54 protein-coding genes and 2 tRNA genes (2 of these 56 running past the window's edge) are annotated in these 56427 nt (G+C 65.2%); 33 read left to right on the plus strand and 23 right to left on the minus strand.

All coding sequences use genetic code 11. The annotated features are described in order from the left end of the window. A protein-coding gene (xseA, locus tag G570_RS03265; RefSeq protein WP_037499097.1) for an exodeoxyribonuclease VII large subunit crosses the window boundary here: on the plus strand, window positions 1–891 show its 3' portion. It extends 516 nt beyond the left edge of the window; only the last 891 of its 1407 coding nucleotides appear in the window; the start codon falls outside the window, past its left edge; it ends in the stop codon at window positions 889–891. Window positions 892–894: 3 nt separating this feature from the next. Next, a complete protein-coding gene (locus G570_RS03270; protein ID WP_037499099.1) occupies window positions 895–1104 on the plus strand; it encodes a DUF2093 domain-containing protein in 210 nt (69 codons plus the stop codon). A 12-nt stretch (window positions 1105–1116) separates the two neighbouring features. On the opposite strand, the gene G570_RS03275 is transcribed toward G570_RS03270, so the two are convergent. Next, window positions 1117–1653, minus strand: coding sequence for a hypothetical protein (locus tag G570_RS03275; RefSeq protein WP_051503992.1), 537 nt, complete (start codon window positions 1651–1653; stop codon window positions 1117–1119). Window positions 1654–1872: 219 nt separating this feature from the next. Between G570_RS03275 and G570_RS03280 the strand changes: the two genes are divergently transcribed. From G570_RS03280 to G570_RS03315, 8 genes are all read left to right on the plus strand, one after another. Next, a complete protein-coding gene (locus tag G570_RS03280; protein ID WP_037499102.1) occupies window positions 1873–5070 on the plus strand; it encodes a TonB-dependent receptor domain-containing protein in 3198 nt (1065 codons plus the stop codon). A gap of 101 nt (window positions 5071–5171) precedes the next feature. Beyond that, on the plus strand, window positions 5172–7226 hold the full coding sequence (locus G570_RS03285) for a tetratricopeptide repeat-containing sulfotransferase family protein (protein ID WP_037499104.1): 2055 nt from the start codon (window positions 5172–5174) through the stop codon (window positions 7224–7226). Then, window positions 7223–8362, plus strand: coding sequence for an aspartyl/asparaginyl beta-hydroxylase domain-containing protein (locus G570_RS03290; protein ID WP_037499107.1), 1140 nt, complete (start codon window positions 7223–7225; stop codon window positions 8360–8362). Before G570_RS03285 ends, G570_RS03290 begins: the two co-directional genes overlap by 4 nt. Further along, window positions 8359–9837: a 2OG-Fe(II) oxygenase family protein gene (locus G570_RS03295; protein WP_156930303.1), complete on the plus strand. Its 1479-nt coding sequence runs from the start codon at window positions 8359–8361 to the stop codon at window positions 9835–9837. The genes G570_RS03290 and G570_RS03295 overlap by 4 nt, the downstream gene beginning before the upstream one ends. 25 nt (window positions 9838–9862) lie before the next feature. Beyond that, entirely contained in the window at window positions 9863–10153 is a 291-nt protein-coding gene (locus tag G570_RS03300) for a hypothetical protein (RefSeq protein ID WP_169731725.1), read from the plus strand. After that, window positions 10140–10451, plus strand: coding sequence for a hypothetical protein (locus G570_RS03305; protein ID WP_037499112.1), 312 nt, complete (start codon window positions 10140–10142; stop codon window positions 10449–10451). Before G570_RS03300 ends, G570_RS03305 begins: the two co-directional genes overlap by 14 nt. 41 nt (window positions 10452–10492) lie before the next feature. Beyond that, window positions 10493–11494: a hypothetical protein gene (locus G570_RS03310; protein WP_037499115.1), complete on the plus strand. Its 1002-nt coding sequence runs from the start codon at window positions 10493–10495 to the stop codon at window positions 11492–11494. Between the two features lie 8 nt (window positions 11495–11502). Continuing rightward, a complete protein-coding gene (locus G570_RS03315) occupies window positions 11503–12165 on the plus strand; it encodes a Fe2+-dependent dioxygenase (RefSeq protein WP_037499117.1) in 663 nt (220 codons plus the stop codon). An 18-nt stretch (window positions 12166–12183) separates the two neighbouring features. Here G570_RS03315 and clpB read toward each other — a convergent pair whose 3' ends face one another. Beyond that, complete coding sequence (gene clpB, locus G570_RS03320; protein WP_037499120.1) at window positions 12184–14763, minus strand: ATP-dependent chaperone ClpB; 2580 nt, start codon at window positions 14761–14763, stop codon at window positions 12184–12186. Window positions 14764–14826: 63 nt separating this feature from the next. Next, a complete protein-coding gene (locus tag G570_RS13060; protein WP_051503995.1) occupies window positions 14827–15618 on the minus strand; it encodes a D-Ala-D-Ala carboxypeptidase family metallohydrolase in 792 nt (263 codons plus the stop codon). A gap of 59 nt (window positions 15619–15677) precedes the next feature. Between G570_RS13060 and G570_RS03330 the strand changes: the two genes are divergently transcribed. The 3 genes from G570_RS03330 to G570_RS03340 all read left to right on the plus strand — a co-directional run bounded on the left by G570_RS03330 (window position 15678) and on the right by G570_RS03340 (window position 17554). Next, the gene (locus G570_RS03330; RefSeq protein ID WP_051503996.1) at window positions 15678–15998 is read left to right on the plus strand and encodes a polyhydroxyalkanoic acid system family protein; all 321 of its coding nucleotides are present in this window, start codon (window positions 15678–15680) and stop codon (window positions 15996–15998) included. Window positions 15999–16092: 94 nt separating this feature from the next. Continuing rightward, on the plus strand, window positions 16093–17400 hold the full coding sequence (locus G570_RS03335) for an FAD-dependent oxidoreductase (RefSeq protein ID WP_037499124.1): 1308 nt from the start codon (window positions 16093–16095) through the stop codon (window positions 17398–17400). 77 nt (window positions 17401–17477) lie between these two features. After that, window positions 17478–17554 (plus strand) — tRNA-Pro (locus G570_RS03340). Window positions 17555–17622: 68 nt separating this feature from the next. On the opposite strand, the gene G570_RS03345 is transcribed toward G570_RS03340, so the two are convergent. The 6 genes from G570_RS03345 to G570_RS03370 all read right to left on the minus strand — a co-directional run bounded on the left by G570_RS03345 (window position 17623) and on the right by G570_RS03370 (window position 23646). Then, window positions 17623–18330: a type 1 glutamine amidotransferase domain-containing protein gene (locus G570_RS03345; RefSeq protein ID WP_037499128.1), complete on the minus strand. Its 708-nt coding sequence runs from the start codon at window positions 18328–18330 to the stop codon at window positions 17623–17625. Window positions 18331–18400: 70 nt separating this feature from the next. Continuing rightward, window positions 18401–19186, minus strand: coding sequence for a class II aldolase/adducin family protein (locus tag G570_RS03350; protein ID WP_037503619.1), 786 nt, complete (start codon window positions 19184–19186; stop codon window positions 18401–18403). A gap of 31 nt (window positions 19187–19217) precedes the next feature. Further along, window positions 19218–19853, minus strand: a complete 636-nt coding sequence (gene maiA, locus G570_RS03355) for a maleylacetoacetate isomerase (protein WP_037499131.1) — start codon at window positions 19851–19853, stop codon at window positions 19218–19220. A gap of 32 nt (window positions 19854–19885) precedes the next feature. After that, window positions 19886–20287 (minus strand): acyl-CoA thioesterase, encoded by a 402-nt coding sequence (locus tag G570_RS03360; RefSeq protein WP_037499133.1) that lies wholly within the window; start codon window positions 20285–20287, stop codon window positions 19886–19888. Then, window positions 20284–21516 (minus strand): vanadium-dependent haloperoxidase, encoded by a 1233-nt coding sequence (locus G570_RS03365; protein ID WP_051503997.1) that lies wholly within the window; start codon window positions 21514–21516, stop codon window positions 20284–20286. Before G570_RS03365 ends, G570_RS03360 begins: the two co-directional genes overlap by 4 nt. A gap of 78 nt (window positions 21517–21594) precedes the next feature. Next, window positions 21595–23646 carry a S9 family peptidase gene (locus G570_RS03370; RefSeq protein WP_037499136.1) on the minus strand — a complete coding sequence of 684 codons (2052 nt, stop codon included), beginning with the start codon at window positions 23644–23646 and terminating at the stop codon, window positions 21595–21597. A 72-nt stretch (window positions 23647–23718) separates the two neighbouring features. Between G570_RS03370 and G570_RS03375 the strand changes: the two genes are divergently transcribed. From G570_RS03375 to G570_RS13570, 3 genes are all read left to right on the plus strand, one after another. Further along, complete coding sequence (locus G570_RS03375) at window positions 23719–25512, plus strand: aminopeptidase P family protein (RefSeq protein ID WP_037499139.1); 1794 nt, start codon at window positions 23719–23721, stop codon at window positions 25510–25512. 55 nt (window positions 25513–25567) lie between these two features. Further along, a complete protein-coding gene (locus G570_RS03380) occupies window positions 25568–25945 on the plus strand; it encodes a VOC family protein (protein WP_037499142.1) in 378 nt (125 codons plus the stop codon). 89 nt (window positions 25946–26034) lie between these two features. Continuing rightward, window positions 26035–26187, plus strand: coding sequence for a hypothetical protein (locus G570_RS13570; RefSeq protein WP_156930304.1), 153 nt, complete (start codon window positions 26035–26037; stop codon window positions 26185–26187). On the opposite strand, the gene G570_RS14045 is transcribed toward G570_RS13570, so the two are convergent. After that, window positions 26151–26276, minus strand: coding sequence for a hypothetical protein (locus G570_RS14045; RefSeq protein WP_281169492.1), 126 nt, complete (start codon window positions 26274–26276; stop codon window positions 26151–26153). The genes G570_RS13570 and G570_RS14045 overlap by 37 nt on opposite strands. A gap of 92 nt (window positions 26277–26368) precedes the next feature. On the opposite strand from G570_RS14045, the gene G570_RS03385 reads away from it, so the two are divergent. The 3 genes from G570_RS03385 to G570_RS03395 all read left to right on the plus strand — a co-directional run bounded on the left by G570_RS03385 (window position 26369) and on the right by G570_RS03395 (window position 28523). Next, window positions 26369–26443 (plus strand) — tRNA-Thr (locus G570_RS03385). Between the two features lie 132 nt (window positions 26444–26575). After that, a complete protein-coding gene (locus tag G570_RS03390) occupies window positions 26576–27580 on the plus strand; it encodes a threonine aldolase family protein (RefSeq protein WP_037499145.1) in 1005 nt (334 codons plus the stop codon). Between the two features lie 4 nt (window positions 27581–27584). Beyond that, window positions 27585–28523, plus strand: coding sequence for a DMT family transporter (locus tag G570_RS03395; RefSeq protein ID WP_037499148.1), 939 nt, complete (start codon window positions 27585–27587; stop codon window positions 28521–28523). Here G570_RS03395 and G570_RS03400 read toward each other — a convergent pair whose 3' ends face one another. Further along, on the minus strand, window positions 28524–29783 hold the full coding sequence (locus tag G570_RS03400) for a M48 family metallopeptidase (RefSeq protein ID WP_051503998.1): 1260 nt from the start codon (window positions 29781–29783) through the stop codon (window positions 28524–28526). Between the two features lie 125 nt (window positions 29784–29908). On the opposite strand from G570_RS03400, the gene pepN reads away from it, so the two are divergent. Beyond that, the gene (gene pepN, locus G570_RS03405) at window positions 29909–32506 is read left to right on the plus strand and encodes an aminopeptidase N (protein WP_037499151.1); all 2598 of its coding nucleotides are present in this window, start codon (window positions 29909–29911) and stop codon (window positions 32504–32506) included. A gap of 114 nt (window positions 32507–32620) precedes the next feature. Here the strand turns inward: pepN and G570_RS03410 are convergent, their stop codons facing one another. Then, window positions 32621–33313 (minus strand): VIT1/CCC1 transporter family protein, encoded by a 693-nt coding sequence (locus G570_RS03410; protein WP_037499155.1) that lies wholly within the window; start codon window positions 33311–33313, stop codon window positions 32621–32623. Window positions 33314–33507: 194 nt separating this feature from the next. Then, window positions 33508–34377 carry a LysR family transcriptional regulator gene (locus G570_RS03415; protein ID WP_037503627.1) on the minus strand — a complete coding sequence of 290 codons (870 nt, stop codon included), beginning with the start codon at window positions 34375–34377 and terminating at the stop codon, window positions 33508–33510. Window positions 34378–34491: 114 nt separating this feature from the next. Here G570_RS03415 and G570_RS03420 point away from each other — a divergent pair, with 114 nt between their 5' ends. The 3 genes from G570_RS03420 to G570_RS03430 all read left to right on the plus strand — a co-directional run bounded on the left by G570_RS03420 (window position 34492) and on the right by G570_RS03430 (window position 37494). Further along, the gene (locus G570_RS03420; RefSeq protein WP_245600252.1) at window positions 34492–35484 is read left to right on the plus strand and encodes a zinc-dependent alcohol dehydrogenase family protein; all 993 of its coding nucleotides are present in this window, start codon (window positions 34492–34494) and stop codon (window positions 35482–35484) included. 83 nt (window positions 35485–35567) lie between these two features. Next, the gene (locus tag G570_RS03425; protein WP_051503999.1) at window positions 35568–36587 is read left to right on the plus strand and encodes an SDR family NAD(P)-dependent oxidoreductase; all 1020 of its coding nucleotides are present in this window, start codon (window positions 35568–35570) and stop codon (window positions 36585–36587) included. Window positions 36588–36660: 73 nt separating this feature from the next. Further along, window positions 36661–37494, plus strand: a complete 834-nt coding sequence (locus G570_RS03430) for an alpha/beta fold hydrolase (RefSeq protein WP_037499160.1) — start codon at window positions 36661–36663, stop codon at window positions 37492–37494. Window positions 37495–37733: 239 nt separating this feature from the next. Here the strand turns inward: G570_RS03430 and G570_RS03435 are convergent, their stop codons facing one another. The 3 genes from G570_RS03435 to G570_RS03445 are packed head-to-tail and all read right to left on the minus strand — an operon-like array spanning window position 37734 to window position 40293. Further along, window positions 37734–38402 (minus strand): HAD family hydrolase, encoded by a 669-nt coding sequence (locus tag G570_RS03435; protein ID WP_037499163.1) that lies wholly within the window; start codon window positions 38400–38402, stop codon window positions 37734–37736. After that, complete coding sequence (locus tag G570_RS03440; RefSeq protein WP_037499166.1) at window positions 38399–39178, minus strand: NTP transferase domain-containing protein; 780 nt, start codon at window positions 39176–39178, stop codon at window positions 38399–38401. The genes G570_RS03435 and G570_RS03440 overlap by 4 nt, the downstream gene beginning before the upstream one ends. Next, window positions 39178–40293: a CDP-alcohol phosphatidyltransferase family protein gene (locus G570_RS03445; protein WP_037499169.1), complete on the minus strand. Its 1116-nt coding sequence runs from the start codon at window positions 40291–40293 to the stop codon at window positions 39178–39180. Before G570_RS03445 ends, G570_RS03440 begins: the two co-directional genes overlap by 1 nt. Before the next feature lie 91 nt (window positions 40294–40384). On the opposite strand from G570_RS03445, the gene G570_RS03450 reads away from it, so the two are divergent. The 5 genes from G570_RS03450 to G570_RS03470 are packed head-to-tail and all read left to right on the plus strand — an operon-like array spanning window position 40385 to window position 44165. Next, window positions 40385–41482 (plus strand): ABC transporter permease, encoded by a 1098-nt coding sequence (locus G570_RS03450; RefSeq protein WP_037499171.1) that lies wholly within the window; start codon window positions 40385–40387, stop codon window positions 41480–41482. Further along, window positions 41479–42264 carry an ABC transporter ATP-binding protein gene (locus G570_RS03455; protein WP_037499174.1) on the plus strand — a complete coding sequence of 262 codons (786 nt, stop codon included), beginning with the start codon at window positions 41479–41481 and terminating at the stop codon, window positions 42262–42264. Before G570_RS03450 ends, G570_RS03455 begins: the two co-directional genes overlap by 4 nt. Then, a complete protein-coding gene (locus tag G570_RS03460) occupies window positions 42264–43217 on the plus strand; it encodes an MlaD family protein (protein ID WP_037499177.1) in 954 nt (317 codons plus the stop codon). The genes G570_RS03455 and G570_RS03460 overlap by 1 nt, the downstream gene beginning before the upstream one ends. Beyond that, window positions 43214–43801, plus strand: coding sequence for an ABC-type transport auxiliary lipoprotein family protein (locus tag G570_RS03465; RefSeq protein WP_037499182.1), 588 nt, complete (start codon window positions 43214–43216; stop codon window positions 43799–43801). Before G570_RS03460 ends, G570_RS03465 begins: the two co-directional genes overlap by 4 nt. A gap of 52 nt (window positions 43802–43853) precedes the next feature. Then, on the plus strand, window positions 43854–44165 hold the full coding sequence (locus G570_RS03470) for a hypothetical protein (protein WP_037499185.1): 312 nt from the start codon (window positions 43854–43856) through the stop codon (window positions 44163–44165). A gap of 53 nt (window positions 44166–44218) precedes the next feature. Here the strand turns inward: G570_RS03470 and G570_RS03475 are convergent, their stop codons facing one another. From G570_RS03475 to lgt, 7 genes are all read right to left on the minus strand, one after another. Next, entirely contained in the window at window positions 44219–44509 is a 291-nt protein-coding gene (locus tag G570_RS03475; RefSeq protein ID WP_156930306.1) for a hypothetical protein, read from the minus strand. Between the two features lie 272 nt (window positions 44510–44781). Next, entirely contained in the window at window positions 44782–46086 is a 1305-nt protein-coding gene (locus tag G570_RS03480; protein ID WP_037499187.1) for a cystathionine gamma-synthase family protein, read from the minus strand. Between the two features lie 139 nt (window positions 46087–46225). Continuing rightward, window positions 46226–47635: an SLC13 family permease gene (locus G570_RS03485; protein WP_037499190.1), complete on the minus strand. Its 1410-nt coding sequence runs from the start codon at window positions 47633–47635 to the stop codon at window positions 46226–46228. A gap of 5 nt (window positions 47636–47640) precedes the next feature. Beyond that, a complete protein-coding gene (gene pgeF, locus G570_RS03490) occupies window positions 47641–48408 on the minus strand; it encodes a peptidoglycan editing factor PgeF (RefSeq protein ID WP_037499192.1) in 768 nt (255 codons plus the stop codon). Further along, window positions 48405–48914, minus strand: coding sequence for a GNAT family N-acetyltransferase (locus G570_RS03495; RefSeq protein ID WP_037499194.1), 510 nt, complete (start codon window positions 48912–48914; stop codon window positions 48405–48407). Before G570_RS03495 ends, pgeF begins: the two co-directional genes overlap by 4 nt. Further along, the gene (locus G570_RS03500) at window positions 48911–49903 is read right to left on the minus strand and encodes a class I SAM-dependent methyltransferase (RefSeq protein WP_037499196.1); all 993 of its coding nucleotides are present in this window, start codon (window positions 49901–49903) and stop codon (window positions 48911–48913) included. Before G570_RS03500 ends, G570_RS03495 begins: the two co-directional genes overlap by 4 nt. Beyond that, complete coding sequence (gene lgt / locus G570_RS03505) at window positions 49900–50787, minus strand: prolipoprotein diacylglyceryl transferase (protein ID WP_037499198.1); 888 nt, start codon at window positions 50785–50787, stop codon at window positions 49900–49902. The genes G570_RS03500 and lgt overlap by 4 nt, the downstream gene beginning before the upstream one ends. Before the next feature lie 70 nt (window positions 50788–50857). On the opposite strand from lgt, the gene G570_RS03510 reads away from it, so the two are divergent. The 5 genes in view from G570_RS03510 to G570_RS03530 are tightly spaced (at most 28 nt apart) and all read left to right on the plus strand, a layout consistent with a single transcriptional unit that may run on beyond the window. Further along, complete coding sequence (locus tag G570_RS03510) at window positions 50858–52525, plus strand: class I adenylate-forming enzyme family protein (RefSeq protein ID WP_037499200.1); 1668 nt, start codon at window positions 50858–50860, stop codon at window positions 52523–52525. A 2-nt stretch (window positions 52526–52527) separates the two neighbouring features. Continuing rightward, the gene (locus G570_RS03515) at window positions 52528–54654 is read left to right on the plus strand and encodes a molybdopterin cofactor-binding domain-containing protein (RefSeq protein WP_037499201.1); all 2127 of its coding nucleotides are present in this window, start codon (window positions 52528–52530) and stop codon (window positions 54652–54654) included. After that, window positions 54654–55661 carry a ferrochelatase gene (gene hemH / locus G570_RS03520; protein ID WP_037499202.1) on the plus strand — a complete coding sequence of 336 codons (1008 nt, stop codon included), beginning with the start codon at window positions 54654–54656 and terminating at the stop codon, window positions 55659–55661. The genes G570_RS03515 and hemH overlap by 1 nt, the downstream gene beginning before the upstream one ends. A 28-nt stretch (window positions 55662–55689) precedes the next feature. Then, window positions 55690–56412 (plus strand): acetoacetyl-CoA reductase, encoded by a 723-nt coding sequence (gene phbB, locus G570_RS03525; RefSeq protein ID WP_037499203.1) that lies wholly within the window; start codon window positions 55690–55692, stop codon window positions 56410–56412. Beyond that, on the plus strand, window positions 56412–56427 hold the beginning of the coding sequence (locus G570_RS03530) for a ribbon-helix-helix domain-containing protein (protein ID WP_037499205.1). The gene runs 227 nt beyond the window's last position; the window shows 16 of its 243 coding nt (coding positions 1–16); it begins with the start codon at window positions 56412–56414; the stop codon falls past the right edge of the window. Before phbB ends, G570_RS03530 begins: the two co-directional genes overlap by 1 nt.

Genomic DNA, 56427 nt, shown 5'->3' on the forward strand with positions numbered 1-56427 from the left:
CATCGGCTGGAAGATCGCTGCCCGACCCACGTCATCGTCTGGCCGGTGCCGGTGCAGGGTGACGGCGCTGCCGCCAAGGTGGCGGCAGCGATCCGCGGCTTCGGTTCGCTGAAGCTCGGCGGACCCATACCCCGACCCGACCTGCTGATCGTAGCGCGCGGCGGGGGTTCGATCGAGGATCTGTGGGCGTTCAACGAGGAAGAGGTGGTGCGCGCCGCGGCAGAATCGCCGATCCCGCTGATCAGCGCGGTCGGCCACGAAACCGACACCACGCTGATCGATTTCGCCTCTGACCGACGTGCGCCGACTCCCACCGCCGCAGCCGAGATGGCGGTGCCGGTGCGGGCCGAACTGGCGGCGTGGCTGGGCGAGCTTGGCCATCGCTCGGCCTCGTCGCTCAATCGCCTCTCCTCGCGCCTTGCCGAGCGCTACGACCTGAGCGCCGCGCGCTGGCCCGACGCCGCCAACCTGTTCGCGCCGCTCGCGCAGCGGGTGGACGACGCCGCCGACCGTTTGCCACGCGCGCTGGTCCAGCGGACGGCCCATGCCCGCGCCGATTTTGCCGGGGTTGCACCGCGGCTCCAGCGCCGGCTGATCGACGACAAGATCGACCGGCTCGGCGACCGGCTGGCATCGCTGGCGCGACTGGCGGCGCTCGCCCATCACGACCGCCCGCTGCAACGCGGCTTCGTTCGCGTCACCGATCGGCAGGGCAGGACGCTGGTCCATGCCGCGGACGCCCGCGCCGCCGGCCTTGTCGACCTGCACTTCGGTGACGGAACGGTGCCCGCGACGATCGGCGATGGGGCGCCGCCGCCGTCACGGGTTGAGCCGAAGCGCGCCAAGCCCTATCTCGGCAAGCAACCTGGACTGTTCGATACGGAAGACTGAACGATGCTGATGGGCGGACGTACCCGCGAGGCCAAGATCCATTACATGGACGGCACCTTCCGCCTGCTGGCGACGGGCGACCATGTTCGATGCGCGGTCACCGGCACGATCATCCCGCTCGAAGAATTGCGTTACTGGTCGGTCGCGCGGCAGGAAGCCTATGTCGACGCCGCCGCCAGCCTCGAAGGCGAGCGGCGCGCCGGCGCGATCTGACCGGCGCCGGCCCTATTCGGTCCGCCTGACCTTTACGCCCGGCTGCTTGTTGACGCTGAGGATATAACTGCTCAGCGCGCCCTTCTTGATCAATACCTTGTCGCCGATGCGCGGGTCGATGACGATGACCTTGGCGTCGGTCTGCACCCAGCGGCTGCCATCCTGAAGCCGGAAGATGAATCCGTCGACGGTCCGGCCAAGTCCCGCGATCACGCCGTCGACCTGCTTGATCTCCACCGTATCGTCGTCATCGCCGAAGATGCCGAGGTTGGGAATGCCGAAGCCGAACAGGCCCTTTTTGGTCTTGCGCACCCCTTCCTTGTCGAACACGACCAATTCCTTGTTCGACACGGCGGAATCGATGGCAGCTGCCGCCTTGTCGAAGCAAGCCAGGCGTTCCGCTTCGCCGGCGATGGCGCGGCAGGCGAGGAGGCCCGTGATCTGCGCGGGCGGCGGGCCGCTCTTCACGCTGCGGGCGAAGGACGGGCTGGAGGCGAGGCACACCATGCCCAGCGCGATCAATGCTGCCCGACCATATCCCATCGCCATACCTCCCGAAAATTTGGCTTGTCTTAAGCTGCAGGGTGCGACGGCGGCAAGAAGCGAGTGTTGCAAAAACACTACAACCCCTCTTGGAAGTGCCTCACAACGCCCTCGTCGCGTTGCGTTGGTTTGCAGCTTTCCCGTATCAAGGCCGACAGTTCGGCAGTGTCTCACTGCTGTACACGGCTGGCTGCAAGTATGCGGCCCATAAGGGGAAGAACCTATATGAAGCTCGATTTTCGTCAGCGGCTGCTCGCCACGACCCTTCTGGTCGGCGCGAGCGTGATCGCATCTCCGGCGTTTGCGCAGGACGCAGCGCCGCAGCCTGACACGCCCACCGGTCCGGTCGAAGGCCAGCCGACGCCCACCGTCGCGGCGGACGGCGCGCCGGTCGAAACGACCAAGGACATCGTCGTCACCGGCACCCGCATTCCGTCGGCCAACCTTGAATCGGTTGCGCCGGTCACGGTCGTGTCGAACCAGGATCTGAAGCTGCAGGGCACCGCCCGAGTCGAAGATCTTCTCAACTCGCTGCCGTCGGTCGTCTCGGGTCAGAACTCGGGCATCTCGAACGGCTCGGACGGCACCGCCACGGTCGACCTTCGTGGTCTCGGCGCCAAGCGCACCCTCGTGCTGGTCAACGGCCGCCGCCTGACCCCGGGTTCGCCGGTCACTGCCGGCCCGGCCGACATCAACATCATCCCGTCGTCGATCGTGAAGCGGGTTGAAGTCCTCACCGGCGGCGCGTCGTCGACCTACGGCGCGGACGCCGTGTCGGGCGTCGTCAACTTCATCATGGACACCGACTTCGAAGGCATCCGCTTCGACGGTCAGTACAGCTTCTATCAGCACACCAACAAGAACCGTGAGTTGTACAACGGCCAGACGATGTACGACATCCTGAATGCTCGTATCAACGCCGGCCTCGACGGCTATGGCTATCCGAAGGGCAATGTTGCCGACGGCGGTTCGTTCGACGGCACCGTGACCATCGGCACCGGCTTCGATGACGGCCGCGGCCATGCGACCGCTTATTTCGGCTACCGCAAGGTCAACCCGGTCCTCCAGTCGCGTCGCGACTATTCGGCTTGTACGATCCAGAACACCGGTGCTGCGCTCAGCAACCCGCGTCGTCTGAACCCGCAGGCTGGTGTCCAGTGCGGCGGCTCGCTGACCAACGCCGGTGGTACCGCGCTGTTCTACGTCACCGGCACCTCGACGGTCTATGACCTCGGCACCGACACGGCTTTTGCCACCGGTCCGCGCTACAACTTCGCCCCGCTGAACTACTTCCAGCGTCCGGACGAACGTTACACCGCCGGCGTGTTCGCGAACTATGAAATCTCGCCGGCGATCAAGCCGTACCTTGAATTCATGTTCATGGACGACCGCAGCGTTGCGCAGATCGCCCCGTCGGGCGACTTCGGCAACACGCTGACCATCAACTGCGACAACCCGCTGCTGACCAGCAACCAGTTCGACACGCTGTGCACGGGCGCGAACCTGATCAACGGGTTCATCGGTAACTTCCCGGTTGCGACCGGTGCGCCGTTCAACCCGGACAACGCCGCGGCGCCGATCGATTTCATCGACCCGACGACTGGAAATACCTACAACAAGGGTTTCTTCCAGCTGCTGCGTCGTAACATCGAAGGCGGCCCGCGTCAGGCGGATCTCCAGTACACCACCTACCGTGGCGTGCTGGGCACCAAGGGCGATCTCGGCAAGGCCTGGTCGTACGATGCCTACTATCAGTATGGCCGCGTCAACTATAACCAGACCTACCGCAACGAATTCTCCGTTGCCCGTCTGAACCGCGCCCTTGACGTTGTCACCGACACCCGCGCCGGCAGCCCGACCCTCGGTCAGGCCGTCTGTCGTTCGGTGCTGGATGGCAGCGATCCGAACTGCGTGCCCTACAACATCTTCACCCCGGGCGGCGTCAGCCAGGCGGCGGTCGACTATCTGTCGGCGACCGGTCTGCAGCGCGGCCGTACCTCGGAACAGGTGGCTCACGTCGACTTCACCGGCCTGCTCGGTGAATATGGCCTGAAGTCGCCTTGGGCCGAAGACGGCGTGGCGATCAACCTCGGTGCCGAATACCGCAAGGAAAAGCTGGCCCTGGACGTCGACAATGCGTTCGCGACCGGCGACCTGACCGGCCAGGGCGCTCCGACCCTGCCGATCAGCGGCAACTTCACGGTCAAGGAATTCTTCGGCGAAATCCAGATTCCGATCGTGCAGAAGAGCTTCATCTACGACTTGAGCTTCACTGGCGGCTACCGCCGGTCGGACTACAAGACGTCGGGTGGCAGCTCGTACACCACCGACACCTACAAGCTTGGTCTCGAATTCGCTCCGATCCAGGACGTCCGCTTCCGCGCTGCCTACAACCGGGCAGCTCGTGCGCCGAACATCCAGGAACTGTTCGCGACCCAGTTCGTCGGACTCGACGGCGGCACCGATCCGTGCGCCGGCATCACCGTGTCGGCCACCGACTACGGCTGTCTGGCCCAAGGTCTGGTCGTCGGTCAGTCGGTCACCCCGAACCCGGCCGCCCAGTACAACGGTCTGCTCGGTGGTAACCCGAACCTGACGCCGGAAACCGCGACCACGAAGACGCTCGGCGTCATTCTGCAGCCGCGCTTCATTCCGCGCTTCGCGCTGACCATCGACTGGTTCGACATCAAGCTTCGGGACGCGATTCAGGGCTACGGCGCTGACGCGATCCTCAATGACTGCGTGTCGAACGCGACGGCAACCTTCACGCCCGATTCGTGCAACCTGATCAACCGCGATCCGGCCGGTTCGCTGTGGCTGACCTCGGGTGGTTATGTGATCGACACCCCGACCAACGTCGGTGGCGTGCAGACCCGCGGCATCGAGTTCAATGCGAGCTACTCGCATCGTCTCGGCGGCCTCGGCAACCTGTCGGCCAGCATGATCGGCACGTGGACGAAGAAGTATGAAGTCGATAACGGTCTGACCCCGGTCTATGACTGCGTCGGCTACTTCGGCACGACCTGCAGCAATCCGATCCCGGAATGGAAGCACAAGGCTCGCCTGAGCCTGAATACTCCGTCGGGTATCGGCCTGTCGCTGCAGTGGCGCTTCATCGGCAAGTCGCAGATCGACTTCGCCAACCCGAGCGCCAGCCTCAACTCGTCCTACTACGAAGCGCTGTCGAAGATTAAGGCGTACAACTACTTCGACCTCGCGACGTCGTTCACCTTCGGCGATCACTACAATTTCCGCCTCGGTGTGAACAACCTGTTCGACAAGGCCCCGCCGCTGGTCAGCTCGGGCTCGGGTGCCTTCGGCGCCAGCGCCTGCCCGACCGGTCCGTGTAACGGTAACACCTGGCCGGGCACCTACGACGCCCTTGGTCGTTACATGTACGCCGGCGTGACGCTGGACTTCTAATCCGACCCGAAAGGGTTTGATGAAAAGGGGCGGTGGATCTTCGGATCCGCCGCCTTCTTTTTTGCTCGCATCCCGGCTCCCGTCCGTCCTATCTGGACGCCATGACCACCAACCAGATCGACGAGCCGACGCGCGCAGCCATCGGGACCATGATCGGCCTTGCGCGGGCGGGCCGGTTGGCCGAGGCCCGGAGCAGCGGCAAGAATGCCCTGGCCAGCGTCGGCGACCCCGGCCCCGTCCACGCCATCCTAGGTCGGATGGCGTGCGAAAGCGGGGATTTCGACGACGGTGTCCATCACCTCAGGATCGCGATCGACGCACTTCCGCGCGAACCGGCCGTCCGGCTCGATCTGGCCGCGGCGCTGACGCAACTGCAGCGGTTTGCCGACGTGCTGGACGTGTTGCCGATCGACCTGTGCCGCGCCGACCCCACCTTGCAGATGGCGCGCTTCCGCGGCTTCGCTGCCCAGTCGCTCGAAGATTTTGAACAGGCGGTCGAGGCCTATCGCATCGTGGTCGATGCGGCACCCGACGATGCGGGCACCTGGAACAACCTTGGCAATGCCGAAGAGGCACTGGGTCGCTTCGACGATGCGATCGTAAGCCTGCAGCACGCCTATCGCCTCGATCCGGCCTCCGCGCCGACAAGGCTCAACCTGGCTCAGTCGCTGGGCAACGCCGGCCGCAACCATGAGGCGCTGGAGCTTCTGCGCAACGCGGCGCAAGATACGCCCAACGATTTCCAGACGCAGTTCGAGCTTGGCCGGATCGCGACCCGCCTTGGCGACAATAAGACAGCCTTGGCGGCCTATGAGGCGGCCCATCGCCTGGACCCGGCCCATGCCGACACGCTGGCGAGGCTGGCCGCGCAGAAGGCGGTCGCCTGGGACGTCGATGGCGCCGTTGCCACCTACCGCCGGGCATTGGAGCTGGCACCGGCCATGCCGGAAGCGCACATCGGCCTTGCGATCATGAGCGAGCAGCAGAACGACACTGCGGGCCTCGAACAGGTCGCAGCCGACGCGCGCGCGGCGTGGGTGGCACCGGAATCCCAGTCCTTTATCGATGCGCTCGTCCATCGCCGTCACAAGCGCTGGGAAGAGGCGCTGGCCGCGGCGCAGGCGTCGGGCACGGAATATGAGCCGATCCGTCGCATGCAGATCATCGGCGAAGCGAACGATCGCCTGGGCCGGGCGGAAGAGGCCTTTGCTGCCTATTCCGAGATGAACCGGCTTGCGTCCGAAGCGCCGCACGGCCCGTTGCAACTCGCCGACCTGTACCGCGATCAGGTCGACAAAACCTTGGCAATCATGACCCAGGACTGGTTCGCGGGCTGGTCTCCTCCAGCCGCGAAAACGCCGGACGAACATTCCTCGCCAGTGTTCCTGTGCGGGTTCCCGCGTTCCGGAACGACGCTGCTCGATACGCTGCTCATGGGGCATCCCGACGTTCGGGTGCTGGAGGAAAAGCAGGCATTCCCGGATGTCGAACGTGCGATCGGCGACGTCGCCAATCTGGCGACCATGAGCGAGGAGCAAATCCTGTCATCTCGCCGCGATTATTGGACCGCGGTGAACCATCTTACGGACCTGCCGGACGACGCGATGTTGATCGACAAGTCGCCGCTCTATTTGAACAAGGTCCCCGCTATCCACCGGCTGTTCACCGACGCCCGCTTCATCCTGGCGTTGCGGCACCCGATGGACGTGGTGTTGAGCTGTTTCATCACCAATTTTCGCCCCAATGCCGCGATGGCCAATTTCCTGACCCTGGAACGGACGGCGCAGATCTACGACGCCAGCTTCCGGGCATTCGAGGAGGCTGACCGCTTGCTCGACCTGCAGGTCTTTCCGGTGGTCTACGAGCGAATGGTTGAGGACAAGGATGCAGAGCTGCGTCCGCTGTTCGACTGGCTTGGCCTCGATTGGAACGAGGTCGAGGGCGACCATCTGGCCACCGCGTCGAAGCGCGGGGTCATCACCACCGCGAGCTACGCGCAGGTCAACGAGCCGATCTATCGCCGTTCGGCCGGACGCTGGACCAAATACCGCCGCCAGCTCGAACCCGTCATTCCGATCCTCGCCCCGTGGGTCGAGCGTTTGGGCTACTCGCTCGACGACCCGACCAAGGTCCCGGAACGAGGGGTCATCGCATGACCGTGGCCGAAGCCGATGCGGCAGCGGCGCGGGGCGATATCACCGCTGCCGCGGCATTGCTCGAGCAGGCCGTAGCCGCGGAGCCCGACAATCCCGAATTGTGGATGAAGCTGGCCGCGTTGCAGCGACATCTGCAGCAGCCCGCCCGTGCGCTTCAGTCGGTCAACCGCGTGCTGGCGCTTACCGAGCTCGATTTCATGGCCCTGTCGTTCAAGGCGATGCTGATGGAGCAGCTGGCGCCCGATGCGGCGGGTGAGGCATGGGCCAATGCCCTGACCCAGCTGCCGCCGGGCCAGCTGCCGCCGCATGTGCAAAGCGTCGTGCAGCGGGGCATTGCATTGCGGGACCAGTGGACCGACCGCCGCGACGCGAAACTGGCGGACGCCGCCCGCGCGGCAGAGGCGAGGGCCGACCCGGAGGAGGCGACCCGCATCGCGCGGTTCCGCACCAATATCTCGCGCAAGACGGCTGTCTATCATAGCGAACCCACCGACTTCCATTTCCCGGGGCTGAGGGAACGCGAATTTCACGCACGCGCCGACCATCCATGGCTCGAAACGCTTGAACGGCATGCCGATGTCATCGCGGCGGAACTGCAGGCGGTCATGGCGGCGGAGCGGACCGAACTGGTGCCGTATATCCAGTACGAAGACCATGCCCCGATGGCGCAATGGCGCGAGCTCAACCGCAACCGTGACTGGACTGCGATCCACCTGCTGCAAAACGGCCGCCGCATCGATGCCAACGCCCGGCATTGTCCCGAAACAATGGCCTTGCTAGCGACCTTGCCGCAGCCGGACGTGGCCGGCGCCGGACCCAATGCGATGTTTTCGCTGCTGGCCCCGCACACGACCATCCCGGCGCATGTCGGGGTGGCCAACACGCGGCTGGTCTGCCACCTGCCGCTGATCGTTCCGGAAGGTTGCTGGTTCCGGGTCGGCGCAGAAACCCGGTTCTGGAAGCAGGGTCAGGCGTTCGTGTTCGACGACACCATCGAGCATGAAGCTGCGAACCCCAGCGACCAGCTTCGCGTGGTGTTCATTTTCGACATCTGGCACCCCGACCTGACCGAGGTCGAGCGCGACGCGGTGCGGAGCATCATCGGCGCCGAAACGGGAGTGGGCGGGGCGTTGTGACCGCAAGGTATCCGTCGCCGGCGCAATTGGCGGAAGCCGCCCGCGCGGCGCTGGATAGCGGGCGTGAGGCGTCGGTGATCGACGATGTCGCCGTCACGGCGCGACAGTGGGGCAGCGACGCATCGTCGTGGCAGTGGGCCGGGCTCCTGTACCGGTCGCTACAGGATCACCGCAAGGCGCTGGCCGCCTTTGCACGGGCCTCCGATCTTGCTCCCGACAACGCACTGATCGCCATGAGCCTGGCGCAGGTCCAGCTCGAAGCGGGTCTCGATGCGGCGCCACAGTTCGAACGTGCCATCCGCCTGTCGCCCACCGGGGATGCGCTGCTTGGCCTGACCGCATCGCGGTACGCCAGGGGCGAAGGCCGCGCCGCCCTGTCCGACCTTGCAGCGATTCTCGACCGCAATCCGCTGTGGGTGCAGGGGCACCGGCAATGGGCACAGCTGGCGGCGATGACGGGCGAGGCGGCCCGCGCGACTGAAACGATCGACCGGGCGATCGCCGCGCACCGCGAAACGGCGGCGCTATGGGGCGCTAAGATCGACCTGCTGGAACAGGCCGAACGGCATGAGGAGCGCCGAATGGTCTGCGAGGAGGCGATCGCGGCCACCGGCAACCCGCCAGCTTTCGCACTGGCCCGCGCTGCCGCGCTTTCCGACAGCGGGGACGATGCCGGGGCGCAGCAGGCCTTCGCCCGTCTTGGGGTGCCGACGACGATCGATCATGCCATCCGCCTCGCCCGCCACCTCATCCGCCTTGGCGAACGGGCGTCGCTGGCGCGTCTGGCGGATGAATGGATGGCGGGCAGCGACGCCCATCTTTTTTGGCCCTATGCGTCGATCGCCTGGCGATGGACGGCACCCGACCGATGGCAGTGGCTGGAAGGGGACGAGCGGCTGATCCGCGTGGTTGACCTTGCCGGGGCCGGCGTAGATCTCAACCAGTTGGCCATGCGCTTGCGGGCGCTGCACGGCGCGTCGGGCCGGTTTCTCGACCAATCGGTGAGGGGCGGGACGCAGACAGACGGTCCGCTGCTGTCGCGGCTCGATGCGGAAGTGGTGCAGCTCCGCGCCGCCCTCGTATCGGCGATTGACGATTATGTCCGCGGTCTGCCTCCGGTCGACCCCGGACACCCGATGCTCTCTCGTCCGCGATCCGGTCCGGTCCGCTTTGCGGGCAGCTGGTCGGTGCGCCTCGGGGCGGCCGGCTACCACGCCGCGCACGTCCATCCGCAGGGGTGGATCAGTTCGGCCTTTTACTGCGTCGTGCCGCCAACGGCGGGCGATGCGGGCCGCCTGGTGCTGGGATCGCCGCCGCCCGACCTTCGCACCGATCTGCCGCCGATCCGGGAGGTCGAGCCGATCGCGGGTCGGCTGGTGCTGTTCCCGTCGATGATTTGGCACGGCACCCTTCCCTTTGGCGAAGGCGAACGAATGACCGTGGCGTTCGACGTCGCGCCTTGCCGCGACGCCTGAGGTCGTTGGTCGAAGGCGGATTGACATGGCCGTCCCGCCACGAAACGCTGCGCGCATCACATTGCACGAGGTGGAAATGCGTAAGGCACTGATTCTCTTGTCCTCTATTGCCGTCCTCGCGTCCGGCGCGGCATTGGCCGCGGAACCGAAGAAGAAGGACGATCCGAGCCGCATGATCTGCGAGAAGCAGGAAGTCCTTGGCTCCCGGCTTGCGTCGAAGCGCGTCTGCAAGACCGCGGGAGAATGGGAGGCCGAGCGTCGCCAGGATCGCCAGGCGATCGACAAGACGCAGACGCAGAACAATGTCCGCCAGTAAGATCGTCAACGGTCGCGCTGTTTCGCGCGTCGTCGGCGCAGCGATCATCGCGGGGCTGGTATCGGTCAGTGGGTTGGCATCAGCCGCCGATCCGAAGAAGCCTGCGTCGTCCAAGGCCAGGGATCCGAACGAAAAGGTTTGCGAGACGCAGCAGGTGCTTGGATCGCGTCTCGCTGTGCGCAGGGTGTGCGCGACCCGCGCCGAATGGGCTGATCGCCGCGCGCAGGAGCGGGAGATGGTCGGTCGCAGCCAAGTCCAGCAATGCGTGATCGATCCCGCGACCGGAGTTTGCTCCTGACGGTCCGTGCAATTGGGGAGACTTGTGGCTAGACGGCTGGCATGACGCCCGAAGCCCTGCCTGCCCAATTCAGCAACGATGCCCGCTGGCTGGTCCAGGCGATCGACCCCCGGGCAAGCCTGGCACGGCTGGTCGACATGGACGCCGCGGCATATCGCGCGGCAAGTTTCCTCGACGACCGGATGCTCGCGGGAGGGTCGTTCACCAAGATGGTTGCGCTGGATGCCGTTTTTTCCGCGGCATCGACGCTCGATCCCGCCGGCTCAGGCTGGATTTTCCATATCGGCCATGTCGGCTCGACCCTGGTGTCGCGGCTGCTCGGCGAGTGGCGCGAAGCGCTTGCTCTGCGTGAACCGCGGTCGCTCCGCGACCTGACCTTCTTCGGCGAGGCCGACCGTCCTGCCGCCTGCGATGCCGTCAGGCGCCTGATGGGGCGAGCCTTTGCCCCCGACCAGCGCGTCATCGTCAAGGCGACCAGTTTCGTGTCGGAGCTTGCGCCGCAACTGATCGGGGCCGATGCCCGGGCCCTGCTGCTCTACGCATCGCCGAAGAATTACGTCGCCAGCATCCTCGCCGGCCCGAACAGCAGGGTCGAGCTCAACGCGCTGGAATCCACCCGCCGTCAGCGGCTAGCGGCCCGGGGGGTCGACACCGGCGATCTGCCAACCGATGCGCATCGCGCAGCCGCGACCTGGCTGACCGAAATGCTGTCGCTGCAGGCGGCAGCCGCGGCAGTCGGTGACCGGGCCCTTTGGTTCGATTTCGATTCCATGCTGGTCGACATGACAGAAGCCCTGTCGCGCGTTGCGGCGCATTTCGGATTGCCCGTCGACCATAAGATGATCCGTGAGATCGCCGAAGGACCGTTGATGGCGCGCTATTCGAAGGCGCTCGAATTTGACTATAGCCCTGGCTTGCGACGGGACCTGCTGGCCGAGGCGGGGCGGCAGCATCGCGACGACATTGAACGGGCGCTTGGCTGGCTGCATGATATGGTCGGGCGCCACCCGGACGCGGCGCCGCTCGCGAACTTCATGGCCTAGGAGAGAAGATGTATCGCATCCTGCCCCTGCTGACCCCGACCGAGGTCGCGGAATGTCGCAAGATCGCGGCCGCGAGCCAGTTCGTCGATGGACGGATCACCAATCCGCACAACAAGGCGAAGAACAACCAGCAGCTTCACGACCAGCAAGCATCGCAGCGCAGCAGCCAGCTATTGCTACAAGCCTTCCAGCGCAGCGAGGAATTCCGCGAATTCGCTTTTCCGGCGGTAATCGCGCCGCCGCTGCTGACCAAATACGGCCCCGGCATGCATTATGGCGCGCATGCCGACGCGGCGTTCCTCAATCTTGGCACGCACCGCATCCGCAGCGACATCAGCTGCACCATCTTCCTGAGCGACCCCAAGGATTATGACGGGGGCGCTCTTCACGTTCGATACGGCGACGCGGATCTTCGGTTCAAGCTCAACCCGGGCGAGGCGATCCTCTATCCCAGCGACACCTTCCACGAAGTCGAAAAGGTCACGCGCGGCGAACGGCTGGTGGCCATCACCTTCATCCAGAGCCAGCTCAAGAACCCCTTCGAACGCAGCCTGCTATTCGAACTGAACGAAGTCGCTGCGCTTGAAGGGCTGAAGATGGACCAGGAGAATTTCTCCCGTCTCCAGCTCGTCCAGGCCAACCTGCTGCGCTACTGGGCCGACAAACCCTAGAGCCTGGCGGCACCGCGCTCAGGCGGGCGTGATCACCAGCCCGCCGTCGCCCTCGTCGACCTTGACCGTCGACCCATCCTTGACCTTTCCCGACAGGATTTCGTCGGCGAGCGGGTCCTGCAGATATTTCTGCACCGCGCGTTTTAGCGGCCGGGCGCCATAGACCGGGTCGTAGCCGACGCGGCCGAGCCATGCCCGTGCCTTGTCGCTGAGGTCGAGCAGGATCTTGCGATCCTCCAGCAGCTTCTGGAGTCGCTTGACCTGGATATCGACGATCGGCCCCATGTGGCTGGCCGACAGGCGATGGAACAGGATGATTTCGTCTAGGCGGTTCAAGAATTCGGGCCGGAAATGGCCGCGCACCACTTCCATCACCTGCGCTTCGACATTGGTCGGATTCTCGTCCTCGCCAAGTGAAGCAAGGAACTGCGAACCAAGGTTCGAGGTCAAGATGATGATGGTGTTGGTGAAATCGACCGTGCGGCCCTGCCCGTCTGTCAGGCGGCCGTCATCGAGCACCTGCAGCAATATGTTGAAGACGTCGCCATGGGCCTTTTCGACCTCGTCGAACAGCACGACCTGGTAGGGGCGACGGCGGACGGCTTCGGTCAGCACGCCGCCTTCCTCATAACCGACATAGCCCGGCGGGGCGCCGATCAGCCGCGCGACGGCGTGCTTCTCCATGAATTCGCTCATGTCGATGCGGACCATCGCGGTCGGGTCGTCGAACAGGAATTCGGCCAATGCCTTGGTCAGTTCGGTCTTGCCGACGCCGGTTGGCCCCAGGAAGAGGAAGCTGCCGAGCGGGCGGTTCGGATCCTGCAGGCCCGCGCGGGCGCGGCGGACGGCGGCGCTGACGGCCTTTACCGCATCGGCCTGGCCGATCACTTTGGCGCCGATCGCCTGCTCCATATTGAGCAGCTTTTCGCGCTCGCCCTCCATCATCCGATCGACCGGCACGCCGGTCCAGCGGCTGACGACCGAGGCGATGTCCTCGTCGGTCACTTCCTCGCGCAGCATCGCGCCCTTCGACGCCTGCGCGGCGTCGGACAGCTTCTTTTCCAGCTCGGGAATGCGCCCGTATTGCAGTTCGCCCGCCTTGGCGAGGTCGCCGGTCCGCTGCGCCTGCTCCAGTTCGATCCGTGCGGCATCGAGCTTGGCCTTGAGGTCGGCCTCGGCGCTGATCTTCTCCTTTTCCGCCTGCCAGCGGGTGGTCAGCTCGGTCGACTGTTGTTCGAGGTTGGCGAGCTCGCCTTCCAGTTTCACAAGCCGATCCTTCGACGCCTCGTCGCTTTCCTTTTTCAGCGCTTCGCGCTCGATCTTGAGCTGGATGATGCGGCGGTCGAGATTCTCGATCTCTTCCGGCTTGGACTCGACCTCCATCCGCAGGCGGCTGGCGGCTTCGTCCATCAGGTCGATCGCCTTGTCGGGCAGGAAGCGGTCGGTGATGTAGCGGTTGGACAGCGTCGCCGCCGCAACCAGCGCCGCATCGGTGATGCGCACGCCATGGTGCAGCTCATATTTTTCCTTCAAGCCGCGCAGGATCGAAATGGTGTCGGCCACGGTCGGTTCGCCCACGTAAACCGGCTGGAAGCGCCGTTCGAGCGCCGCGTCCTTTTCGACATGCTTTCGATATTCGTCGAGCGTCGTGGCGCCGACGACGTGCAGCTCGCCGCGCGACAAGGCAGGCTTCAACAGATTGCCCGCGTCCATCGCCCCTTCGCTTTTACCCGCGCCCACCAACTGGTGCATCTCGTCGATGAACAGGATGATGTCGCCGTTCGACTGTTTCACCTCGTCGATGACGCCCTTCAGCCGTTCTTCGAACTCGCCGCGATATTTCGCGCCCGCGATCAGCGCGCCCATGTCGAGGCTCAACAGTTTGCGGTCCTTGAGGCCGTCGGGAACGTCCCCGTTGGCGATGCGCAGTGCCAAGCCTTCCGCGATCGCAGTCTTGCCGACGCCGGGTTCGCCGATCAATACGGGGTTGTTCTTGGTCCGCCGCGCCAGCACCTGGATGGTGCGGCGGATTTCCTCGTCGCGGCCGATGACCGGGTCGAGCTTTCCGTCGAGCGCGCGCTGGGTCAGGTCGACCGCATATTTCTTGAGCGCGTCGTAGCGATCTTCCGCGCCCTGCGTATCGGCGGTGCGCCCGCCGCGCAGCTTGTCGATGGCGGCGTTGAGCGCCTGCGGTTTCAGGCCAGCCTGGGCCAGGGCGTCGCCTACCGGCGTGCCCTTGGCCAGCGCAAAGGCCAGCAGGATCCGCTCGACCGTCACATAGCTGTCGTTCGCCTTGGTCGCGATTTCCTGCGCCTTGTCGAGGATGCGAATCAGGTCGCCGTCGACGCCCGGCGCACTGGTCGCGCCGCTGCCGGTCACGCTCGGTTCCTTGGCGACCAGCGCATCGACCGCGCGGCGCGCTGCGGCGCCATCACCGCCCGACGCGTTGATCAGGCCGACCGCCATACCCTGTTCGTCGTCGAGCAGCGCCTTGGCGTAGTGCGCCGGGGTGATGCGCTGGTGATGTTCGCGGACCGCAATCGTCTGGGCCGCCTGAAGGAAGCCGCGCGCGCGGTCGGTCAATTTTTCAAAGTCCATTTACGAGCCCCAATGTTCGTGTCTTGGCGTCGATGTGGTGTGTTATCGGGCTAAGACAAGCCCTCAGTTGGTCGGTGCCAGCGGGTCCTTCGCGGCCGGCGTGGACGGCGGCGCGCTGATCACCTTGAAGCCCGGTGACAGCGTGGGTTGCATCGGTGGCGGCGCCGGGGACAGCGGCGGCGGGCCGATGTCCGGCCGGGTCGGCATGGGCCCTTGCGCCAGCACCGCCGTGCAGCCGAAACCGCCTGCCGCGCCGGCGGTACCCCATTCGCGATATTTCTTGGCGTCGATGTGGAACCGCACGCCTTTGTAAAAGCCCAGGCCGATGTTGTTCCAGCTGCCGTCGCGGACGTGGATATCGCACAACATGGTCATCAACTGCCCGCGCGTGACCGGCCGCAACGGGACCATGTCGATCGCGCCGACCGTCCGGTGCGTGCTTTCGGGTGCGCCGCCGGCGCAACTGTTGAGCGCCGGGTTGCGATACACCGACACCGCTTCGACCGGGCCGATGCGCGGTTCGACATAGGTCCCGATGTAGCGAAGGGCGGCGACGATGTTGGGCCAGCCGCTGGTCGGCGGGACTTCGAACGGGTCCGCGCCGCACTTCCTCCAGTCCGTGGCGGTACGCAGCAACTGCCACGTCGGGACCACGCCCGCGACGCCATATTGCGCAAGATAGTCGTTGAACGCCTTCACATAGGTCGGCCGCCAGCTCGCCCCGGCCATCCACGCGCGGTAACCCGGCTCGTCCTGCCCGGCGGTGACATAGTCGGCCGCAGGGTTGAACGACTGGGCGTCGGCGGCCGTCTGGCTGGCCAGCACCAGCGGCAAAATGAGCAACAACCGCTTCATCACTGCATGAAACGCTGCGCGCCATTGAATTGCAAGCGGGCGGTCCGCATCTTGCGGCAATGAGTTATTCCCACTCGGTCGACGTACCGCATCGTCTCGGCAGGCAGGAAGCGCACCGCCGCATCGCCGACAATGTCCACAAGCTTGAAAACCATCTGCCCGGCGCGGCAGAGGTCAAGTCGGGCTGGGCCGGCGACACGCTCAACCTCGATATCGGGGTGATGGGACAGGCACTTCAGGCGGAACTGGTGGTCGAGGACGAACGGGTCATCTGCCGCTTCAACCTGCCCGGCATGCTGTCCTTCATGGCCGGCCCGATCGAGGCGGCGCTGCGCAAAAAAGGCAGCGACTTGCTGCTCGACGACAAGCGAGGCGACTGATTGAGGGCCTGATTCACGTTACCGCCGCTAGCTGCGTGCTTTCGCCGGTAACGATCAGGCCCTAGTCTCCCCGCAAACGGCGGGAGTCGGCTGGATGCGTCATTTCGCGATCGTGGGTTCGGGACCGGCGGGATTTTATACCGCCGAAGCGCTGGTGAAGGCCTATGGCGACGCCGCCCGGATCGACATCATCGACAAGCTGCCCGTGCCGTACGGCCTGATCCGCTTCGGCGTCGCGCCCGACCACCAGTCGATCAAGGCCGTGTCGAAGCGCTACGAAAAGGTCGCGGACGAGGCGCAGGTGCGGTTCGTGGGCAATGTCGCGGTGGGGGACGCGGTGTCGGTCGCCGACTTGCGCGACCTCTATGACGCGGTCATCTTTGCCACCGGCGCCCCGCACGATCGCACGCTGGGGATCGAGGGCGAGCATCTGCCCGGCGTCATCGGCTCTGCGGCCTTCGTCGGCTGGTACAACGGTCACCCCGATTTCGCCGATATCGATCCGCCGCTGGATGGCGCGGCGGCGGCGATCATCGGCAATGGCAATGTCGCGCTCGACTGCGCCCGCATCCTGTCGAAAACGCGTGAGGAGTTCGCCGGGTCGGACATCGTCGCGCATGCGCTGGACGCTCTCGAAGCGTCGAATATCCGCACAATCACGATCGTCGGTCGACGCGGCCCACACCAGATCGCGATGACGCCCAAGGAACTGGGAGAGCTTGGCCACCTGTCCGCCGCCGAACCCTATGTCGACGTGCCCGATTTCCCGGACGCGTCCGCCGACGAAGCGCTCGACCCGGGTCAGCGCAAGTCGGTCACGCATCTACGCGATTTTGCTGCCCGTGCGCATGATCCCAAGCCCAAAAGCGTCCGGTTCGATTTCTTCGCCCGCCCTGTCCGCATCGAAGGGGATGGCCGCGCCGAACGGCTGGTGGTCGAACGGACTGCGCTCAACGAGGAAGGACAAGGCGTCGGGACCGGCGAACATTATGCCATCCCCGCCAGCCTGGTGATCAGCTGCATCGGCTACCAGACTCCGCGAATCGAGGGCGTGCCCTATGACGACAAGGGCGGCCGCTTCGCCAACAAGGATGGCCGCATCGACGACCAGCTTTACTGCGTCGGCTGGGCGCGGCGCGGCCCGTCGGGGACGATCGGCACCAATCGGCCCGACGGCTACGACGTTGCCGAGCAGGTTTCAGCGGCGATGCCGCCGGGCACCGATGGCGGAAAAGCGGGCGGGACGGGGCTCGACCAGCGCCTCTCGGCCGCGGCGGTCAGATCGACCGATTTCGACGACTGGCGCCGAATAGAGCAGGCAGAGGAAGCCGCGGCGCGGCCCGACGCACCGCGCGAAAAGATCGTGCGGCACGCCGACTGGCTAAAATTGCTGGGTCACTAGGCGAACCGCTTGCGTATCGCCGGTTGGCCCGCTAGGGGAGCGCTCGCCTTGCCCGGACGTCTAACGTCCGGAGCGGTCGGGGAGTAGCTCAGCCTGGTAGAGCACTGTCTTCGGGAGGCAGGGGCCGGAGGTTCGAATCCTCTCTCCCCGACCATTTTCACGCACCGGACTGCCGAGGGCAGTCCGGGCATGAAAATCCTATTCCAGCCTACCCTAAACTACTCAGGCGTCCGCCGCTTCCGGCTGGCGCTGCTCTTCCAGCACCTTCAATAGCGCTTCGGCGGCAGCCTCGCTCGACGGCGGGTTCTGGCCGGTGATGAGGAGACCGTCGGTCACCACATGTTCGGTGAACGTGCCGCCTTCGCTGAAGTCCGCGCCCTGCGCCTTCAGTTCGTCTTCGAGCAGGAAGGGGACGATGTCGGTCAGGCCGACCGCCTCTTCCTCTGCATTGGTGAAACCGGTGACCTTGCGGCCCTTGACCAGCGGATCGCCGTTGGGCGCCTGGACATTCTTCAGCACCGCGGGCGCGTGGCAGACCAGCGCGACGGGCTTGTCCGCCGCCAGCGTCGTTTCGATGATCGACTTGGACGTCGGGTCGTTCGCGAGGTCCCACAGCGGGCCGTGGCCCCCGGGATAAAAGACCGCGTCGAACGTCGAGGGATCGATGCTCGACAGCGTTTCGGTCGACGCCAGCTGGGCCTGTGCTTCGGCATCTGCCTTGAAGCGCTTGGTCGCCTCGGTTTGCGCGTCAGGCTCGTCGCTCTTGGGGTCGAGCGGCGGCTGGCCGCCCTTGGGGCTGGCGAGCGTGATCGTGTGACCGGCGTCCTTCAGGACATAATAGGGCGCGGCGAATTCTTCGAGCCAGAAGCCGGTCTTCTTGCCGGTGTCGCCAAGCTGGTCGTGACTGGTGAGAACCATCAGGAAGTTCATCGGGATTCCTCATTCGGTAATCCCCCGCCCGATGCGTAGATAGGGCCGCTGCATTACCTTTTAAAGGCGCTCAGGTCGCGAAACCCGGATCCAGTCGATACGCCTTCCGCAGCAGCGCCGGCCACGCCAGCATGTTGGCCGCGACCTTGAGGCCGACCGAACCCTGTTCGGCCGCCAGCTCAGGCGTGCCTTGCGGCGGGTTCGATACCTTGTCGCCGGCACTGAGCGCCATGATCTGCGCCTGGCACGCCCGTTCGATGAAATAGAGCTTGAGGAAACATTCGCCGACGTTGCCGCCGACCGCCAGCGTGCCGTGATTGCGCAGCAGCATGCCGCCCTTGTCGCCAAGGTCCGCGACCAGCCGCTCGCGCTCGTCGAGGTCGGTGGCAACGCCTTCATAGTCGTGGAAGGCGAGGTCGCCGCGGACCAGCATCGCGGTCTGGGTGAGCGGCAGCAGCCCGTCCTCATGCGCGCTGACGGCCTGCCCGTGCGGTGTGTGAAGGTGCATCACGGCATGCGCGTCCTCCCGCGCCATGTGGATCGCCGAATGGATGGTGAAGCCCGCCGGGTTGGTGATGAACGGGGTGGGCTCGACCGGATTGCCGTGGACATCGACCTTGACCAGCGAGGATGCGGTGATTTCCTCGAACATCAGCTGGTAGGGGTTGATGAGGAAATGATGCTCCGGCCCCGGAATGCGTGCGGACAGATGGGTGAAGATGAGATCGTCCCACCCATAATGGGCAACCATCCGGTAGGCGGCGGCGAGGTCGACGCGGATTTTCCATTCCTCGTCGCTGACCTTGCCCTTCAGGCTGGGGATGTCGACCTGCGCCAGCGCGGTCACCTGGTCCATGCCCTTGTTGATATTGTCGACGCGGTTCATGTCAGTGGTCCTGCTTATCGGGGTGCGCCGCCGCGAAGGCCGGGTGCGCGGTCGCGGTCTCGTCGGCGCGGCGGAGATAGGGGTAGGGGTCGAGCGGCACGTTGAAGCGCCGAGCATTGTAGAGCTGGGGCACGAGGCAGACGTCAGCCAGCGTCGGCTGGTCGCCGAACAGATAGGCCCCGGCGCGCGGCTTCGCCATCGCTTCCAGCGCGGTCAGCCCTTCGGCGATCCAGTGGCGATACCATTCGTCCTTCTGCGCCTCGCTGACGCCCAGTTCGCCGGCGAGATATTTGAGCACGCGCAGGTTGTTGAGCGGGTGGATGTCGCAGGCGATCATGAGCGCGAGGCTGCGAACGTGCGCGCCGTCGATCGGATCGCGCGGCATCAGCGCGGGTTCGGGAATCGTCTGGTCGAGGTAGACTGCGATCGACAGGCTTTGCGTCAGCGTGTGGCCGTCGATTTCGAGGCACGGGACGAAGCCCTGCGGATTGACCGCGCGATAATCGCCGCCCTTCTGCACGCCCTCTGCAAGGTTGATCGAGCGCTGCTCGTAATCAACGCCCTTGAGATTGAGCGCGATGCGCACCCGATAGGCGGCCGAGGAGCGGAAATAGTCGTAGAGGACAGCGCGGCTCATGACCGGCTATTGCGCCTCCGCGCGCCCTTGCGTCAATCGCCCATGAACGGCGCGACAACCTCCGCCGGAACGCGGATCGGACGGCCGGCAGCCTTGTCGATGATCGCCCAGGTCGTAACGGCCTTGACCCGTACCTTCCCGTCGTCGCCGACGAATTCCATGTGGCGGTCGAAGCGAGCGCCCTTTGGCGCTTCGCCGACCCAGGTGCGGCCCGTGACCGTTTCGCCTTCGGTCACGGCTCGGAGATAGTCGATCTCGTGTCGCACTACGACCCAGATGTAATCGTCCTGGTGCGTCGCATCGGCCACCGAATACCAGTGCGACAGCGCGACGTCCTGAATCCACTGCACCCATACCGCATTGTTGACGTGCCCAAGCTCGTCGATGTGTTCGGGACGGGCGGTGATGCGTTTTTCGAAGACGGGGCGGGTCATTTTCTCCGACTGGACGTTTTCAGCGGCTTCATCAATCCCAGCACGGCCGTCGCGACCTTGCGTCCCATGTCTTCGGCAGCCTCGTTGGAAAAGCGGTAATGGACCCCGCCCAGCGTCCGGCTGAAGCTCACTTCCTGCACCCACTTGTCGAACGTTGGCAGCCGCATCACGACGGCATCGTCAATCGAGTCCGATGCTATTTCGACCCCGCCCGGCGGCGCATTTCCGACCTCGGCTTTCAGGATTTCCGCGGTTACCGACGCATAGCCGCAATGGCCGCAGGGATATTCGGGGTGGTTAGGCGTGTTGATCATCGGCGTCCAGCCGGCGTCGGGCGTGGTGGTGGGATTGCCGTCGTCCTCAGCGTTGCGGATCGCAGTGATTGGGCGCCAGAAATTATAATGCATCTTGGCGTCGATCATCGCCAAACCCTCGTCATATTCACCAATCCATAGAAGCGCGAGCAGGCGGGCATTGTCGACCGCCCGGCGACCGGGCTGTCCGGCGATGCGGCGCACGGTAGGCATGATGTCGGGCGTAATCCTGTATCGCGCCATCAGCGACTGGTGGGGCGTACGCTCGGTCGACTTGGTCCCGCCAAGGCGCTTCACCTCGTCGAAGTCGCGCGCATAACGCTCGCTGGTCAGCGCCGGCGGTGGGCCGGGGCGGATCGCGCTGGGGGATGCCAGGGCCCAAGGATGCATGCCCTGCCAATAGGGCTGGAACACGGGCAGGCTCGCCCCGACCCAGGTGCCGGGCGACGTGCGCGGGCGATAGTCGACCAGCTTGACGGCCGGATCGAGCGTACCGCGCGTCAAGGCCGCTGCGGCGGCGGCGGCGCCGATGCGTTCCCCTTCGGCCCGGGCCGCCGGGTCTCCGCCCAGGGCGTCGAGCGCGAAGCTGGCGTTTTCGAGGATTCGGTCTTTCTTGGTAGGATAATGGGCGAGCAGCACATCGCGCGCCGCGACGATCACCGCCGCATCGGTCGAGGCGGGACGGGTCGCGGCTGCAAGGCCCAACAGGGGCTCATATCGACGGTCGATCGCATTGGCCGCTTCGAACATCGCCGCCGCAACCTGGCTGTTGGTCGGCGCATTGTCGGCGGTCCGGTCTGCGCTGCCGTCCAGCTTCAGCGCATAGCTGGCCCTGTCGGTGATGATGTCGGCGCGCGCCGGCGCCGCGATCGCGCAGGCAAGCGCAGCGGTGGCGACGAATGTGATGGATCGCATTTGGAAAAGCCCCCCTCTCCTGATTGCGGAGCGGAGGCATATCATGGCTTGTCCGCGCCGCAAAACAGCGCGGATTCGTCAGTCGATCTGGGTCAGGACGAAGGCGTAGGCTTCCGCAACCTCGTAGAGCGAATTCCAGCGTCCCGACTTGCCGCCATGGCCCGCGCCCATGTTGATCTTCAAGAGCAGGAGATGGTCGTCGGTCTTGGTCGCCCTGAGGCGCGCGGCCCATTTGGTGGGCTCCCAATAGGTAACGCGCGGGTCGTGGAGGCCGCCGGTGATCAGCAGCGGCGGATAGGGCTTGGCGGTTACATTGTCGTAGGGGCTGTAGCTCTTGAGCAAATGGAAGGCGTCCGGATCGGTGATCGGATTGCCCCATTCGGTCCATTCGCCCGGGGTGAGCGGCAGCGTGTCGTCGAGCATGGTCGCCAGCACGTCGACGAAGGGCACGTCGGCGACGACCGCGCCGTATAGCTCGCCCGCCTGGTTGACGACTGCGCCCATCAGCTCGCCGCCCGCCGAACCGCCCTGCGCGGCGACGCGCCCGGCGCTGGCATATCCCTTGGCGATGAGGCCGCGAGTGACGTCGACGAAATCGTTGAAGGTGTTGGTGCGCTTCTTGAGCTTGCCGTCGAGGAACCATTGATAGCCAAGGTCGTCGCCGCCGCGGATATGGGCGATGGCGTAGGCGAAGCCGCGATCGACGAGGCTCAGGCGGCTGGTCGAAAAGGCAGGCGGGATGGCGATGCCATAGGCGCCATAGGCGTAGATGAAGAGCTTGCCCGATCCGTCGAGGGGCATGTCCTTGCGCCGCAGCACCGACACCGGGATCTTCGCGCCGTCGCGGGCGTCGATGGTGACGCGTTCGGTGACGTAGAGCGATGCGTCATAGCCCGACGGGATTTCCTGAACCTTTAGCACGTCGAGCCGCCGGTCGGCGGGGTGGTAGTCGTAGGTCGTCGCGGGCGTGACCATCGACGAATAGGTCAGGCGATAGGCGTCGGGCGCATATTCGGGGTTGCCCGCAAAGCCGGCGCTGTAGCTGGCTTCGGTGAAGGGCACGCGCTCGATCTCGCCGGTCGCATAATCGCGCAGCAGCAGCTGGTCGAGGCCGTCGACGCGGGCGGAAATGATGAGATGGTCGCGGTGCGCGCCGATGCCGCGGATATAGGTCTGGTCGCTGCCCGCCACTTCCTCGCGCCACTCGCCGGGGTTGGCGGGATCGGCGGACATGACGCGGAAATTCACATGACCGTTGTTGGTGTAGATCCACAGGCGGCCGTGGGCGGCGTCGCACTGATATTCCAGCTCGGGCTGGCGCGCGCGAACCAGGGTCAGCGGTGCGGTCGGGTCGTTGGCGGGGACGAAGCGGACTTCGGTCGAGCTGTTGTTGCCGGTCGAAATGAAGATCAGGCTGTCGTCGGTCGCGCGGTCGGCGCTGACCGAGAAGGCGATGTCGTCCTTTTCCTCGTAGAGCGTCACGGCCTTGGCAGGATCGTCGCCGATGCGGTGGTAGCGGGCGCGGTAGCTGCGCCACTGGTCGTTGACCTCGGTGAAGACGATGCCCTTGCTGTCGGGGGTCCACACCGGCTCGCCGATGCCGACGTCGGTGACGGTTTCGATGTCCTTGCCGGTGGCAAGGTCGCGGACGATCAGCTTGAAGCGTTCCGATCCATTGTCGTCGACCAAGGTCGCCAGCAGCTTGGCATCGCGGCTGACCGAAATCGCGCCGAGCTTGAAATAGTCGCGGTCCCCCGCCTCGGCATTTTCGTCGTAGATCAGCTGCGCTTGCGACCCGTCGAGGCGCTTGCGATGCCACAGGCGATATTGGGTGCCGGTCTTGAACTCCGACCAATAAAGCCAGTCGCCGTTCTTCAATGGCACTGAGGCGTCATCTTCCTTGATGCGGCCCTTCATCTCCTGGAAAAGGTCCTCGATCAGCCCTTCGTGTGGGCCTTTCCACGCCTCGAAATAGGCGTTCTCCGCCTTGAGATAATCGAGCACATCCTCGTCGGTAACGTTGGGATAGCCCTGGTCGCGCAGCCAGTGCCAAGGGTCGTCCACCCGCACCCCGTGCCGTTCGTAGCTGTATGGACGCTGCTCGGCGACGGGCGGTGTGGGAAGGGTCATGCACGGGTTCCTGTTTGCGGGTCGAACGACTAGATAGGGGCCATAGAGATAGCGACCACATAGGAATTTGCCATGTCCTCCTACGCCGACCGCCTTGCCGCCCTTCGCGCCCAGCTGAAGGAAGATCGCCTTGACGGCTTCGTGGTGCCGCTGACCGACGAGCATATGAGCGAATATGTCGGCAGCTATGCCCAGCGGCTGGAATGGCTGACCGGCTTCAAGGGCTCTGCGGGCAGCGCGGTGGTGCTGCCGGAAGAAGCGGCGATCTTCACCGACGGTCGCTACACCATCCAGGTACGCCAGCAGGTCAGCCCGACCGAATGGAGCTACCAGTCGGTCCCGGAAACCAGCGTCGCGCAATGGCTGAAGGACAATGCCGCTTCGGGCGCGCGGATCGGCTACGACCCGTGGCTGCACACCGCCGAATGGGTGAAGATGGCGACCGAACAACTGGCCGCGAAGGGCGCGGAACTGGTCGCGGTGGGCAAGAACCCGATCGACAAGGTCTGGGCCGACCAGCCCGAACCGTCGAAGGCGCGGCTGATCGTCCAACCGGACGAACTCGCCGGCAAGACCAGCGCCGAGAAGCGCCACGACATCGCCGATTGGCTCGAAAAGGAAGGGGCGGATGCCGCGGTGCTGGCGGCGCTCGATTCGATCGCCTGGACGCTCAACGTGCGCGGTGCCGACGTCACTCATACGCCGGTCGCGCTTGCCTATGCGGTGTCGCACAAGGACGGGACCACCGACCTGTTCGTGGCGGGCGAGAAGGTCGGAGACGACGTCCGCGCCCACCTCGGCAATGGCGTGCGGCTGCACGAGCGCGATGCGTTCGAGGATTATCTGAAGACGCTGGAGGGCAAGATCGTCGCGGTCGACCCCGAACGCTCGGTCGCCGCCATCGCCCAGGCGCTGGAAGCGGGCGGGGCGCGTATCTTGAAGCGCCGCGATCCGACCGTGCTGCCGCGCGCGATCAAGAATGAGGCGGAGATCGGCGGGCAAAAGGCGGCGCAGGCGCGCGACGGCGCGGCGGTGTCGCGGTTCCTGAAGTGGGTCGAGGATGAAGCGCCAAAGGGCGGCCTCGACGAAATCATCGCCGCCGACCGGCTGGAGGCGTTCCGAAAGGAACATGGCGATCTGCGCGACCTAAGCTTCGACACGATCAGCGCTTATGGCCCCAACGGCGCGCTGCCGCATTACAAGGGCACGGTCGAATCCAACCTGCCGTTCAAGCCGGGCACGCTCTACCTCGTCGATTCGGGCGGCCAGTATCAGGACGGCACCACCGACATCACCCGCACCGTGCCGATCGGCGAGCCGACGGCGGAGATGATCGATCGCAACACGCGGGTGCTGCAGGGCCATATCGCGATCGCGACGGCGGTCTTCCCCAAGGGCACCCGCGGCAGCCAGCTCGACAGCTTCGCGCGACGTCCGCTGTGGGAGGCGGGCGTCGATTATGCCCATGGCACCGGCCATGGCGTCGGCAGCTTCCTGAGCGTGCATGAAGGTCCGCAGCGCATCTCGCCGGTCGGATCGAGCCAGTCGGGCGGGGACGAGCCGCTGCAGGCGGGCATGATCCTGTCCAACGAGCCCGGCTATTACAAGCAGGGCGATTTCGGCATCCGCATCGAGAACCTGGTGCTGGTGGTGCCGGTCGAGATTGCGGGCGCGGAGAAGGAAATGCTCGGCTTCGAGACGCTGACCTTCGCGCCGATCGACAAGAAGTTGATCGACGCCTCGATGCTTTCCGCGAAGGAGCGCGACTGGCTCAACGCCTATCATGCGGAGGTGCTGGCGAAGATCGGACCGCAACTGTCGGGCGCCGATCTCGAATGGCTCAAGGACCAGTGCGCGCCGCTTTGACCTGACTGTTCGTTCGCGTTATGTTCCTTATCTGACTCAGGACAGGAGAAGCGCGATGATCGGTTATGTGACGCTCGGCACCAACGATCTGCCCCGTGCGGCGAAGTTTTATGATGCCTTGTGCGGTGAGCTGGGCGTCGGCCGGATGATGGAATTCGAAACGTTCATCGCCTGGGGCGAGCATGGCGGTGGGGCAGGCATCGGCCTCACCAAGCCGTTCGACGGCAATAGTGCCACCGTGGGCAATGGCGTGATGGTCGCACTGGAAGCCAAGGACGAAGCGCAGGTGCAGCGGCTCTACGACATCGCGCTGGCCAATGGCGGGACCGACGAGGGTGCGCCGGGCGATCGCGGCGGCGGTTTCTATGCCGGTTATTTCCGCGATCCCGATGGCAACAAGCTCAACGCCTTCCTGATGAAGGCGCCCGAGTAACGACGAGCGGAATCGCCGTTGCGGCGAACCGCATTGACCGGGGCAGGCGGTTGGGGACAATTGCCGCCTGTCACTGGGGGAATTAGGGCATGAGCAAGTTGAAGGCGGCCAAGGCGCCGCTGCTGTGGATGGCGCTGGGCTGGGTGCTGGCCGCGCTCTACATCATGGGACCGCGCGCCGCGCTCAATCGCGGGCTCGACAAGGCCTATGCCTTGTCGGCGTCGGTCGCTTCGCTCTTCTGATCAGCCGATTCGCGGTTCTGCGCCTTGCGGCGCCGCAAATTCTCGCGCAGCGCAGCGGCGAGCCGCTCTTCCTTGTCCCTCTTGGCCATGGCCCAGCGCTAATCTTCGCGCGGCATCGCTGCAAGTCGCTTGACGAGTCGTGACGCGTCGGCCATAGGCCCGCCCGTCTTTCCGACATCATGCTGCCGTAGCTCAGTGGTAGAGCGCATCCTTGGTAAGGCTGAGGTCGTGAGTTCAATCCTCACCGGCAGCACCATCATTCCCCGAAGACCATCCGGGGGATGGTTTTCGCGGAATGATCCGCCGGAGGCCAAGCTCGGGCCTTCGGGAAAGACGAACATCTCACCCGCCGATTGACGCCCGCATCGCGTCCCGCCACACGCAGCGCATGCGCTTCTTTTCCGACAATGCCGCGCCCGCTCATCCCAAGGTGCTTGAGGCGCTTGCCGGCGCCAACGTCCTCACCACGGCCTATGACGGCGATGAATGGTCGGCGAAGCTCGACGGCGCCTTTTCCGACCTGTTCGGGACTGACGTGCGGGCGCTGTGGGTGACCACCGGCACCGCCGCCAACTGCCTTGCGCTCGCGGCCGTCTGCCCGCCGCATGGGTCGATCCTGTGCCACGAATTCGCGCATATCGAGCAGGACGAGGCGGGGGCGCCGGGCTTTTTCACCCATGGCGCCAAGCTGACGCTGCTGGGCGGCGAGGGCGCCAAGGTCTCGCCGGACGCGGTCGAGGAAGCCTGCGCCCGCGTCCGCGCGGACGTCCACCAGGTCCAGCCTGCCGCGCTCAGCATCACCAATGCCACCGAATATGGCCTGGCCTACCGCCCCGATGAAGTCGCCGCGCTGGGGGAGGTCGCCAAGCGGCGCGGGCTCGGCTTCCACATGGACGGCGCGCGCTTCGCCAATGCCATCGCCTTCACCGGATGCGATCCCGCCGACGTGACCTGGCGGGCGGGTGTCGACGTGCTGAGCTTCGGCTGCGTCAAGAATGGTGGGATGAATGCCGAGGCACTGGTCTTTTTCGACCCCGCCAAGGCCGAGGTCGTGCCGCGCCTGCGCAAGCGGTCGGGCCATTTGATGAGCAAGGGTCGCTATGCCGCCGCGCAGATCCTCGCGCTGCTGGAGGGCGACTTGTGGCTCGACAACGCGCGTGCCGCCAACCGTGCCGCAACGACGCTTGCCGATGCTTGCGGAAGCGAGCGGCTCGTCCACCCGGTCGAGGCCAACGAACTGTTCGTGCGGATGACCCCGGACGAGGCCGCCGCGATCCGCGCACGGGGCTTCGACTTTTACGACTGGGCGCCGGGAGAGGTCCGCCTGGTGACCAGCTGGGATCAGGACATGTCCGCGGTCGAGCGGCTGGCCGCCGCAATCCGAGCGCTTTAGCGCCATGAGCGCCCCGGGCGAGCATCCGATCGACCGGTCGGTCGTCATCCCGTTCATCGTCTTCACGCTGGTGTGGAGTTCGACCTGGATCGTCATCCGCGACCAGCTCGGCGTTGTCGCCCCGCAATGGTCGGTCGCCTATCGCTTCGGCATCGCCGCGGTGGCAATGGCGGCGGTGGCACGGTGGAACGGCGATTCGCTGCGGCTCGACCGCGGCGGGCTGAAAGCGGCGGCGGTGCTCGGCTTCACCCAGTTCTGCATGAACTTCAACAGCGTCTACATGGCGGAACGCTTCATCACCTCGGGCATCGTCGCGACGGTTTTCGCCATCCTGCTGATCCCCAATTCGCTGCTGGCCTGGGCCTTCCTGAAGCAGAAACCGGGCGCGCGCTTCATGGCCGGGGCGGCGGTGGCGGTGGCCGGCGTGGCCCTGCTGTTCCTGCACGAATTACAGGTCAGCCCGGAATCGCCCGACAGGATTTTGATCGGCCTCGGCTTCACGCTGCTTGGCCTGCTCGGCGCATCGATGGCCAATGTCTATCAGGCGGGCGAGGAGGCGCGGCGCCACCCGCTGTTCAGCCTGCTGGCCTGGGCGATGGCGATCGGCGCGATGCTCGACGTCGGTATTGCCAGCATCGTCGCCGGGCCGCCGACCTTCGATCCGCGACCCGGTTATGTGCTCGGGCTGCTCTACCTCGCGCTGGCCGCGTCGGTGCTTTGCTTCAGCCTTTATTTTCCCGTGGTTCGCAAGATCGGACCGGGCCGGGCCGCCTACAGCAGCGTCATGGTGCCGATCATCGCGATGGCGCTGTCGACCCTGTTCGAAGGATATCGCTGGAGCCTGCTGGCGGGCTGCGGCGCGGCGCTGGCGGTGGGCGGAATGCTGCTGGCGCTGGCGTGGCGACGGCGACCGTTGCCGGCCGCCGCCCCCGACGCGGGCTGATCACTTCGCCGGCTGGTCGGCGGTCATGACGAAGGCGCGTTGCTGGTCGACGGGCAGTTCCTTGAGGTGCTTCGCCTTCCAGTCCATCGCCATCTGGACGCGGGTTCGGCCTGACGGGTGGTCGTAGAAGAGGATTTCCTCCCACTTGCCCGGTTCGATCTTGCGATATTCGCTGAGCTGCATCGCGGTCATGGCAAAACCGTCGGGTTCGCGCGCGGCCTCCAGGCCGAAGGCGTCGGCTTCGCTTTCATGATGGCGGATGACGCTGTTGAAAGCGATGTCGGCCGGGATGAGATAGAGCGCGATCAGCAGGCCGAACAGCGGCGCCACCGCCGGATCGCTGACCGACTTCACCTTCCACCGGTCGCCGTAGCGGGCGAGCAGCGGCGGCGCGCCCCATTTCAGCAACGCCGCGGCGAGCAGCGCGATGAGGCTGAAATAGCCGATCAGCTTCCACACATGGTGCAGCTTGTAGTGGCCCATCTCGTGACCCATCACCGACTTGATTCCGGCGAGGTTCGAACGGTTGAGCAGATTGTCGTTGAGCGCGATGCGGATGGTCGGGCCAAGGCCCGCGACATTGGCGGAAATACGCTTGGTCTGGCGCGACGCGTCGACGACGTAGACGTCGTTGGTCGGGATTTCCTGTTCATGGGCGATGCGCAGGATCTCGGCCTTCACCGGCCCGTCCTTCATCGGCGTATATTTGTTGAACAGCGGCTCGACGAACAGCGGGCTCAGCATGACGAGGAAGACCATCAGCGCGACGATCGTCCCGGTCGCCCACAACCACCATGTGCGCGGTGCCTTGCGGATCACTGCGAAGACGATCGCGAACAGCACGAACATGAAGACGAGGTTGACGCCCGCGCCGATCGCCAGCTCGCCCAGCCATGCGGGGAAGGTCTGGTTGCTCATGCTGTATTGATGCTCGCGGAAGTAGCCGGTGTAGGCCCCCCACGGCAGCAGCAACAGCGCGCCGACGACCGAAAAGGGGATGGCGTACAGCCCGGCCTGCAAGGCGGGCCGGCGCGTTACGCGCGACGCCCAGGCGCTCCACTTCGCCGACCAGCCCAGATGGAGCATCAGCCAATAGGCCAGCGCGGCAACCAAACCGTCCCACAGCGCGATCCAGTAGCCGCCTTCGAAATAGGCGTCGCTGCGCGCGCGGGCAGCGCCTTGCAGCGTGGCGAGATAGGCGCGGGTCGCGGCGTCGGGATCGAATGTGGCGGTCGCCGCAGCAAGCAGGTCGATGGTCATGGTGCCCCCAATTATCGTTACGCAGCCAGACTGACCGTCGCCATTGGCCGACGCAAGGGTGCTGCTGGTCGTTGATCGAAACCACAGGCATTGCGTCGAACGCGTGGCCTTCCTAGGCACGGTACATGGCCGACGCAGTAATCTCTCCCGAAGCTCCGACCTCGCCGGAGCATGTCAGCATTTTCCGCAAGGATTACCGCGAACCCGACTGGTGGGTGCCGGAGGTGCGGCTCGACCTGGCGCTCGATCCGGCGGCGACGCGGGTTCGCGCGCTGCTCAAGGTCGTGCGGAACGGGGACCATCCGCGTCCGCTTCGCCTGGCGGGCGACGGACTGAAGCCGCTCAGCGTCACGGTGGATGGCGAGCCGGCGCGCTGGACGCTCGACGGCGACGACTTGGTGATCGACATGGATCGCGACCGGGCCGAGATCGCGACCGAGGTCGAAATCTCGCCCGAGGCCAATTCGCAGCTGATGGGGCTTTATGCGTCGGGCGGCATCCTGTGCACCCAGTGCGAGAGCGAAGGCTTCCGGCGTATCACCTTCCACCCCGACCGGCCCGACGTGCTGGGCGTCTACACGGTGCGGATGAGCGCGGACAAGGCGCGCTTCCCGATCCTTCTCGCCAACGGCAACAAGGTCGCCGAGGGCGATGGCGACGGCGGGACGCACTGGGCCGAATGGCACGACCCCTTCCCCAAGCCGAGCTATTTGTTCGCGCTGGTCGCGGGCGACCTTGCCGCCAATCGCGACCGGTTCCGCACCTTCAGCGGGCGCGAGGTCGAGCTGGCGGTGTGGGTGCGCGAAAAGGACCTGCCGAAAACAGATCATGCGATGGCCAGCCTGAAGGCGGCGATGCAGTGGGACGAGGAAGTTTACGGCCGCGAATATGACCTCGACCTGTTCAGCATCGTCGCGGTCGATGATTTCAACTTCGGCGCGATGGAGAACAAGGGCCTCAACATCTTCAACTCGCGCTATGTGCTGGCCGACCAGAACACCGCGACCGACGCCGATTTCGACGCCATCGCGGGCGTCGTCGCGCACGAATATTTCCACAACTGGTCGGGCGACCGCGTCACCTGCCGCGACTGGTTCCAGCTTTCGCTGAAGGAAGGCTTCACCGTCTTCCGCGACCAGAGCTTCTCGGCCGACATGGGGTCGGAAGCGGTCAAGCGGATCGACGATGTGCGGCTGCTGCGCGCGATCCAGTTCCCGGAAGATGCCGGGCCGCTGGCCCATCCGATCCGCCCCGAAAGCTATATCGAGATCACCAATTTCTACACCGCGACCGTCTACAACAAGGGCGCGGAAGTGATCCGCATGATGAAGACCATGCTTGGTCCGGACAAGTTCCGCGCCGGCAGCGACCTCTATTTCAAGCGCCACGACGGGACGGCCGCGACCTGCGAGGATTTCGTTAAGGCGATGGAGGATGCCAGCGGCGTCGACCTGTCGCAGTTCCGCCTGTGGTATTCGCAGGCCGGGACGCCGAAGATCGGCGCGAGGCTGGAGCGCGACGGCGACGCGGCGGTGCTGAAGCTGTCGCAGGTCGTGCCCGACACACCGGGCCAGAGCGGCAAGCAGCCGATGGTCATCCCGCTGAAGACCGCCCTCATCGGGCGCGACAGCGGCGCGATGCTGGGCGAGGAACGGCTGGTGCTGCTCCGCGACAGCCAGGCCGAGGTGCGGTTCGAGGGCATCTCCGAAACGCCGCTGCTGTCGATCAACCGCGACTTTTCCGCGCCGGTGGTGATGGACGTGACGCGCCAGGCGGGCGAGCTGGAGCGGCTGGCCGCGTGCGACAACAATGCCTTCGCCCGATATGAGGCCGGGCAGGAGCTGATGCTGCGATCGCTGATTGCGGGCGCGAAGGGCGAGGCGATCGATCCCTGGCCGGTGATCGACGCGGTGCGGCGGACGCTGACCAGCAACGAACTCGACGCCGCGTTCAAGGGCGAGGCGCTGACCCTGCCGTCGGAAAGCCTGATCGGCGACCGTATGGAGGTGGTCGATCCCGATGCCATCCACGAAAGCCGCGAGGCGCTGCGCCGCGCAATCGGGGAAGCGCTGGCGGGCGAACTGGCCGAAGCGCAGGCGATGGGCGCGCCGGGCAACGACCTCAGCCCGCACGCCAAGGGCATCCGCAAGCTGAAGTCGGTGACGCTGGCGCTGTTCGCGGCGGGCAACCCCGCGCGCGGCGCGGCGCTGGCCAAGGCGCAATATGATGCGGCGGACAATATGACCGACCGGCAAGGCGCGCTGGCGGTGCTGGCGAGCCTCGACGGGGCGGATCGGGAGGCGGCGTTCGCCGACTTCTACCAGCGCTATCAGGGCGACACGCTGACGCTCGACAAATGGTTCATGCTGCAGGCGATCGCCCAGCGCAGCGACACGGTCGATGCGGTCGAACGGCTGGCGGGGCATGCCGACTTCACGCTGAAGAATCCGAACCGCTGGCGCGCGCTGGTCGGCAGCTTCGCTGCCAACCAATGGGCATTCCACGAAGCGTCCGGCCGCGGTTACCGCTTCCTCGCCGACCGCATCATCGAAGTCGACAGGTTGAACCCGCAGGTCGCCGCGCGGCAGGTCCCGCCGCTCGGCCGCTGGCGCCGCCTGGAGCCCGGCCGCGCCGAAATGATGCGCGCCGAACTCGAACGCATCGTGGCGACGCCGGGGCTCAGCAAGGACGTGTTCGAACAGGCGTCGAAGTCGTTGGCGTGATCGTCCGCTAAGGGTGGAAAGCGGTCGTTCGGCCAAAGCAGCGAGCGGCTGCTTTTAGCCCGGAAGCGGACGGTCGGCTTCAGGTGGAAATTGCTGCAAATCGGCCACGCCGGATCAAACTGACGTTCCCACCAATTTGCCGATCCCCGCAGTCAAAGCCATCGCGAATGCGCCCCAGAACGCTACCCGGAACGTTGCTTTGACCACTGGCGCTCCACCAGTCTTTGCGCCAATCGCGCCGAGTATTCCTAAGGCGACGAGTGAGAGGCCGGAAACGCTGAGCAGCATAGTGCGACCGACTGGAGCAATCCAGGCAACCGCGAGTGGGATTGCCGCTCCGGCCGTGAACGTGGCCGCCGAGGTCAGCGCCGCTTGAATCGGTCGCGCCGTCGTGGTTTGCGTGATGCTTAGCTCGTCTCGGGCGTGGGCCGCGAGCGGGTCGGCTGCCATGAGCTGCTTCGCTACAATGTCCGCCGTTTCTTCATCGAGGCCACGAGCTCGGTATATTGATGCCAGCTCAGCATGCTCAAACTCTGGCTGGGCGGCGAGCTCGGTCCTCTCGCGGTCAAGGTCAGCCTGCTCGGTGTCGGCTTGAGAGCTCACCGATACAAACTCTCCCGCCGCCATGGACATCGCCCCGGCAACGAGTCCAGCTACGCCGGCGAGCAGGACTTCCGTCTTGCCCGTAGCGGCTGCTGCCACTCCGACAATCAGACTAGATGTGGATACGATGCCGTCGTTGGCGCCAAGCACGGCCGCACGAAGCCAACCAATTCGTTCGACTAGATGCCGTTCGGAATGCGTCATGCCCAAACCCTAATAGCCCTGCACACCATATTTTGAGTGTAGACTATCCTTTAAAAGCATGGCGGTCCAACGGCATGGATATCGGTTACGCTTGGCCGGAACAGAGCCATCGGCTTTCGACAACTAAGCGCGAAATCCCGCCGTTGGGCCATGATATTCAGGCAAGGGTTCGGGCTACGGGTTAGGTGGCGCGGCTATTCGTGAGCGAGGCGTTCCACCAGCAAGTCCACAAACGCGCGCAGACGAGGCAATCGCCCGAGATCCCTGTGGAAACCCAACCAATTGTCCCGACTTGGCGGAGCGATGTCCAGTTCGACCTTTTCGATTCCCGCAGTTGCCTCGCCAAGCGACACCGGAAGTACAGCTAGGCCAACGCCTAGGGCGCAAAGCTGTGCCTGCACATCTCGACTATTGCTTCGTGCCGCGATGTGAGCGTTCGGGAAAGTCCGAGTCAGCCAGGCGACGTCAGGCATCCCGCCGAAGCCCGTATCCATCATGATCAACGGGCAGCCCAGTCCATCCCCCGCGACCGGCTTCCACCTCCCTATTTTGCCGTAGAGCGCATAGCTTACGGTCGTCAGCCTTCGGGCGACAACCTCTGGCTCGTCGAATCCGGCAATGCGGATCACTAGATCGGCCTCGCGACGAACTAGACTGTAGACCCGGGCATCGGTGAGCATCTCAACGACAACAGCGGGATGAAGAAGTGCAAACTCCGCGATCACCGGTGCCACCATGATTCGCCCGAACCAGTCGGAGCAGGTCAGCCGCAGCATACCTTCCAGGGATCCATTTCGACCGGAAAGCTGACGTTCCATTGCGATCGCTTCAGCCTCCATCACTTCGGCGTGGCGAAGAATGATTTCACCATCGTCGGTCAGCGATAAGCCGGACGTAGAACGCTGGAACAGTTTCGCGCCCACGGCCTCTTCGAGAGCGCGCAGCCGCCGGCCCATCGTCGGCTGAGATTGCTTCAAACGTCGGCCTGCGGCTCCGAGCGTTCCTTCTCGAGCGATCGCAAGGAAAACCCGCAGGTCACTCCACTCAAGAGGGGCAGCGGACATGTCGTATCCATTCAGAATTGCATGGACAACGTGCATGTTTTGCGACTTTTAGTCAAAGTCGAATGAGCGCATCTTCCAGTCGCCATCAGGAGGTTGCTCATGTCCACGCCAACTATGACCGCCGCCGTTGTCGAAGCGACCAACGGGCCTTTCATTTTGCGCGAGGTTGCGCGCCCGGAAGCTGGCCCTGGCCAGGTTCTAGTTCAGATTGAAGCGAGCGGCACCAATCCTCTGGATGCCAAAATCAGGTCGGGCGAGGCGCCCCACGCCAATCAGCCCCTGCCGGCCATCCTCGGAATGGATCTTGCCGGAACCGTGATTGCAATCGGCGCGGGCGTCGAGAACTTCCGCATCGGCGACGCTGTATTCGGGCTGACTGGGGGCGTCGGCGGGCTGCAGGGGTCGCAGGCGCAGTTTGCGGCGGTGGACGCAAGACTGCTGGCACGGAAACCCAATTCACTCACGATGCTGGAGGCAGCTGTGCTGCCGCTGGTTATCATTACGGCCTGGGAAGGGCTGATCGATCGCGCTCAGTTACAAGCCGGGAAGACGGTTTTGATCCAGGGCGGTGGCGGAGGCGTGGGCCACGCTGCTGTACAAATTGCGCTTGCGCGAGGAGCGAAAGTCTTCGCAACCGCTCTGCGAGAAGATCTCGACTATGTGCGAAGCTTGGGTGCGATCCCAATCGACGGGTCCATTGAGGCAGAGCAGTATGCCGCCGAGCACACCGACGGTCGAGGTTTCGATCTAGTCTACGATACGATCGGCGGTCCCGTGCTGGATGCTTCATTCCGCGCCGTAAAGCGGTTCGGACATGTGGTCAGCTGTCTGGGCTGGGGTACACACAAACTTGCTCCGCTCTCCTTCAAGCAAGCGACCTATTCCGGCGTATTCACACTGCACCCACTTCTGGCCGACCAAGGCCGTGCACACTTCGGGGAAATCCTGAAGAGTGCGAGCGAACTCGTCGATGCGGGCAAGCTCATTCCTCGTCTCGATCCACGGACCTTCTCCATGGAGGAGATTGAGACAGCCTATGACGCGGTCGCAGGTCGAAACGGGGTCGTGCGGCAGCAGGGCAAGATCGCAATCACAATTGCCCAATGAATCGATGCAGTCGGATAGAACCAAAGTTCACCCCACTATCGGTTTCGCCGCCGAGGACCGTTCGGCAAACCAAGGAAAATATCATGCCCATTACCTTCAACCGAGAATCCACAACTGACGATGTGCTCGCCGGCCTCGATCTGACAGACAAACGCATCCTTGTAACTGGAATTTCAGCGGGGCTTGGTCTGGAGACAGCGCGTGCTCTCGCCAGCCATGGTGCAGAGGTCGTTGGCACGGCAAGAGACCTGAAAAAGGCTGTCAGCGCTATGTCCGATGTCGGGTTGGACAGCGGATCCGTGGAACTGGTCGAGCTGGACCTAGCTGATCTGGCGAGCGTTCGACGTGCCGCCGAGGAGGTTCGAAAGGCGCGCCGACCGCTTGATCTTGTGATCGCCAACGCCGGGGTCATGGCACCGCCATTCGGTCTCACAGCCGACGGTTTCGAAACCCAGTTTGGGACCAATCACCTCGGGCATTTCGTATTCGTCAACAGGATTGCGACACGCATGGTTGCTGGATCTCGACTGGTTGTGCTGGCCTCGTCCGGACATCGCTTTTCGAATGTCGATCTGGAGGACCCCAATTTCGAGGCAACTCCATACGACCCGTTTGTAGCATACGGTCGATCCAAGACTGCCAACATCCTGTTCGCGGTCGAATTCGATCGGCGGTATCGCTCGCTCGGCCTTCGCGCTACCGCAGTTCACCCAGGCGGGATACAAACCGAACTCGCACGCCACATGGGCCGCGAACAACTCCAGCTGCTTGTCGATCGCGTCAACGCGGATCTGGCGAAGGAAGGTAAACCGCCGCTGGAATGGAAGACGACTGCGCAGGGCGCGGCAACAGCGCTCTGGGCAGGCCTCGTAGCAAACGCTGATGATGTCGGCGGACGCTACTGTGAAGATTGCCAGGTCTCTCCGGTCGTGAGCGACGAAAGCATTGGCTTCTCCAGCCCGGGCGTGCGGCCTTATGCGCTCGATCTGGAAACAGCCAAAGCCCTTTGGGGGAAGAGCGAAGATTTAGTTTCGGAGACCTTCGACCTGAGGTCGCGGGCCGCGTCTGCCGATGCCGAGGGGCCATTCGGTCGACCGAATTGACGTCGGGCGTGCTGGCTGCCGTGCGCCGGACAGCCCCTGCCCATCTTTATTCGGCGCCGCAGGGAGACGTCTAATGGACCTGATCATCACCAGCGACGGCACGCGCATCTTCTACAAGGACTGGGGCCCCAAGGATGCCAGGCCCATTGTCTTCCATCACGGCTGGCCCCTCAGCTCAGACGAATGGGACAACCAGATGATGTTCTTTTTGGAACGCGGCTTTCGCGTGATAGCGCATGACCGGCGCGGACACGGCCGATCTACGCAATCCGGCGAGGGCAACGACATGGACACCTATGCCGACGACGTCATGCAGCTCGCTCGGGTGCTAGATCTGCGGGACGCAATTCACGTCGGCCATTCGACCGGCGGCGGCGAGGTGGCGCGCTATGTCGCGCGTGCCGAGCCTGGTCGCGTATCCATGGCCGTGCTCATAAGCGCTATCACACCGGTCATGATCCGTAAGGATAGCAATCCTGCGGGGCTACCGATTGAAATATTCGACGGCTACCGCCGAGCCGTTGCCCAGAACCGCGCGCAGGCATATCTCGAAATCGCTTCCGGTCCGTTCTACGGCTTCAATCGCCCCAACGCAGTGCCGATTGAAGGCGCTATTCGCAACTGGTGGCGCCAGGGAATGATGGGCGGGATCAAGGCTCACTATGATTGCATCAGGGTCTTCTCCGAGACCGACCTGACCGAAGATCTCAAGGCGATCGATGTGCCGGTTCTCGTGCTTCATAGCGAGGACGATCAGGTCGTGCCTTTTGCGGCTTCGGGACCACTCGCTGTGAAGTTGCTTAGGCGCGGTACGATTAAGTCGTACGTCGATCTTCCCCATGGGATGCCGACAAGCCACCCCGAGATCATCAACGCGGACATCATGGACTTTATCGACCGGGAATAGGCCCGAGCACGGTCATCATGATTGGGGTCAGCGAAGATCGGACTAACTCCGCGAGACGGATCGAGCACATCTGATCGTTCGCTTTTGGCTAGTACCTTAGTATCGGTGAAGCTTCCCACCACGCCAATCGGAATGAAAGACCAGTTTTGCGAAGAGATTGCGGGAACTGAACGACTGCTCTCGGCGCAAAGCGGCCATAAGGCTAATGACCGCAATGGGTCGTTAGCGGACACAGGCAATCATCCCCAGTCGACAACATCCCATCCGCGCTCGCCCGCCAGCCTCCTCAACCGATCATGCGGATTCACCGCTACCGCCTCGTCGGCCCATTCGAAAACCGGCGCGTCGCTGGCGTGGTCGGAGTAGAAGCGGACATGGCCGCGCTGGAGGCCTGACTTTTCGAGCCAGTCGAGGATCATGGCGAGCTTGGCCGGGCCGTAGCAGTTCTGGCCGTCGATCTTGGCATGGACCCGGTCGTCGAGGCCGAGGATCGAATTGGTGCCGATGCAGTCGTCGAAGCCGAGCCGCTCGGCGATTTCGCGGGCGTAGAAGCGGTAGCTGGCGGTGGCCATGACGACGCGGCGACCCTCCGCCTTGTCGCGCGCGATGGCCCGAAGCGCGCCGGGGCAGACGTTGGTGGCCAGCGTCTTTTCCGCGAAGCTTTCGATCAGGGGCTTCAGTTCGGCCGGATGGCGATTGTGGCCGAGCAGCAGGCGGTGGTTGATTTCCTTGAGCCGGCCGCGGTCGATCAGCTTGGCGACATAGGCCAGCATCGACACGATCACGAGCGGAATGAAAATGAGCCGCCACGGCGCGCTGCGTACCGCGCAATGGAGCAGGAAGGGCGTCCAGGTCGCGCGGCGGGTGACCGTACGGTCCATGTCGTAGATGGCGAAATCGGTGGTCATGCGCGGCCCTCGAGGATGGCGGTGACGAGGTCGTGGTCGGCAGGCTTGTCGACGTCCACCGCCGCCAGCGGGTTGGCCATTTCGACCGCGCGGATGGTGAGGCCGAGCTTGCGGCCGACCCCGTCGAGTGTCTGCTGCAAGGTGCGCAGCCGCAGCACCGCGCCCATCAGCACCGACGGGCCCAAGGCGGCGATCATCTTCCACCCCTTCTTGCGGTCCTGTTCGACCGAGCGCCACAGCGCCACGGCCTTCGCCGCCTCCTTCGCCCCGAAGGCGAACAGGTTGGCACCCGAATAGGCACCCCCGCGGAATTTTAGCCATGTGCGCTGGGTGCCGGGCAGGCGAGCCATCAGCGGGCGTTGCTCGACCAGGCCAATGGCCAGGTCGGCGCCCGCCGCCTTGGCGCAAAAGTCGGCGACCATGGCCGCGTCGAGCAGCGCATGATCGGCGGTCGTGACCAGCAGCGGGAAGCGGGTCGCCGGATCGCCCAGGATCGCATCCAGCGTCGCGGCGATGGTCGCGCCCGACGGTTCCAGCACCAGCTTCTCGTTCTTTGGCAGTGCCGGCTGGATCCGCTCGGGCTGCTGCGCAAGCACACGTACTGTGGCGACCTCGCTGCTGTCGAGCAGCGCCGCGACCGGGCGCGCGACCATCGGCACACCCGCGACCGGAATCAGCGCCTTCAGGTCCGTGCCGTATCGCGCCGCGAACGGGTCGACGCCGGGGCGTGAGCCTGCCAGCACCAGCGCAGCCCAGCCGTCGCCTTTGTCTGACATCAGGCGAGCCAACTTGTGACCGGCCGCCCGCGGTCGCGGCGGGCATTGGCCTGGACCAGTCGGACCCAGTGGAAGATCAGCGAGATCAAGGTCCACGCCGCGACCCACTCCAGCCCCAGGTCGGGCCGCCCGATCGCCAGCGCGGCGACCAGGATCACCATGTTCGGGTTGCGGCGCGCCGTGATCAGCCGGAATTGGCTGTCGATCCGCCGCCAGACGTGGATGTGCATTTTGTACCGATAAAGGAACGCGCCTTCGATCAGTCGTTGCAGCACATAGCCGCCGACGATTATGCCCAGAACGAGCATTTCCAGCACCGGTTCGATCGGCCGGCCGACGGCGGCAAGGCCATGCGCCCACGCCCACCACCAGAAGGGCGGATGGACGAGGTCGACGCCATGATCGAGGATGTTGCCCCACTCGCTCGACTGGCCGGTGCAGCGTGCCAGCTTTCCGTCGACAGTGTCGAGCACCATGAACACGAAGCCGGTCGCAACCCCGCTCCAGTACCAGCCGGTCCAGAACAGGTAGAAGGCGGCGATGCAGAACAGGAAACCGACCAGCGTCACCTGGTTGGGCGAAATGCCCGCCAGCGCGGCCCAGCGCGTCAGGTAGAAGGCGGGCTTGCGCCACAGGTAGAGCGTCAGCGCGTCGGTGACGCCCTTGTAGCTGGCGTCATAGGAGGCGCGTTCCACGAGCTCGGTATCTTCGGCATCGAGCCTAAGGACGAAGGGCCGCTCGCGCTTGCGCAGCAGTTCGTTGGTGAGCTCCGCCGTGTCGGCGTCGATGCACTCGAGATCGCCGGTATCGACGGCGGTATCCTGTCCCATCGCCGCGACCAGCGCGGTCGCGTCCGCGTCCGGTGCGATGTGCGCCAGCACGGGCCGGCCGTCCTTGACCAGCACTGCACCGGGCGTCGCGGAAAGATGCGACAGCCACGCCGGGTCCCAGGCATAGGCGAGATTGGCGTAGATGGTACCGGCCCCCGCAACCGTCCCTTCGACAGGCCGCAGCCCGGCCTTCGCCGCCAGCGCGCGCGCACGATCGTCCGCGGCCATGCCGAAAACGCGGGCTGGGTTGGTGCCGACGGTGACGAAGCTGGTCGAGCCGCTCATGGCGCCCGGCTATAGGCGATTTTGTCCGCTAACAAAGAGGCAATGCGCGTCGCCCTTGCCGCTTGGCGGATTATCGCGCAGGGTTGGCGCGATGAGCGGGGCCGGAACGAACGACGAGACCAGCGACGCGGCGTTGTCCATCACCGGCGCGCTGACCATCGCGCGCGTCGGTTCGACCGAACGGCTGATCGCCGACAGCCCCGACCCGCTGACCATCGACGTCAGCGGCGTGGAACGGATGGACACCGTCGGCGCTTGGCTGCTGCACCGCACGGTGCGCGACCGCGGCGCGACGATCCGCGGCGCGAGCAAGGACGTCGAGGAACTGCTGACGCAGGTCGCCGAAGCCGATCGCCCCGCGAAAGTCGTTCCCGACAAGAAGCCCGGCCCGCTGGCGACGCTCGACGAACTGGGCGCCTGGGTCACCGAATCCGGTCGCACCTTCCTCGGCCTGATCGGATTTTTCGGCGCGACGCTGATCGCCTTCGCCAGCATCATCCGCCACCCCAAGCGCTTCCGCCTCAATGCGGTCATCCAGCGGTTCGACCTCGTCGGGGTCCGCGCGCTCGGCATCATCGGGCTCATGAGCTTCCTGATCGGCATCGTCATCGGCCAGCAGGGCGCGGTCCAGCTCGAACAGTTCGGCGCCGAGGTCTACACCATCAACCTTATCGGCCGCATCACCACGCGCGAACTGGGCACGCTGATGACCGCGATCATGGTCGCCGGCCGGTCCGGCTCCGCCTTCGCCGCGCAGATCGGCACGATGAAGATCACCGAAGAGGTCGACGCCATGCGCACCATCGGCGTGTCGCCGATCGAAGCGCTGGTGGTGCCGCGCATGATGGCGGCGGTGATCATGATGCCGCTGCTCGCCTTCTACGCGATGATCATGTCGCTGCTCGGCGGCGGCATGTTCTGCTGGATTTCGCTCGGCATCCCGCCGCTGACCTATATCCAGCGCTTGCAGGAAGTCATCCCGCTGACCGACCTGTGGGTCGGCCTCATCAAGGCGCCGGTATTCGGCTTCATCATCGCGCTTGGCGGTTGTTTCCAGGGCATGCTGGTGCAGGGCAACAGCGAGGAAGTCGGCACCAAGACGACCTCGGCGGTCGTGCAGGCGATCTTCATGGTCATCGTCCTCGACGCCGTGTTCGCGGTCTTCTTCTCGTCGGTGGGCTGGATATGAGCGGCGAGACGATCATCAAGGTCCGCGGGCTCAAGAACGCTTTCGGCGACCAGATCGTCCATGAAGGGCTCGACCTCGACGTGCGGCGGGGCGAAATCCTGGGCGTCGTCGGCGGGTCGGGTACCGGCAAGTCCGTTCTCATGCGGTCGATCATCGGCCTCCAGGTCCCGGTCGAAGGTACGGTCGAGGTGCTGGGCGAAAACATGGTCGACCGCGACGAGCTGGAGGCCAAGAACATCCGCCGCCGCTGGGGCGTCCTGTTCCAGAACGGCGCGCTGTTCTCGACGCTGACCGTCGCGGAAAATGTCGAAGTGCCGATCCGCGAATATTTCCCCTTCATCAAGCCGCCGCTGCTCGACGAGATCGCCAGCTACAAGATCGCCATGTCGGGCCTGCCGCCAGAGGCGGGCGCCAAATATCCGTCCGAACTGTCGGGCGGGATGAGGAAGCGCGCAGGGCTCGCCCGGGCGCTGGCGCTCGATCCCGAACTGCTGTTCCTCGACGAGCCCACCGCCGGCCTCGACCCGATCGGCGCGGCGGCGTTCGACGAACTGATCGAAGGCCTGAAGCACAAGCTCGACCTTACCGTCTTCCTCATTACGCACGATCTCGACACATTGTGGGCGATCTGCGACCGGGTGGCGGTGCTGGCCGACCAGAAGGTGATTGCGGTCGGGACGATTGAAGAATTGCTGGCACTCGACCATCCGTGGATACAGGAATATTTCAACGGGCCCCGCGGACGCGCGGCGCTAGCCTCGCTGAAGGGACAGAATAGCTGATGGAAACGCGTTCGAACCATGTGCTGGTCGGATCGGTCACGCTGGCCTTGCTGGCGGGGCTGCTGTTCTTCATCGTCTGGCTGGCGGGGCTCAGCAACAAGGAAACCAGCTGTTTCGACATCTATTTCAACCAGGGTGTCGGCGGGTTGAACCGCGGATCGTCGGTCAACTACAACGGCGTCCCGGTCGGCCAGATCACCAAGATCAGCCTGCTGCCCGACCGCCCCGAATTCGTCTGGGTGCGTGTCGAGGTGGACGGTGAAACCCCGGTCCTCCAAGGGACGACGGCGCAGATCAAGGGCGTCGGCTTCACCGGCGTCAGCGAAATCGCACTGGAAGGCGCGGTGTCGGGCGGCAAGCCGCTGTCGCAGGTCGGCCCGCAGGGCTGCCCCGTCATCCCATCGTCCAGCGGCGGGCTTGGCGCCCTGCTCAACAGCGCGCCGGAACTGATCGACCGCATCCAGCGGCTGACCGAGCGCCTGACCGAACTTTTGAGCGACAAGAACCAGAATGCGGTGTCCGACATCCTCGAAAATGTCGATGCGACGACCAAGGTGCTGGCGCAGCGCGCCCCCGACCTTGCCGACGCCGTCGCTGATGCGCGCATCGCGGCCAAGAATGCGGGCATCGCTGCGCAGCGCTGGGGCGAAGTCGCCAATACGACCAACGGCATCCTGAAGGACAATGCCCAGCCGGCGATGCAGGACCTGCAAAAGGCGATCGCATCGGTGCAGAAGGCGGCCGACAATATCGACGCGGTCGTCGCCGACGCGCGGCCCGGCATACAGAATTTTTCGAAGTCGACGCTGCCCGAGGCCAACCGGCTGGTGCATGACCTGCGCGATTTGAGCGAAAGCCTGCGCCAGTTCAGCGACCGCCTGAACGAGCGCGGCGTCGGTGGGGCATTGGGCCCCGAAAAGCTTCCCGACTATCAGCCCGGAAAGACCAAATGATGCGTCACACCCGCCTGTTCCTTGTCGCCTTCACGGCGCTCTCCCTCGCCGGCTGTTTCGGCGGGGCGAAGGTTCCCGCCACGCTGCTGACGCTGACCAGCACCGCCCCGGCCCCGGCCGAGGTTGCCCGCGCGTCGGCGCCGGGCGAGGCGCTGACCATCGACGTGCCGGTAGTGTCGAAGGAACTGGCGACGACCCGCGTCCCGGCGACGGTCGGATCGACCGCGGTCGCCTACATCAAGGATCTGATGTGGGTCGAAAGCCCCGACCGGCTGTTCCAGGACCTGCTGCAGGAAACGGTTATCCGCACCACTAACCGCGTCGTGCTCGACCCGCGCCAGTCGGCGCTGGACCCCGGCCTCAAGCTGACCGGCACCCTCACCCGCTTCGGCTATGACAGCGGCGAAGGCATGGTCGTCGTCCGCTACGACGGCGCCCTGTCGACGGCGGGCGGCACCCGCGTCGAAACGCGGCGCTTCGAAGCCAAGGTGCCTGCGGACGGGACGGCGGGAACGGTGGGGCCAGCGCTCAACCAGGCCGCCAACCAGGTGGCGACGCAGGTGGCTGGCTGGGTCGGCGGCTGACGTCCGCTTTCGACCCATTGCAGTCATTGGCCGATTCAGCGATCGCCTACATATGCAAAGCTTAGCAATCGGGTTTACGGCTCCAAGCACACGCTTCGATGGCGCGACGATCTCGATCGAATGCACTCGTTATTTCGAGGGCGGTCTGAACGTAGAGACATCTTGGGCCATGAATGTGTTCGCCAAGGAAGGCGGTTGGGTAAACCATCCGGGCGCGGACACCCTCGACGATGATCTGGAAGCTTTCATCGCAAGCCTCGCCCCGTTTTATGATGGCATTTCTGTTTGGACGATGGATGAGACTGACCAGGTATTCACTCTGTGGGAGATGATCGTCCGGACTCTGCCTGAGAATATGATCTGACGTCCGGTTTCCACTCATTTCGACCGGTGTCCGCTTTCGACCCATTGCAGACGTTAGCGCACTAGCAGCGAAAGAGCGGCCGGAAGCACGAGAATGGCAACTGCGAGCTTATGTTTCCAAGTGGGCGCGCCGAACTTTCGAAATGCCAACCCCAGCGCGAACGCAACACCTGACAAGACTAAGAACCCGGACGTGAGAAGGCGGTCTGTCTCCGACGTCCCGAGAGAGCCGAACACAATGGCCGCTGCCAGAAACTGAAGTCCACTTAGGAAAAGCAAGACGAGAACAATAATCCGCGACGATTGCTCCCATGCCTTTGCTGTTGCAAACTCGTCAGGCTTCATTTGCAGCATCTTGCTTTCGCGACTTCCAACCGTCAACGTCCGCTTTCCACCCATAGCGGACATTCACATTTCGCTGTCCTACAGCAGCACGACTATGCCACCGTCCGCCACGGTTCTTTGATCGGTCTGGATGTGGTGCGCGGACAGACGCCGTGGTCGCCATGACCGCGCAAAATGTGACCAGCCGCGAGACCGCTTAAATTCACGCAAACGGCCCAGAATCGCGCCGTTGGTGAGCAGATAGTGAACTTAAGCGGCGCGGTCTGCGTGGCTCAGATCGCGTCGAGCGCGTTCGAGAAGTCGGCGATCAAATCTTCCGCCTTTTCGACGCCGATCGAGATGCGCACCAGATTGTCGCTGATGCCGAGCGCAGCGCGCCGTTCTTCGGGGACCGACAGGTGGGTCATTGCCGCCGGGGCCGAGGCCAGCGTTTCGGTGCCGCCGAGGCTGACCGCCAGCTTGGCGATCTGCAGCGCGTCGAGGAAGCGGAAGGCTTCGGCCTCGCCGCCCTTGAGGTAAAGCGAGAAAGTCGACCCCGCGCCGAGGCAGTGACGGTCGTAAATGTCCTTCTGGCGGCTGCCGGGTTCGAGGAAGCCCAAATAGCCGACCTTTTCGACCTTCGGATGGTCACGCAGGAAGGTGCAGACCTTCTCCGCATTCTCGCCCGCGCGGCTCATGCGCAGTTCGAGCGTTTCGAGGCTGCGCATCAGCATCCACGCGGTGTTGGGGTCGCAGATGCCGCCCATCGGGTTGCGGATCAGCCGGACCTTGTCGAGCACCGCCTTGCTGCCGACCAGCGCGCCGGCGACGAGGTCGCTATGCCCGCCGACATATTTGGTGAGGCTGTAGACCGACACGTCCGCGCCCTGGTTGAGCGGCTTGGCCCACAGCGGGCCGAGGAAGGTATTGTCGATCGCGATCGGCGGACGGTCGCCTCCGAACGCGGCCTCGCTCGCGGCGCGAACGGCCTCGACATCGACCAGCGCGTTGGTCGGGTTGGCCGGGCTTTCAAGGTAGATCATCGCGACCTTGCCGCCCTTGTCGGCTGCCATCGCTTTGGCCTTGGCCATCACCGCGTCCAGCTCCTCGCGGGTCGCGCCGGCGGGGAAGTCGACATAGCTGACGCCGAAGCGGGCCATGATCTTGTCGATGACGCTCTCGGTCGCGGCGTAAAGCGGGCCCGAATGGACGATGACGTCATTCTGGTTGGCGAGCGCGAGCACCAGCGTGGTGATCGCCGTCATGCCGCTGGAGAAGGACAGCGCGCCTTCGGCATCTTCCCAGATGGCGAGACGGTCTTCGAGGATTTCCTGGTTCGGTCCGTTGAAGCGCGAATAGACGAGGCCCGCGGCCTTGCCGGTGCCGTCGCTCTTGCCGGTAATGCCTTCGAAGAAGCTCTTGCCCTCGGCGGCGGTGGAAAAGACGTAGGTGGAGGTCAGGAAGATCGGCGCCTTCAGGCTGCCTTCGGACAACGCCGGGTCGAAGCCATGGCCCATCATCAAGGTCGCGGGGTCCAGCTTGTGGTTGCCGATATGGGTGTGGGACGCCTTGGGCGCGCGCTTGTTGCTGTTGGTCATGTCAGATCCTCGAACCGGTCGTTCCCAGGAAGGCGGGAACTGGTGGCGAGGAAGCCGGGGCGCTTACCGTCCTAACCTCCGCAGGACGCATCTCCGCCGGCTCGCCGTGGGGGCGAATTAGCGCCGGCACGCCATGATTTCAACCGATCAGCGCGGCCACCAGCCAGACCGTCCCGACCATCAGCGGGATACCGGCGATGTCGAGCAGCAAGCCCGCCTTCAGCATGCGCGGCAAGGCGATGTGGCCGGTCGCCCAGGCGATGGCGTTGGGGCCGGTGCCGCTGGGCAGCATGAAGCCCCAGCTGGCGGCCATGGCGGCGGGCAGGGCGAGCAGCAGCGGATCGACCCCGCTGCCCGCGATCATCGCGCCGACGATGGGGATGAGCGCGCTGGCGGTGGCGACGTTGGACGCGAATTCGGTGAAGACGATGACCAGTGCGACGACCAGCAGGGTCAGCAGCAGCGGGTGGACGCTGCGCAGCGGCTCCATCGCGGTGCCGAGCCAGGCGCCGAGCCCGCTTTCACCAATGCCGGCCGCCAGCGCCAAACCGCCGCCGAACATCATGATTACGCCCCACGGCGCACGATTGGCCTCCTCCCAGTTGAGCATCGGCCGGCCCGATCCGTCGGGAAGGACGAACAGCAGCAGGGCGCCGGCAATGGCGATAGTTCCGTCGCTGATGCTGCCCTTGGGCAGCAGCGGCTCGACAAACGGCTGCGCCACCCAGGCGGCGACGACCAGCGCCACCAGCGGCACCAGCCGCTTCTCCGCCTCCGACCAGGCGCCGATGTCGCCCAGCCCGCGCGCCGCGGCGGCGGGATCGAAGCTGTCGCGGGCGACACCCTGCACGCGCATCAGGATCAGCCAGCAGGTGGGGATCGCCAGCAGGACGAGCGGCAATCCGTAAGTCGCCCAAGTTAGGAAATCGATCTTGGTACCCGTCGTCTTCTCGATCAGTGCGGCGGCGATGGCGTTGGTCGGCGAACCGACCAGCGTGCCAAGCCCGCCGATCGACGCGGCGAAGGCGACGCCCATCATCAGCGCCCCGGCAAAGCCCTCGGTCTTGCCTTCGGGCACCGCGCCGGCGCGGACGATGGCCAGCGCGATCGGGATCATGATCAGGCTGGTCGCGGTGTTGCTGACGATGAAGCTCAGAATCGCGGTAGATGACATGAAGGCCAGCAGCATCGACCCGGCGCTGCCGCCGCCGCGCTTGATGATGGCATGGGCGAGGCGGCGGTGCAGGCCGACCCGCTCGATCGCCAGCGCGATCATCGCGCCGCCCAGCACCAGGAACAGGATCGGCGAATAATAGCTGCCCGCCGTGTCGTTGACGTTCATTACGCCCGCGGCGGGAAGGATGAGGAAGGGGAGCAGCGCGGTAACGGTGAGCGGCAGCGCCTGCGTCATCCACCATATCGCCATCAGCACGGTCAGCGCCGCAACGCGCCATGCCTCGACCGACATGCCGAGCGGCGCGGAGATCAGCCACATGACGACGAAGACGACCAGTCCACCCCACAGGCCCACACGCTCGGCCATCGACATTCCCCCTATTGGGCCGGCAGCCCGATCAAACTGACCTGCCGACCATAAGTCGGTTCGTAGCGATGCGTCGAGCGGCGGAAGCTGTAGAAGCGATCCTCCAGCGCATAGGTGTCGAGCCCGACTGCCTCGATCCGCCGAACCCCCGCCGCCGCGAGGCGCGCGACGACATAGGCTTCCAGGTCGAAATGCGGCTGGCCCGACGGGCCGTCGATGAAGAAGCGCTCGTTGGCCGGATCGTCCTTCAGGATCGGCTCGGGGAAGTCGAAGCCGACCTCGAAACTCTTCTGCGCGATGCACGGGCCGACCGCGGCGGCGATATGGTCGATGGTCGCGCCGAGCGAGATCATCGCGGCAATGGTCTGGTCGGTGACCCCGCCGACCGCGCCGCGCCAGCCGGCATGGGCGGCGCCGACGACGCCGGCCTTGGCGTCGGCGAGCAGGATCGGCGCGCAATCGGCGGTGACGATTCCGAGCAGCAGGCCCCGTCGGTCGGTGACCAGCGCGTCGGCCTCGGGCCGCTCGTCGCGCGGGACGGCTTCGGTGACGATCACTGCCTTCGGCGAATGGACCTGGTAGACGCTGGCCAGCGGCGCGCCGGGCAGGATGGCGTCGGCGGCCATGCGGCGGTTGGCCTCGACCGTGGCCGGATCATCGCCGCTGCCGAGCCCGCAGTTGAGCCCTGCCACGCCGCCGGTCGATCGTCCCCCGGCGCGGCCGAAAAAGCCGTGCGGGACGGCAAGCGCACTCGCGCGGACGATGTCGAGCGCGCTCATAGCGCGACCCGCATGATGCGGTCGTCGTCTTCGTGATTGCCGACCATGAATTTATAGGCGCCGACTTCCACGAAGCCGCGTTTTTCGTAAAGGCGGCGGGCTCGATGGTTTTCGATGAACACGCTGAGCTGTAGGTGGGTGAAGCCGCGGGCGCGGGCTTCGGTAAAGCCCCAGTCGATCAATGCGTCGGCAATGCCGCGTCCCTTGGCGGCGTCGTCGAGGTAGAGCTGGTGCAGTTCCCACGTCCGGTCAGGCGCGTCGCCCGGAAGCTCGTTGGGTCCCATCTTGATATAACCGATGATCGCGCCGCCCGCTTCGACCAGACGGAAGGCATAGTCGGGATCGGCGAGCTGCGCTTCGAACGCTTCCGGTGCCTTGTCGCACAGGAAGCTGGCGAGGTCGTCGCTGGCATACATATGGCCGAAGGTCGCGGCGAAGGCGCGGCAGAAGAGCTTGCTGATCGCTTCGCCATCACCCGGGCGGCCGTCGCGATAGCTAAGCGTCATGCATCCAGTCCTGCGATATCGGGCCAGCCCGGCGCGCGGACGCCCAGAACCTTGAACAGCCGCCCCATCTCGGCCTCGTCGCACAGGCGGCGGCGGTCGTTGGCGATCTCCTCGGTGCGCTCCGGGTTGCGTGCCGCCAGCGCCATCGCCCGCGCGCCGATGCCAAGGGTCTCGAGCCAGCTTCCCTGGCTGATCAGGCGGCTCGGCACCGCGCCGCCGCGGCGCGCGGCCTCGGCCAGGGCAGGGAAGTCGACATGGCTGGTGAGGTCCTGCTCGCCGGGCGTGTCGAGGACGTAAGTATGTTTATGGGCGCGCATCGCCTGCAGCGTGTCGCCCTTGGCGTCCTTTTCGCCGAAGCCATAATCGATGACGATGGCCGCGCCACCCTTGTCGGCCAGTAGGCGTGCAAGTGCTTCCATCGCGTCATTCCGGGCCGGCGCGGTCTCGACGATCGGTCCGTCGCGGTCGAAGGCTAGACCGCCGGCCGCGAGGATCACATGGCGTTCGAAACCCCCGACGAACTGGCGGATCGGCAGCGCGTCGAAAAATTCGGAGGCGACAAGCAGGAGCGGGCCGTCGCCTGCGGAAAGGCCGCCCAGATCGTCATGGCAGACGGCGTCGGGCACGCGTTCGCGTTGGGCCGCGCGCAGGGTCGGGCTGGTTTCGACCAGTTCGACCGACGTCGGTTCGCAGCCCGACGCCCGCAGGACGCGCAAGGCGTCGGCAGCAAGAGTACCGCGCCCCGGACCGAGCTCAGCATAGCGGACATTGTGGGGCCGCCCCGCGCGCGCCCAGACATCCGCCAGCGCGGCGCCGATCATCTCGCCGTACATCTGGCTCATTTCCGGCGCGGTGGTGAAGTCGCCCTCGATGCCCAACGGATCGCGGGTGGCGTAATAATATTCGTTGCAGGCCTGCATGAAGGCCTCGACGGTCATGCGCCCTTCAGCGCGAATGCGGTCGGTCAGCGCGCGCTGGAGCGGAGTCATGCCACGCTGGCGGTGCCGACGGTCGGCTCGACCCTAACCCGCCGCTTGGCGGAGGTCAGCATCAGGTAAAGCCCGCCAAGGATCATCGGCACGCATAGCCACTGCCCCATGTGCAGGCCGGTTGTCTGCGCAAACTCGCTCAATTGCGCGTCGGGCAGGCGGACGAATTCGACCGCGAAGCGGAAGATGCCGTAGAAGAACAGGAAGGCGCCGCACAGCATGCCGGGCTTGTAGCGACTGTCGGTCTTCCAGAAGAGCAGCCACAGGATGAGGAACATGACGATGCCTTCCAACCCGGCTTCGTAAAGCTGGCTGGGGTGGCGCGGGGGACCGAGGACACGCATGCCGTCGACCACTTCTTCGAACCGGATCGCCCAAGGAACGGTGGTGACCGACCCCCACAATTCCTGGTTTACGAAATTGGCCAGCCGGCCGAAGAACAGCCCGAACGGCACCACGCAGGCGACATAGTCGTGGACGCGGATGAAGTTCAGCTTTTCCTTCCAGCTGATGTAGGCGATCGCGGCGATGGTGCCCAACAGACCGCCGTGGAAGCTCATCCCCCCGTCCCACAGCTTGAGGATGTCGAGCGGGTGCTGGAGGTACCAGGGCAGGTTGTAGAACAGCACATAGCCCAGTCGCCCGCCGAAGATGATCCCGAGCGAGGCGTAGAAGACGAGGTCGTCGGCATGGCGGCGGGCCATCGGCGCGCCGGGCTGCTTCAACAGCTTGAGCATGTACCAGTAGCCGATGAAGATGCCGGCAAGGTAGGCGATCGAATACCAGCGGAGCTGGAAGAAGCCGATCTTGAAGATCACCGGCGACAGGCCAAGGTCGGGAAAGGCGATCGCGTTCGAAGCGGCGGCGGCAATCGTCAACAACATCACACTCATGGGCTTCCCCTTGTCCTTGCCGCCTCATAGGGTGGGAAAAAATAAAGTCCAAGGAGTAGCGATGCCGTCCGTTCTCGACCAGCAATATGAAGCCGTGCTTGCGGCCATGACCGCGCCCGGCGGTCCGCTGGTGATCGAAAAAGACGCAATGGGCCGCGCCTATGTCGCCAACTTCCCGCAGACGCTGCCGACCTTCTTCCAGGCTTTTTCGGCGATGCACGCGGCGGTCGAATGCATCGTCGACGGCGAGCAGCGGCTGACCTTCGCCGAGGCCAATGCGCTGTCGGACCGGATTGCCCGGGCGCTGGTGAAGCGCGGGGTGCATAAGGGCGACCGCGTTGCGATCGCGATGCGCAACTGCGCGGCGTGGATCCTGTCCTACATGGCGGTGGCCAAGGTCGGGGCCGTCGCCACGCTGATCAACGGCTGGTGGCGCGAAGCGGAGCTTGACCATGCGCTGCGCCTGACCGAACCGTCGCTGATTATCGCCGACGGGCCGCGCGCCCAGCTTGTCGACAGCCTTGAGGGCGGCTGGAAGGTCGAGCCGATCGACATCCGCAAGCCGGCCGAGGAAGCCTTCGCGGCGCTTATCACCGTGGTCGGCGATGCGACGCCGCTGCCCGAAATCGTGCCCGACGACGATGCGACGATCCTGTTCACCTCGGGCTCGACCGGCCTTGCCAAGGGCGCGCTGTCGACCCACCGCCAGGTGATGGCGGCGACCTATACCTATGTCACCTCGCTGCTCGTCCTGAAGGGCATCCTCGAACATAAGGGCACGCCGCCGGTCCACCCGCTGCGGGCGCTGGTGTCGGTGCCGCTGTTCCACGTGACCGGCGAGATACCGGTGATGCTGACCAGCATGGCGATCGGCCGGACGCTGGTGCTGATGCCCAAATGGGATGCGGGCGAAGCCATTCGCCTGATCGAGCGCGAAAAGATTACCGCCTTTACCGGCGTGCCGACGATGGCGCTGGAAATCCTCAACCACCCCGATCGCGCAAACCACGACCTCAGCACGCTGGCCGACATCAATTCGGGCGGGGCGCCGCGCCCGGCCAGCCACGTCGAGCGGCAAGAGCGCGACATGCCGACGACGCGCTCGGTCCAGGGCTATGGCCTCACCGAAACCAATGCCGTCGGCTGCGGCATCTTCTGGAGCAATTACAAGGAAAAGCCGACCTCGACCGGACGACCGCAAATCCCCTACGTCGAACTGGCGATCCTCGGCGCCGACGGCAGCCACCTGCCGCAGGGAGAGACGGGCGAAATCGCGATCCGGGCAGCCGGGGTCATCAAGGGCTATTTCCGCGATCCCGCCGCCACCGAAGCAGCGTTCACCAGTGACGGCTATTTCCGCACCGGGGACGTCGGCTACATCGACCCCGACGGCTATCTGTTCATCGTCGACCGGATGAAGGAAATTATCATCCGCGGCGGCGAGAATATCAGCGCCGCCGAAGTGGAAGCCGCGATTTACGGCTGCGACGGGGTGGCCGAAGCCGCGGTGTTCGGCATCGCCGACGACCGGCTTGGCGAAGTGCCTGCCGCCATCCTGTATCGCCGCGACGGTTCGACCCTTAGCGAAGAGCAGCTGCGCGATTTCCTGGGCGCGCGGCTGGCGGCGTTCAAGATGCCGGCCAAGTTCATCTTCGCCAGCGAACCGCTGCCGCGGCTCGGCACCGGCAAGATCGACCGCGTCGCGTTGAAGCAGCGGTACGCGGCCTGACCATGAAATTGCCCGCCATCGACCGGCGGACCCTGCTGATCGGCGGCGGCGCGGGGGTGGGGCTGGTGGTCGGCTTCCTGGCGTGGCCACGGCGCGAGGGGGCGCCGATGGTGCCGGGCCGCAACGACCGGCTGGTCAACGCCTATCTTCGCATCGCCAGCGACGATCGGGTGACGATCGCCGTGCCGCAGGCCGAGGTCGGGCAGGGCATCTGGACCGGGCTCGCGCAGGTCGCGGCGGATGAACTGGGCGCCGACTTCGCCCGGATGGCGGTCGAGCCAGCCCCTCATTCGGATGCCTATTTCAACAGGCTCGTCGATCCCAAGGTGCCGCTGCGCATCACCGCGCTCGGCACTTCCATCCGATCATTCGAACAGCCGGTGCGCGAGGCTGCTGCTGCTGCGCGCGATCTGCTGGTCCGTGCGGCGGCCGACCAATGGTCGGCGGACCCGCGCGAATGCCGCACGGTCGGCGGCAGGATCGTCCATGAAGCGCGATCGACCAGTTTCGGCGCGGTGGCCGAGGCGGCATCGCGCCTCCGGCCGGCGGATGCGGTCCAGCTGCGCGACGACAGCGACGGCCGACTGATCGGCCAGGCGCTGCCCCGGCTCGACCTTGGCGCGAAGTCCGACGGCAGTTTCCGTTTCGCGTCCGACGTTCGCCTTGCGGACATGCTGTTCGCCAGCCTGCGCAAGGCGCCGTCCGGGGGTCGCATCGTCGGCGCCGACGAGCGCGCGGCTTTGGCCCAGCAGGGGTGCCGAAAGCTGGTCGTGCGCGACGCGTGGGTGGCGGCGATCGCCGACAGCTGGTGGGCGGCCGACCGCGCGCTCGAACGGGCTGCGATCCGGCGCGAAGGTCCGGCGGTGTCCTCCGACGATCTTGCGCAGCGAATGGCGGACGCGATCGGCGGCGGCGCATTCGACCGGATGGTCGACATCGGGGATTATGATGCGGCGGTCGAGGGCTCGCGACCGCTGGCGGCGACCTACAGCATCGCACCGCTGCCGCACCACTCGCTCGATCCGCCGTCTGCGGCGGCGCACTGGACCAACGGTCGGCTCGACCTGTGGGTGGCGACCCGCGTTCCGGACCTCGTCAAGGCCGCGGTGGCCAAGGCGGGCGGGCTGAACGACCGGGACGTCAATGTCTATCCGATGCCGATCGGCGACCAGTCCGGGACCGGGTTCGACGCGTCGATCGCGGTTATTGCCGCTGAACTGGCGCGCGACGCTGGCCGACCGGTCAGCCTGGCGATGTCGCACCGCGATGCGCAGCAGTCCGACCGCGTGCGTCCGCCGCTGCGCGCGGCGATGACCGCGCTGCCGGCGCCCGGCGGCCAGATCAAGGCATGGCGCGCGCGGCTGGCGGGCATGGCCAGTCTTTCCGCTGACCTTGCCGACCTAGGCGGGGGCCGCAAGCCGGGCTTTGCGCCGGCCAGCGCATCGCCGCCCTACGCTTTCCCGTCGCTGCGGGTCGAAACGGTCGATGCCGGCCTGCCGATCGACACGGGATACTGGCGGGGTGGCGACGAGGCGCTGACGACATTCGCGACCGAAAGCTTCATCGACGAAATGGCGCGTGCCGCGGGCATGGATCCTTTCGCCTATCGCCTTGCCAAGCTGGGCGGCGCGTCGCGGCTGGCGCGCGTGCTGACCATCGTGACGGCCAACGGCGGATGGGACGGCGGCGGACCGGGCAGCAGCATGGGCCTTGCCTGCGCGTCGCTGCAAAGCAGCCACATCGCGCTGCTGGCCACCGCCACCATCGGCGCCGACCAGTCTGTCGAGGTCAGCAAGCTGACGGCGGCGGTCGATTGCGGGCGGGTGGTCAATCCAGGGCTAGTTCGCCAGCAGGTGGAAAGCGGCCTGCTGGCCGGCCTCGCCGCCGCGACCGTTCCGGCGCCCGACCGGGTCGGCGGCCTCTGGAAGGCGGTGACCATGACCGGACGGCCGTTCGAACGGCTGGCGAAGGTGCCCGAGGTGGCGGTCGAAATCGTCGGCAGTCGGGCCGATCCCGGCGGCGTCAGCGGGCTTGGCATCGCAGTCATCGCGCCGGCAGTGGCCAACGCGATCTTCGCCGCGACCGGCAGACGCTTGCGAAACCTGCCATTCGACCCCATGGCGGGCTGATGCAGCGTCCCGACGGTCATCCCAGCATTCCCGCCGCCAAGGTCGGCGTCTTGCTGACCAACCTCGGCACTCCCGATTCGCCGGATACGGGTGCGGTGCGGCGATATCTCAGCCAGTTCCTGTCCGACCGGCGGGTGGTCGAAATCCCGCCGATCCTGTGGCAACCGATCCTGCAGGGGATCATCCTTCGTACCCGCCCGAAAAAGAGCGCCGAAGCCTATCGCCAGGTTTGGACCGAGGAAGGTTCGCCCCTGGCCGCCATCACCGCGCGGCAGGCGGTTGGTCTGCAGCAGCGATTGGGCGACAGCGTGATCGTCGACTGGGCGATGCGCTACGGCAATCCGGCGATCGATCATGCGCTCGACCGGCTGTTCAAGGCCGGGGCGACGCGAATCCTGCTGGCGCCGCTCTATCCCCAATATTGCGCGGCGACGACCGCGACTGCCAACGATTATGCCTTTGCGCACCTGGCCGGATGGCGCTGGCAGCCGGCGATCCGCACGCTGCCGCCCTATTACGACGATGCGCTTTACATCGATGCGCTGGCGGCCGATCTCCAACGCCAGGTCGACGCGCTCGACTTTGCGCCGCAGCGGCTGCTGCTCAGTTTCCACGGCATGCCGCAGCGGACGCTGGACCTCGGCGATCCCTATCATTGCCATTGCCAGAAGACCGCACGCCTGCTCGGCGAGCGGATGGCCGTTCCGATCGACGTCGCCTTCCAGTCCCGCTTCGGCCGCGCCAAGTGGCTGGAGCCTGCCACCGACACGGTGCTTAAGGACTATCCGGCGGCCGGGGTGACCCGTGTCGCGATCGCCGCTCCGGGCTTTTCGGCCGACTGCCTTGAAACGATCGAGGAGCTGGGCATTCGCGGCCGCGAAGATTTCGTCGAAGCCGGGGGGACGCATTTCGCCCGGCTCGATTGCCTCAATGATAGCGCTGCGGGCATGGACATGCTTGAACAGCTGATCACGCGCGAACTTGCCGGATGGTGGTCCGCGTCCTAACCAACGAAAAAACGCGAAGGAGAGAGTCATGGCGCGAGTGGCGATCGTTACCGGTGGAACGCGTGGGATTGGCGAGGCGATCAGCATTGCGCTGCGCGACATGGGCATGAAGGTCGCGGCCAATTATGCCGGCAACGACGAACGCGCCCGCGAATTTACCGACCGCACCGGCATTCCTGCCTATAAATGGGACGTGGCCGACCATGACGCTTGCATCGAAGGTGTGAAGAAGGTCGAAGCCGACCTCGGCCCGGTCGATGTGCTGGTCAACAATGCCGGTATCACCCGCGACACGACCATGAAGCGCATGACCCACGAAAAGTGGCAGCAGGTGATGGACACCAATCTCGGCGGTTGTTTCAACATGGCCAAGGCGGTGTTCGACGGCATGTGCGAGCGTGGCTATGGCCGGATCGTCAACATCGGCTCGATCAACGGGCAGGCAGGCCAATATGGGCAGGTCAATTATGCCGCCGCCAAGTCGGGCATCCACGGCTTCACCAAGGCGCTGGCGCAGGAAGGCGCGCGGACCAACGTTACCGTCAACGCGATCGCCCCGGGCTATATCGACACCGACATGGTCGCCGCGGTGCCCGAAGACGTGCTGGCCAAAATCGTCGCCAAGATCCCGGTCCGCCGCCTCGGCAAGGCGGAGGAAATTGCGCGCGGCGTGGCCTTTCTGGTCGATGAGAATGCGGGCTTCGTCACCGGGTCGACGCTGTCGATCAACGGCGGCCAGCACATGTACTGATGGATTTCGGTGCCC

Source organism: Sphingomonas jaspsi DSM 18422, from assembly GCF_000585415.1.
GTDB lineage: Bacteria > Pseudomonadota > Alphaproteobacteria > Sphingomonadales > Sphingomonadaceae > Sphingomicrobium > Sphingomicrobium jaspsi.

Coding starts and splice junctions, on each gene's coding strand:
- G570_RS03270 (WP_037499099.1), top strand. CDS start 895: ATGCTGATGGGCGGACGTACCCGCGAGGCCAAGATCCATTACATGGAC.
- G570_RS03275 (WP_051503992.1), bottom strand. CDS start 1,653: ATGGCGATGGGATATGGTCGGGCAGCATTGATCGCGCTGGGCATGGTG.
- G570_RS03280 (WP_037499102.1), top strand. CDS start 1,873: ATGAAGCTCGATTTTCGTCAGCGGCTGCTCGCCACGACCCTTCTGGTC.
- G570_RS03285 (WP_037499104.1), top strand. CDS start 5,172: ATGACCACCAACCAGATCGACGAGCCGACGCGCGCAGCCATCGGGACC.
- G570_RS03290 (WP_037499107.1), top strand. CDS start 7,223: ATGACCGTGGCCGAAGCCGATGCGGCAGCGGCGCGGGGCGATATCACC.
- G570_RS03300 (WP_169731725.1), top strand. CDS start 9,863: ATGGCCGTCCCGCCACGAAACGCTGCGCGCATCACATTGCACGAGGTG.
- G570_RS03305 (WP_037499112.1), top strand. CDS start 10,140: ATGTCCGCCAGTAAGATCGTCAACGGTCGCGCTGTTTCGCGCGTCGTC.
- G570_RS03310 (WP_037499115.1), top strand. CDS start 10,493: ATGACGCCCGAAGCCCTGCCTGCCCAATTCAGCAACGATGCCCGCTGG.
- G570_RS03315 (WP_037499117.1), top strand. CDS start 11,503: ATGTATCGCATCCTGCCCCTGCTGACCCCGACCGAGGTCGCGGAATGT.
- clpB (WP_037499120.1), bottom strand. CDS start 14,763: ATGGACTTTGAAAAATTGACCGACCGCGCGCGCGGCTTCCTTCAGGCG.
- G570_RS13060 (WP_051503995.1), bottom strand. CDS start 15,618: ATGAAGCGGTTGTTGCTCATTTTGCCGCTGGTGCTGGCCAGCCAGACG.
- G570_RS03330 (WP_051503996.1), top strand. CDS start 15,678: ATGAGTTATTCCCACTCGGTCGACGTACCGCATCGTCTCGGCAGGCAG.
- G570_RS03335 (WP_037499124.1), top strand. CDS start 16,093: ATGCGTCATTTCGCGATCGTGGGTTCGGGACCGGCGGGATTTTATACC.
- G570_RS03345 (WP_037499128.1), bottom strand. CDS start 18,330: ATGAACTTCCTGATGGTTCTCACCAGTCACGACCAGCTTGGCGACACC.
- G570_RS03350 (WP_037503619.1), bottom strand. CDS start 19,186: ATGGACCAGGTGACCGCGCTGGCGCAGGTCGACATCCCCAGCCTGAAG.
- maiA (WP_037499131.1), bottom strand. CDS start 19,853: ATGAGCCGCGCTGTCCTCTACGACTATTTCCGCTCCTCGGCCGCCTAT.
- G570_RS03360 (WP_037499133.1), bottom strand. CDS start 20,287: ATGACCCGCCCCGTCTTCGAAAAACGCATCACCGCCCGTCCCGAACAC.
- G570_RS03365 (WP_051503997.1), bottom strand. CDS start 21,516: ATGCGATCCATCACATTCGTCGCCACCGCTGCGCTTGCCTGCGCGATC.
- G570_RS03370 (WP_037499136.1), bottom strand. CDS start 23,646: ATGACCCTTCCCACACCGCCCGTCGCCGAGCAGCGTCCATACAGCTAC.
- G570_RS03375 (WP_037499139.1), top strand. CDS start 23,719: ATGTCCTCCTACGCCGACCGCCTTGCCGCCCTTCGCGCCCAGCTGAAG.
- G570_RS03380 (WP_037499142.1), top strand. CDS start 25,568: ATGATCGGTTATGTGACGCTCGGCACCAACGATCTGCCCCGTGCGGCG.
- G570_RS13570 (WP_156930304.1), top strand. CDS start 26,035: ATGAGCAAGTTGAAGGCGGCCAAGGCGCCGCTGCTGTGGATGGCGCTG.
- G570_RS14045 (WP_281169492.1), bottom strand. CDS start 26,276: ATGGCCAAGAGGGACAAGGAAGAGCGGCTCGCCGCTGCGCTGCGCGAG.
- G570_RS03390 (WP_037499145.1), top strand. CDS start 26,576: ATGCGCTTCTTTTCCGACAATGCCGCGCCCGCTCATCCCAAGGTGCTT.
- G570_RS03395 (WP_037499148.1), top strand. CDS start 27,585: ATGAGCGCCCCGGGCGAGCATCCGATCGACCGGTCGGTCGTCATCCCG.
- G570_RS03400 (WP_051503998.1), bottom strand. CDS start 29,783: ATGACCATCGACCTGCTTGCTGCGGCGACCGCCACATTCGATCCCGAC.
- pepN (WP_037499151.1), top strand. CDS start 29,909: ATGGCCGACGCAGTAATCTCTCCCGAAGCTCCGACCTCGCCGGAGCAT.
- G570_RS03410 (WP_037499155.1), bottom strand. CDS start 33,313: ATGACGCATTCCGAACGGCATCTAGTCGAACGAATTGGTTGGCTTCGT.
- G570_RS03415 (WP_037503627.1), bottom strand. CDS start 34,377: ATGTCCGCTGCCCCTCTTGAGTGGAGTGACCTGCGGGTTTTCCTTGCG.
- G570_RS03420 (WP_245600252.1), top strand. CDS start 34,492: ATGACCGCCGCCGTTGTCGAAGCGACCAACGGGCCTTTCATTTTGCGC.
- G570_RS03425 (WP_051503999.1), top strand. CDS start 35,568: ATGCCCATTACCTTCAACCGAGAATCCACAACTGACGATGTGCTCGCC.
- G570_RS03430 (WP_037499160.1), top strand. CDS start 36,661: ATGGACCTGATCATCACCAGCGACGGCACGCGCATCTTCTACAAGGAC.
- G570_RS03435 (WP_037499163.1), bottom strand. CDS start 38,402: ATGACCACCGATTTCGCCATCTACGACATGGACCGTACGGTCACCCGC.
- G570_RS03440 (WP_037499166.1), bottom strand. CDS start 39,178: ATGTCAGACAAAGGCGACGGCTGGGCTGCGCTGGTGCTGGCAGGCTCA.
- G570_RS03445 (WP_037499169.1), bottom strand. CDS start 40,293: ATGAGCGGCTCGACCAGCTTCGTCACCGTCGGCACCAACCCAGCCCGC.
- G570_RS03450 (WP_037499171.1), top strand. CDS start 40,385: ATGAGCGGGGCCGGAACGAACGACGAGACCAGCGACGCGGCGTTGTCC.
- G570_RS03455 (WP_037499174.1), top strand. CDS start 41,479: ATGAGCGGCGAGACGATCATCAAGGTCCGCGGGCTCAAGAACGCTTTC.
- G570_RS03460 (WP_037499177.1), top strand. CDS start 42,264: ATGGAAACGCGTTCGAACCATGTGCTGGTCGGATCGGTCACGCTGGCC.
- G570_RS03465 (WP_037499182.1), top strand. CDS start 43,214: ATGATGCGTCACACCCGCCTGTTCCTTGTCGCCTTCACGGCGCTCTCC.
- G570_RS03470 (WP_037499185.1), top strand. CDS start 43,854: ATGCAAAGCTTAGCAATCGGGTTTACGGCTCCAAGCACACGCTTCGAT.
- G570_RS03475 (WP_156930306.1), bottom strand. CDS start 44,509: ATGAAGCCTGACGAGTTTGCAACAGCAAAGGCATGGGAGCAATCGTCG.
- G570_RS03480 (WP_037499187.1), bottom strand. CDS start 46,086: ATGACCAACAGCAACAAGCGCGCGCCCAAGGCGTCCCACACCCATATC.
- G570_RS03485 (WP_037499190.1), bottom strand. CDS start 47,635: ATGTCGATGGCCGAGCGTGTGGGCCTGTGGGGTGGACTGGTCGTCTTC.
- pgeF (WP_037499192.1), bottom strand. CDS start 48,408: ATGAGCGCGCTCGACATCGTCCGCGCGAGTGCGCTTGCCGTCCCGCAC.
- G570_RS03495 (WP_037499194.1), bottom strand. CDS start 48,914: ATGACGCTTAGCTATCGCGACGGCCGCCCGGGTGATGGCGAAGCGATC.
- G570_RS03500 (WP_037499196.1), bottom strand. CDS start 49,903: ATGACTCCGCTCCAGCGCGCGCTGACCGACCGCATTCGCGCTGAAGGG.
- lgt (WP_037499198.1), bottom strand. CDS start 50,787: ATGTTGTTGACGATTGCCGCCGCCGCTTCGAACGCGATCGCCTTTCCC.
- G570_RS03510 (WP_037499200.1), top strand. CDS start 50,858: ATGCCGTCCGTTCTCGACCAGCAATATGAAGCCGTGCTTGCGGCCATG.
- G570_RS03515 (WP_037499201.1), top strand. CDS start 52,528: ATGAAATTGCCCGCCATCGACCGGCGGACCCTGCTGATCGGCGGCGGC.
- hemH (WP_037499202.1), top strand. CDS start 54,654: ATGCAGCGTCCCGACGGTCATCCCAGCATTCCCGCCGCCAAGGTCGGC.
- phbB (WP_037499203.1), top strand. CDS start 55,690: ATGGCGCGAGTGGCGATCGTTACCGGTGGAACGCGTGGGATTGGCGAG.